Origin of the sequence: Roseibium sp. FZY0029 (genome assembly GCF_036350355.1) — a bacterium.
GTDB lineage: Bacteria > Pseudomonadota > Alphaproteobacteria > Rhizobiales > Stappiaceae > Roseibium.
Map to the genome: position 1 here is coordinate 57,672 of NZ_JAZDVZ010000007.1, position 57,671 is coordinate 115,342.

The following is a 57,671-nucleotide window of genomic DNA, read 5'->3' on the forward strand; positions in this document are numbered from 1 at the left end:
GCCCGAAGCGGCCCATGCCTGCGACAACAACACGGCCCCGCCGGTCGATGACATCGGGCTCCCGGTCCGCTTTCGCAAAGGCACGTGGAGCGACGATTTTTTCGTAGAAGATGAACAAGGCAGGCGTCAGCAGCATGGAAACCGCCACGACCAGGGTCATGGTCTGGATCAGGGACGGTTCCAGAACGCCGCTGCCGGAGGCAAAGCCGAAGAGAACGAAGGCAAACTCCCCGGCCTGGGCAAGACCGAGCGCAAACAGCCAAAGGTCAGGCCCCTGGAGACGGAACAAGGCCCCCAGCAGGAAGAGCACCGCAAACTTGACCGCAATCAACCCGAGCGCAAGGCCGAGGATCGTCAGGGGTGCGCCGAACAGGAGACCGAAATCGATCCCCGCGCCCACCGTCAGAAAGAACAGACCAAGCAACAGGCCCTTGAACGGTTCGATGTCGCTTTCCAGCTCGTGACGATAATCGCTGTCGGACAGGACCACCCCGGCAAGGAAGGTTCCAAGCGCCGGCGACAGACCGACAAAATCCATGACCAGGGCGATGCCGATAACCAGCAGCAACGCCGTTGCCGTGAAGATTTCCCGCAGGCGCGCTTCGGCAATGAACCGGAAGACGGGCCGAAGCAGATGGCGGCCGGTCAGAATGATCGCCGCAATTACCGCCAGAATGATCAGCGCCTGCGCCCAGCCCGGCAGGGCAGCCAGAGCTTCGCCGCCGTGACCGGCGCTCTGGCCGTGATCCTTCGCAGCGGAGCCCCCGCCGTGGCCGCCGAGGGCAAGAAGAGGCAACACGACCAGCATCGGAATGACCGCGATATCCTGGGTCAGCAACACCGAGAAGGAACTCTGCCCGCCCTGTGTTTTCAGCCAGCCCTTTTCATTGAGGGTCTGCAGCACGATGGCGGTGGAAGAGAGCGACAGGATCATGCCGAGCGCCAGGGCGTTCTGCCAGTGAAGACCGAACGCCAGACCTGCCCCGGCGAAGACGAGGGCAGTTCCGACGACTTGCAGACCGCCGAGGCCGATCAGTTGCTGGCGCATTTTCCAGAGCATGGCGGGCCGCAATTCCAGCCCGACGAGAAACAGCATCATCACCACGCCGAATTCGGCAAAATGCTGCACGTCAGCCGCTTCCGACCCCACGATGCCGATCACCGGTCCGATCACCACACCGGCGATCAGATAACCGAGTACGGACCCGAGACCGAGACGGTTTGCAATCGGCACCGCAATGACGGCCGCACACAGGTAGACGAAGGCTTCGCTGAGCAGTGCCATCAGACCGCCTCCCCTGCCAACAAAAAGCTCTCCAGTTCGCCGGACAGCACAGGCGCTGCGGCTGCCTTTTGAAGATCCAGCCGGCTGCTGACGAGCGCCTTCAAGAGCTTTTCATAACCAAGCCGATGGTTTTCCAGCCGGCTTTCCTCCAGGGCCCGGCCAGCTCCGAACAGCGCAAAAGGGGCGAGATAACGCATGCCGCAGAGGTCCGCCGTCTTTTCGAAAGGCCCCAGCAGACTGCGCAATTCGGCATGGTTCATGCCTGTCTGCGAGTAGGCATCCTGCTTGGCGCCAGTCGTCACCGCATTCAGGAAGATCTTGCCATGCAGCGCCTTGCCCTCGTGGCCATAGGCAAAGCCATGTTCCAGCACCAGGTCCAGCCACTCTTTCATGAGGGCCGGGGCCGAATACCAGTAGAGCGGATGCTGGAAGACAATCACCTCATGCGCCCGCAGGCGATCCTGCTCCCGGTCGATGTCGATGCTGAAATCCGGATAATCCGCATAAAGATCGACGGCCGTGACACCATCGATCGATCGCGCGGTTTCAAACAGTGGCAGGTTGATTTCCGACCTGTGCGGACGCGGATGCGCAAAGAAAACGATTACCTTGGGCAAGAAAATCTCCTGGATCTGAGCAAGCCCGCAGAGCCGGCAATGCCTTCCAGGCGAGGCTGACCAACGGTCTGTATTCCGCAAAGTTTATAGGGATCATTGCCGACAGATAAAGGGCGCGAACAGGAACCAGCCTGTTCGCGCCCATCGAACAATAAACCCACAAGGCAATATGGAAGTACCGCCTGCGGCGTCAGTCCACCTTCGAGACCTGCACGCGGCCACCCGTCTGACCGGCTTCGGCGATTGCATGGATCACCGCCTCGAAATGAAGCGCTTCGCGGAACGATGGCACCGCGGTGCGGCCTTCGGCAATTGCCGTCAGGAATTCATGAACCTCGATCACCTTCAGATCATTGAAGCCAAGCTGGTGGCCAGCGGCCGGAACGAACTGACCATACGGCGGATGGGCCGGTCCGGTGAGCAGTGTCTTGAAGCCCTGTTCGGCAGCTTCACCCCGGTTCTGGTAAAGCCGGAGTTCGTTCATGCGCTCCTGATCGAAGGTAATCATGCCTTCGGTTCCATGCACCTCGAAGGCGATGTAGCTCTTGCGGCCCCAGGCGCTGCGCGAGGTCGAGACGACGCCATGGACACCATTTTCAAAAGTCAGCAGCGCGGAGGCGATGTCTTCGTTTTCAACCGCCCGGCGCTCGCTTGAGCCATCGCCCAATGGCCGTGTTTCGTGAACGGTTCTTGTCTCCGCGATCAGGCTCTCGACCGGGCCCACAAGGGCCGTTGCCAGTGAGATCAGGTGGCAGCCAAGATCGCCCAGCGTGCCGAGGCCGGCGTCGGCCTTGGTGGCCCGCCAGGTCCAGGCGAGGTCCGGGTCGGCCTGATAGTCTTCATCGACCATCCCCCGGAAATGCACGATCCGGCCGATGGCCCCATCCACGATGAGTTTGCGCGCATGCGAAATCGCCGGATTGTGCAGGTAGTTGTAGCCGACGATGGTTTTTGCCCCCGTCTTTTCGGCAACGGCCAGCATCTGCCTGGCGTCCTCCAGGCTGAGCGCCATCGGCTTTTCCAGGTGCACATGCTTGCCGGCCTCAAGCGCGGCAAGCGCCATCTCCTTGTGCACCTTGTTGGGGGTGGTGATGCAGACGATATCGACCTTCGGATCCGCGATCAGATCTTTCCAGTCGCTGGTTGCCCTGGCAAAGCCGAACTGGTCGGCAAAGGCTTCGGCCTTGTCCGCCGGAACGTCACACAGTACTTCCAGGCGGGTCGCCGGCACATCGCCGAACACCGCCTTCACCGAACCATAGGCAAGCGCATGACACTTGCCCATGAAACCGGTGCCGATCAATCCGATACCGAGACTTGTCATGTAATCCGATCCTCCCGGAGGTGACGAAGCAGACCGCTCCGCCTTTAACCTCATCCTGAGGAAGCGCCTTGGCGCTGTCTCGAAGGATGGGCCGCGTGCTCAAGAGTGTGCCGCCCATCCTTCGAGACGGACCAGACGGCCCTCCTCAGGATGAGGTCACAGTGGTTCTGACGCTCAGACTTCGTCCATGCCGACGGCGCGGCGTTCGGCGATGGACTTGAGGGCAGCTTCAGCAAGGGCGAGTGCCTTCAGGCCGTCCTCGCCACTCGGTGACGGCGCAGTACCGGTTTCGATGGCCTCGACGAAAGCGGTGATTTCCGCCGCATAGGCTTCCGTGTAGCGGGTCATGAAGAAATCATGCAGCGGCGGGCGGGTGTACCCGGCCTCGGTCGCCACTTCGATGGAGACCGGACGCTGGTTTTCAGCACTCACCACACCCTTGGAGCCATGGACCTCGATCCGCTGGTCGTAGCCATAGGTTGCCCGGCGCGAGTTGGAGATCGAGCATTGCTTGCCGGACGCCGTCGTCAGCACCACGGTGGCGCTGTCGTAGTCGCCCAGTTTGCCGATTTCCGGATCGACCAGGACCGAAGCGGTGGCATAAACGGTGGTGACCTCTTCGCCCAAAAGGAAGCGGGCCATGTCGAAATCGTGGATCGTCATGTCGCGGAAGATGCCGCCGGAGGACGTGATGTAGGACGGCGGTGGCGCACCCGGATCACGCGAGGTGATCTGCACCATTTCCACGTCCCCGATCCGGCCTTCGTCAATGGCGGCACGTACGGCGCGGAAATGCGGATCGAAGCGGCGGTTGAAACCGAGCATCAGGGTTGCGCCGAGGTCTTCGACCGTCTTCAGGCAGGCCTTCACCCGGTCCAGTGACAGATCGACCGGCTTTTCGCAGAAGATCGCCTTGCCTGCCCGTGCGAATTTCTCGATCAGATCCGCATGGGTGTCGGTCGGCGTGCAGATGACAACCGCATCGACATCCCCGGCGGCGGCGATCTCATCGATGGTGCTGACGCGCGCGCCATAGGTCGCCGCAAGCGTTTCGGCAGCTTCCGGGAAAGCGTCCGCAACCGCGACAAGCGTCGCACCGGCGGCCGCGCCAATGGCCTTTGCATGCACTTTACCGATACGTCCGGCCCCTAGCAGGGCGACATTGACGGCCATGATACTTCCTCCCGGATGACATGTGGCAGAGCGGGTTGAACCAGCGCTTGCCAATTTAGAATAAAAATTCCAAAATCATTTTCGACGGAATGTGTCAAGCCGGAAAAGAAGAAGACAATGAATGACGCCTCGCCCGATCCTGACAAGGACCCCAACCTCGCTTCCGCCGAAATCGTTGCCCCGCCTCAGTCCATCGACGCGTTTTTCACCCGTCTCGGCAGCACTGCGGACAGACTGCCCAAACGCTTGAAACAATTCGCGAACTACATTGCGGCCAATCCGGACAAGGTGGCGGTTTCCACGGTTGCCGAACTTGCCGAGGGCGCTGATGTGCAACCCTCCGCGGTGATGCGTTTCTGCCAGGAAATGGGTTTTTCCGGGTTCTCGCAAATGCAGAAGCTGTTCCGCTCCGATTATTCGCAGAAGTGGCCGGACTATGCCACCCGCCTCGCCAAATTGCGCGAACATGGCACCGAGTCCCCCTCCGCCCTTCTGGCTGAATTCGTCGAAGTTGGCCGTGCGTCCCTGGAAAACCTGCTGACAACCGTTGACCCCATCGCCCTTCAACAGGCGGTCGACGTGCTGGCCCGCGCAGAGACAATTCACATGATCGGCTTCCGAAGGGCCTTCCCCGTGACCTCGTATCTCGCATATGCCTTTGAAAAGATGGATGTTCCTGCCGTTCTTCACTCCGGCATCGCCAACATCAACATGGAACATCTGATCCGGCCGAACGACGCCGTGATCGCGGTAACCTTCGCGCCTTACACCGAAATGACCATCGACATGGCCACCAAGGCCCGTGCCAGCGGCGCCGATATTGTCGCCATCACGGATGTGGTCACCAGCCCGCTCGCGCGCCTCAAGGCAATCCAGCTTCTGGTCTCGGAACTGGACGTCGGCGCCTTCCGGGCTCTGTCCGCAAGTCTCTCTCTGGCCATCGCTCTGGCGGTTTCCGTCGGGGCGCAGAGGAACCGGATGTGAGATTTATGGAAAAAATCTGTTGCGCTCAGATAAAAATGGAATTTATATTCCAAACGCGGCACCGGACAGCCGGAGCCGCCACAGACTTCTGATGACGCGGGTGGGATTGTTTGAGGCCCGCGGTCCACGTTCTGGGAGGAACACCATGAAGAAGACACTTATCGCGATGGCGGCTGCCGCCGTTGCCTTCACCGGACTTGCCGCTCCGGCTTCCGCTGACGGAGAACGTTTCGTTCTGGTCAGCCACGCACCGGACAGCGACAGCTGGTGGAACACGATCAAGAACGCCATTGCCGTTGCCGGCGACCAGATGGACGTTGAAGTGGAATACCGCAACCCGCCGACGGGTGACCTTGCCGACATGGCCCGCATCATCGAGCAGGCGGCTGCGTCCAACCCGAACGGCATCATCGCGACGATCGCCGACTACGACGTGCTGAGCGGCCCGCTGTCCAACGCGGTTGCCAAGGGCATTCCGGTCATCACCATCAACTCCGGCACCGAAGAGCAGTCCAAGAAAATCGGCGCTCTGATGCATGTCGGCCAGCCGGAATACGATGCCGGCAAGGGTGCAGGCGAAAAGGCCAAGGCGGCCGGCGTCACCAGCTTCCTTTGCGTGAACCACTACATCACCAACCCGGCGTCGGTTGAACGTTGCCAGGGCTATGCCGACGCACTGGGCGTCGAACTCGGCAACCAGATGATCGACAGCGGCCAGGACCCGGCTGAAATCAAGTCCAAGGTCATGGCCTATCTGCAGGGTAACCCGGACACCAACGGCATCCTGACCCTCGGGCCGACCTCCGCACATCCGACGCTGGCAGCGCTGGAAGAAATGGGCAAATCCGGCACCATCCACTTCGGCACTTTCGACATTTCCGGCGAAATCGCTGAAGCCATCAAGGGTGACGTGATTGCCTTTGCCATCGACCAGCAGCCTTACCTGCAGGGCTACCTGCCGGTCGTCATCCTGACGAACCTGGCGCGTTACGGTGTGGTTCCGGGCAACTCCATCAACTCCGGTCCGGGTTTCGTGACCAAGGGCAACATTGCCCTGGTGGAAAAATACGCCGGCGAATACCGGTAAGCGAACGTGAAGGGCCGCAAGGTGCGGCCTTGCGGAGAGGCGGTGTCCGCCTCTCCCTTTCAACAGAAACACCCGCACGCCCTGACGGGCATGCACTGAATTCCAGAACACTGTTCTGCGGCCGGGCCGCATACTGGACGCGGCCGGCCACCCCGGCACGCAGGAGGAGACCTATGGCTGAGACACAATCGGCAGCCGCCCCTCAGAAAGACGAGCGCATCCGCGAAATGTCGCCCATGCGCAAAGCCCTGATCCGCCCGGAACTGGGCGCGATCTGCGGCACCATCCTCGTTTTCATGTTCTTTCTCGGCATCGCCAGCGACAGCGGCATGTTCGCCCCCGAAGGCATCATCAACTGGGGCACAGTCTCTGCCCAGTTCGCCATCATCGCCGTCGGCGCCTGCCTCCTGATGATCGCAGGTGAGTTCGACCTCTCCGTCGGCTCGATGATCGGCTTTTCCGGCATCATCATCGCTCTCATCACCGTGCAATGGGGATTTCCGGCCTGGTTCGGCATCCTGGTCGCTTTCGCCATGGCGCTGGCCATCGGCGCGCTCAACGGTTACCTCGTCATCAAGACCGGCCTGCCCTCCTTCATCGTCACCCTCGCCTTTCTCTACATCCTCCGCGGCCTGACGATCTTCATTTCCATCGCCACCACCCGCAAGACGATTATCGGCGGCGTGCGTGAAGCGGCAGAAGGCGATCCGATTGCCTGGATCTTCGGCGGCAAGGTCTTTTCCGGCCTGTTTGTCTGGCTTGCCGATCTCGGCATCGTCGGCAAATTCGTTGCCGGCCCGAAAGCCGGCCAGCCGGTGGTCGAAGGCATTCCGATGCTGATGATCTGGGCACTCATCCTGATCGTGTTCGGCCACATCCTTCTCACCCGCACCCGCTTCGGCAACTGGATCTTCGCCGCCGGTGGCGACACCCAGGCCGCGCGCTACGTGGGCGTGCCGGTGAACCGGGTCAAGATCCTGATGTTCATGTTCTCAGCCTTCTGCGCCACCATTTTCGCCACTTGCCAGGTGATGGAATTTGGCTCGGCCGCAGCCGACCGCGGCCTGTTGAAGGAATTCGAAGCCATCATTTCGGTGGTCATCGGCGGTGCGCTTCTCACCGGAGGCTACGGCTCGGTGGTTGGCGCGGCACTTGGCGCCCTGATCTTCGGCGTCGTCCAGCAGGGCCTTTTCTTCGCCGGGGTCGAAAGCTCTCTCTTCCGGGTTTTCCTCGGTGTCATCCTGCTGCTCGCGGTGATCCTCAACACCTACATCCGCCGCATGATCACGGGGGAAAGATAAAATGTCCGACAATCTGATCGAACTCGTCGATATCGAGAAACACTTCGGCCCGGTGATCGCCCTGAACGGTGTCTCCGTTTCCGTGAAGGCCGGTGAATGCCACTGCCTTCTGGGCGACAACGGCGCGGGTAAGTCCACCTTCATCAAGACCATGTCCGGCGTCCACAAGCCGACCAGGGGCAAGATCCTGATGGAAGGCAAGGAAGTCAGCTTCGACAGCCCGCGTGATGCCATGGAAGCCGGCATCGCGACGGTCTATCAGGATCTGGCGATGATCCCGCTGATGTCGGTGACCCGGAACTTCTGGATGGGCCGCGAACCGCAGAAGCGCTTCGGCCCGTTCAAGTTCTTTGACTTTGCCCAGGCCAATGAGGTCACCATGACCGAAATGGCCAAGATGGGCATTCATCTGCGCTCGCCGGACCAGGCGGTCGGCACCTTGTCGGGCGGCGAACGCCAGACGGTGGCAATTTCCCGTGCGGTCTTCTTCGGCGCCAAGGTGCTGATCCTGGACGAGCCGACATCGGCCCTTGGCGTGCGCCAGACCTCCAACGTTCTGGCGACAATCGACAAGGTCCGACAGAAAGGCATCGGCGTTGTCTTCATCACCCACAACGTGCGCCATGCCATGGCCGTGGGCGACAGGTTCACCGTGCTCAACCGCGGCAAGACGCTTGGCACCGCAGAGCGCGGGGACATAAAAGCGGAAGAACTTCAGGACCTGATGGCCGGTGGCCAGGAACTGGCGGAACTGGAAGGTTCGCTCGGCGGCACCATCTGACGGGCTGAATGAAAAACGGAATGTGCACGTGAAGAAACTCGATGTCATCACGATAGGCCGTTCATCGGTCGACCTTTACGGAGCCCAGGCGGGCGGCCGTCTGGAGGACATGGCGTCCTTCAACAAGTATATCGGCGGCTCGCCCACCAACATGGCCTGCGGCACGGCTCGGCTCGGCCTGAAGTCCGCGCTGATCACCCGTGTCGGCGATGAACACATGGGCCGTTTCATCCGCGAGGAACTGGAACGGCACGGCGTCGACACACAAGGCGTGATCACCGACAAGGAGCGGCTGACCGCTCTCGTCCTGCTCGGCATCCGTGACCAGGAACAGTTCCCGCTGATCTTCTACCGCGAGAATTGTGCCGACATGGCACTTGTCGAAGATGACATCGACCCCGCGTTCATCGCCTCGGCCAGGGCCGTTGTCGCCACAGGCACACACCTCAGCCACCCGCAGACAGAAGCCGCCGTTCTTAAAGCCTTGAGGCTTGCCCGCGAAAGCGGCAGCCGCACCGCGCTCGACATCGACTACCGCCCCAACCTGTGGGGCCTGTCCGGTCACGGCGACGGCGAGAACCGCTTCATCGCCTCCGACAAGGTCACCGAAAAGCTGCAATCGACCTTGCATCTGTTTGATCTGATCGTCGGCACGGAAGAAGAGTTCCACATTGCCGGCGGCACCACGGATACGCTCGAGGCGCTGCGCAATGTGCGCAAGGTCTCCGGTGCGACGCTCGTCTGCAAGCGCGGGCCGATGGGCGCGACCGCCTTTGAAGGCGCTATTCCCGACAGCCTCGACGACGGCATTTCCGGCCCGGGCTTCCCGATTGAGGTGTTCAACGTTCTTGGCGCCGGCGACGGCTTCATGTCCGGCCTGCTGAAAGGCTGGATCACAGGTGAAGACTGGGTCACGGCCCTGACCTATGCCAACGCCTGCGGTGCCTTCGCGGTGTCCCGGCACGGCTGCACGCCGGCCTATCCGAGTTGGGAGGAACTGCAGTTCTTCCTGAAACGGGGCGTGAACGACAAGGCACTGCGCAAGGACCCGGAACTGGAGCAGATCCACTGGTCCACCAACCGGCACCGGCTGCACGGTGGCGACTGGTCGACCATGCGTGTCTTTGCCTTCGACCACCGCATCCAGCTGGAACAGATGGCCGATGCGGCCAATGCCGGTCACGAGCGGATCGGATCGTTCAAGAAACTCTGCCTCGACGCAGCCCTTGCGGTTGCGGACGGTCAGCCGGGCTATGGCATCCTGTGCGACAGCCGGCATGGCCGCGAGGCGCTTTATCGGGCCGCCGGAACCGGACTTTGGATCGGTCATCCGGTGGAGTGGCCTGCCTCCCGGCCACTGACCCTGGAACCGGAAATCGGTCCGGATTTCGGCGGCCTGGCCGAATGGCCGGCAGAGCATGTCGTCAAGGTGCTCTGCTTCTATCATCCGCACGACACCGACGCGATGAAGGCCGAGCAGGAAGATGTCCTGAAGCGACTGTTTGCCGCTTGCCGCCGCAACCGTCTGGAAATGCTGCTGGAGGTCATCCCCTCCAAGGTCGGCCCGGTGGATGCGGATACGACCGCGGACATCATCCGCCGCATCTACGACATCGGCATCTACCCGGACTGGTGGAAACTGGAACCGATGACGTCGTCAGAAGCCTGGTCAAAAGCCTGCGCGGCAATATCCGACAACGACCCTCACACCCGCGGCATCGTGGTGCTGGGCCTTGATGCGCCTGAAGAAGAACTCGCCGCCAGCTTTGCCGAGGCAGCCCGCTTCCCGCTGGTCAAGGGTTTTGCCGTCGGCCGGACGATTTTTGCCGAAGCCGCCCGGAAATGGCTCGCGGGTGAATTGACAGACGAAGCGGCCATCGCCGACATGGTGAGCCGCTTCGACCGCCTGTGCCACATCTGGGACACCGCCCGCGCAGAAGCCGGACTTGAGGCGAACGAAAACGAACTTCGAGGAATTTCCGCATGAGCACGATCCGTCTGACAGCCGCCCAGGCGATGGTCCGATATCTTTCGGCGCAAATGACCGAGGACGGCGAGCGTTTCATCGATGGCGTCTGGGCGATCTTCGGCCACGGCAATGTCGCCGGTTTGGGCGAGGCGCTGGAGCAGGCCGGCAACGCCCTGCCGACCTGGCGCGGCCAGAACGAACAGACGATGGCGCACACCGCCATCGCCTATGCCAAGGCCAAGAAGCGGACACGCGCAATGGCCGTAACCTCTTCCATCGGTCCCGGCGCCACCAACATGGTGACCGCCGCCGCCCTTGCCCATGTCAACCGCCTGCCGGTGCTGCTGATCCCGGGCGATGTCTTCGCCAATCGCGCACCGGACCCGGTGCTGCAGCAGGTGGAGGACTTCGACGACGGCACGGTTTCGGCCAATGACTGCTTCCGTCCCGTCTCACGCTATTTCGACCGGATCAGCCGCCCCGAACATCTGCTGACGGCACTGCCCCGGGCCTTCCGGGTGATGACGGACCCGGCCAACTGCGGCCCTGTCACCCTCGCCTTTTGCCAGGACACCCAGGCAGAAGCGTTCGACTATCCGGCAAGCTTCTTCGAACCCAAGGTCTGGCGCATTCGCAGGCCGGAACCGGACAGCCGGGATGTTGCCGATGTCACCGCACTCATCAAGGCTGCGAAAAACCCTGTCCTCGTCTGCGGCGGCGGTGTGATCTATTCGCAGGCCGAACAGAGCCTTGGCGAGTTTGCGACGAAACACGGCATTCCGGTGATCGAGACCCAGGCCGGCAAATCGGCACTGGCCCAGTCGCACCCGATGAACTTCGGCACTGCCGGTGTCGATGGCTCGGCCTGTGCCAACGAGATTGCGGAAACCGCCGATCTCGTCATCGGTGTCGGCACCCGTTTTCAGGACTTCACCACCGGTTCCTGGGCTCTCTTCAAGGAGCCCGGCCGCAAGCTGGTGTCGATCAACGTTCAAAGCTACGACGCGCTGAAGCACGGTGCCATGGGCCTGGTCGGCGATGCCAAAGTGGCCCTGGAGAAGATCTCCGCCGCGCTCGGCGACGAGAAGAAGTCTGCTTTCGATCCGCAGTCCCGTCTCGACTGGCTGTCCAGGGTCGACGCCCATTGCAGCGCCCGCACCAACGTGCCCGCAGACTACCTGCCGCTGGATGCGGAGGTGATCGGCGCGGTTCAGCGGACCTCATCGGAAAAGACCATCGCCATGTGCGCTGCCGGCACCATGCCCGGTGCGCTGAAGCTCCTATGGCAGGCGCCGCAGGGCGGCTATCACATGGAATACGGCTATTCCTGCATGGGCTACGAGATTGCAGGCGCCATGGGCGTCAAACTGGCCCAGCCGGAGCGGGATGTTGTCTGTTTCCTCGGCGACGGCTCCTACATGATGGCCAATTCGGAGCTCGCGACCGCCGTCATGCGGCGGGTGCCGTTCACCGTGGTCCTGACCGACAACCGCGGTTACGGCTGCATCAACCGGCTGCAGATGGGCACCGGCGGCAACCAGTTCAACAACCTCTATCAGTACTGCAACGTCGAAGCCCAGCCGGACATCGACTTTGTCGCCCACGCAGCCGCCATGGGCGCCCATGCAGTGAAGGCAAAGGACATTGCCGACCTGGAAACACAGATCCTTGCCTCCAAGGACAGGGCCATTCCAACGGTGATCGTCATCGACACGGACCCGATGCACGGGCCGGGCGAAAACGGCGGCGGCCACTGGTGGGATGTTGCCGTTCCCGAAGTTTCGCAGCGCGCCGAAGTCAGGCAGGCCCGTGAAGGCTATGTCGACGCGCTGAAGCACCAGAACCTTGTCGATTGAGGGAGAGGCATCGCAGCACACCGACCTCCTTTCCCAAAGCCTCATCCTGAGGAGGACCGTCAGGTCCGTCTCGAAGGATGGGCGGCAAATTCCGAACAAGCGGCCCATCCTTCGAGACAGCGCCGAGGCGCTTCCTCAGGATGAGGTCGGAAAAAACAGATATCGAACCCAACACTCCGCCTCGGCGGACAAGGACAACAGCCATGATCCTTTACGGCACCAACCCGATTGCCTGGGCCAACGATGACGACCAGACCCTTGGCGCACATATTCCGACCGAACAGATCCTGACGGAAGCTTCCGAAATCGGCTTCGACGGCATCGAAAACGGCCATCGCTGGCCGAACGATCCGGAAGAGCTGAAACAGCTCCTCGGCAGCCATGGGCTCAAGTTCATTTCCGGCTGGTATTCGCTCAACCTGCTGGCCCAGTCGGTCGAGGACGAAAAGAAGGCAATCCAGCCGCATCTGGACAAGCTGAAGCACAATGGCTGCAAGGTCTGCATTGTCTGCGAAACCTCCAACACCATTCAGGGCTCCCAGACCGACATCAACACCAGCCCGGTTCTGACCGCCGACGAAATGAAAGCCTTCGGCACCAAGATCGAGGAACTTGCGACCTTCTGCGCAAGCCAGGGCATCGACCTTGTCTACCACCACCACATGGGCACCGTTGTCGAGACGCCGGAAGAAATCGACGCCTTCATGGACGCCACCGGCCCGGCAACCAAACTGCTGTTCGATGCCGGCCACTGCTATTTCGGCAGCAACGGCCAGGATCCAGCCCCGGTGCTGGAAAAACACGCCGCCCGCGTGAAGCATTTCCACGCCAAGAACGTGCGTCCGGCCGTGATGAAGGAAATCCGTGAGAACAAGAAGTCCTTCATGGACGGCGTGCGCGCAGGTGTCTTCACCGTGCCGGGCGACGAGGAAGGCGGCGTTGATTTCAAGCCTCTTCTCAAGATCCTGAAGGACACCGGCTATAAAGGCTGGATCGTGATCGAGGCAGAACAGGACCCGGATGTGCGCAATCCGTTCCAGTATCAGAGCCTCGGCCTGAAGACCCTCAAGCAACTCGCAAAGGAAGTGGATTTGACATGAGCCATCTTCTCGTCAAGCCGTCCGGCACCTCCGGCAAGGTGCACGACATCACGCCGGAAAGCGCCAGGTGGGGCTATGTCGGCTTCGGTCTCTACCATCTGGAAGCGGGGCAATCGGCATCTGAAGACACCGGCGACAAGGAAGTCATCCTCGTCCTCGTGGAAGGCAAGGCCTCGATTTCCGCCGGCGATGAAGACTTTGGTGAACTCGGCGACCGGATGAGCGTGTTCGAGCGCAAGAAGCCTCATTGCGTCTATGTGCCCAACGGCAGCAACTGGTCCGCAAAGGCGACAACGGACTGCGTCCTGGCGGTCTGCACCGCCCCCGGCAAGGGCAACTACAAGGCCCGTGTCATCACCGATATCGGCCAGGTGGAGCGCGGCAAGGGCGCCAACACCCGCTACATCCATCCGATCGCGATGGAAGAAAGCGATATCGCCGACAGCCTGCTGGTGACGGAAGTCTATACGCCCCAGGGCAACTGGTCGTCCTATCCCCCACACCGGCACGACGAAGACAATTTTCCGGACATGACCTATCTGGAAGAGACCTACTACCACCGCCTCAACCCGAAACAGGGTTTCGGCTTCCAGCGCGTCTTCACCGAAGACGGCGAACTGGACGAGACGATGGCTGTTTCCGATGGCGACGTGGTGCTGGTTCCCAAGGGCCACCACCCCTGCGGCGCGCCCTATGGCTACGAGATGTATTATCTCAACGTCATGGCCGGCCCCTTGCGCAAGTGGCGCTTCCAGAACCATCCGGACCATGACTGGATCGCCCAGCGGGACGCAGGATAGGGTCAAGTCGCAGGCATTGAGCAAGCGGCTGATCCTTCAAGACGGGCCCATGCCCCTCCTCAGGAGGAGGATTGCACGCAGTGAAGACAGCACAGATCGACGCCACCCGGCGCCCTTTTTTTCGCTCACAACCGTCATCCCGGACGCAGCGAAGCGGAGACCCGGGATCGGAGAGCCGCGGAACGTCGTCAACAAAAAGGGCGCCATGACAGGCGCCCTTTCTCGTCTTTTGAGACTTCCGTCTTATGCGGCGACGAGGATGTGATTGTCCGAGAGCTTCTCAGCGAACTCGACGCCGCATCCTGCTCCGGTCTGCCGCACGACCTTGGCTTGCAGCACCGTGCCATCCAGGAACTCCAGCGTCAGCCGTTCGCCCTTCGGCAGATCGGTGACATTCAGGATCTGGGCACCCGTGATGCTGACATCGACCAGTTGAGCGGTGCGCTTGTGGCCGTTGGTGAGGGTAAGGGTGACATCTTCGGAGATCGCCTTGCGTGTTGCTCGCCTGCGGTCCTCAACGTCCCTGGTGACATCGGCAAGAAATTTCTCGACTTCCCGCGCCAGGCTGGAGCTCGCTTCCGAAACCAGATCAGACGCCGTGCTGACAGATCCGGCTTCCGTGGACGTCTGTTCAACGGCACCGGAAACCGAAGACATGCTGCTGGCGGCGTTGCCGGTGCTGTCGCTGGCCGAGCGCGCTGAGCGCGCGATTTCCTGGTTTGCCGCCCGCTGTTCCTCAATGGCCCCGGCCACGGAACTGGTCAGGTTCCTGATGTCGGACACTTTGTCGGCGATATGCTCGATAGCCCCGGCTGCATCGCGGACCGAAGTCTGGATACCTGAAATCCGGCCGGAAATTTCGTCCGTTGCCTTGGAAGTCTGTTCCGCAAGCTGCTTGACTTCCGACGCCACGACCGCAAACCCGCGACCGGCTTCACCTGCACGGGCCGCTTCAATGGTGGCGTTCAGCGCCAGGAGGTTGGTCTGTTCCGCAATGTCGCGAATGAGATTGACCACACTGCCGATATGTTCGGCGGCTTCCGAAAGCGTCTGCACATTCCGGTTCGTCTCTTCCGCCGCAGTCACGGTTTCCAGAACGATACGGGTTGTGGCTTCGGTCTGGTTGGCGATTTCCTGAACGGTGGCCGTCATTTCTTCCGTGGCGGCTGCAACGGCAGCAACGTTTTCAGATGCGCTGACGGAGGCCTGTCCTGCGTGGTCAGACTCAGTTTTGGCATTGATCGCGAGATCTTCCAGCGTTGAGGCAGCTCCGCGCATGCGTTCCATCTGCTCTGATACGGTTGTCAGACGGCTGGACATGATCGACTTGAAATCATTGATCACCCCTTCCAGAAAGGCCTGACGCTGACGTTCCTTGTCGCGCTCGTTTCGGGCCTGTTCTTCAAGATGCCGCCGCTGAATGGCGTTTTCCTTGAACACTGCGACGGCCTTGAACATGTCGCCGATCTCGTCGCCACGCTTGGCGTCATCGGTCTCGACACGCGTATCGCCACCGGCAAGCCGGTTCATGGCGTCGACAACCTTGCCGATGGGTTTCGTGATGGTGCGTGCCGCGAAGAAAGCGACTGCGCCGGCAACGACGATCAGAACGAGCCCTGTCACCAGCATGCGGTTTCGCATGGTCGTTACCGGTGCAACGGCCTCTTCGTATGTCTCCATGGCAACGATCACGAAGTTCTTGTCATGGAACGCAAATCTGATCGCATCGGCTTCCATGGGAGCGTCGCTGAAAAACGAGCCTATCCCGAAGGCTTCCCCGGAAGCGAAGGCCTCGTCGACAATGGAGTTGTCGACCTTGGTGACAAGAATATCGTTATCTTCAGACGTAAATTCGGAATTGTTCCGCATCAACCGGTCTTCGCCGATCAGGACAAGGTCCCCTGTCTGACCAAGGCCGAGCTTGTGGCTCAGGAGCGCATCGATTTTTCCGACCGGCATTTGATACGCAAGCACGCCTACCGTCTCACCGTCAACGCGAACAGGGCGTGCGATAAAACTGGCGGGCGCATCAAGACTGGGCGCGTAAGGCGCAAAATCCTCGAAAGCGACTTGCTCGTGCTCCGTGATCGTCATCGCCTTGCGATAGACTTCACCAAGGTCGGTACCGGCCCACTTGCCTCCGCCGGTATTGAAGTTGGTCGCGAAGTCCAGTTCCTTGAACACCGAATAAACAAGGTTGCCCTCGTTATCGAACAGGAAGACATCGTAATATTCGTTATCCTCTTGAAGTTGCCGGAACCAGGGGTGGTATCTTGCATGCACCTCATCGTAATCGGTGCCGTTTTCAGCCTTTTCGAGGAGATGTTTTTCACCATTCGGGTGCGGGTTGTCGGTAATATAGGCTTTCTGCAGAACCGGTCCCGGCTCGGTGCCGGACTGCTCTAGATTACCCCAGGCCAACGAAAATTCCCGAACGGCTTTTGCGGTTCCAGGATGCTCAGCAACGAGCCTGAGATCCCGCTCGATCACCTCCAGATAATCGAGCGTTTCCTGCTTCGATATCTCGGCAGCCGCCATGAGACGTTCTCTCGTCAGCTTTTTGACACTTGCTGCAGACGTCACGTAGCTGGAAACACCGATACCGATGCCGACCACCGCAGCAGCGCCCAATACAAGCGCCGGGATCTTTTTCGACAAACGCATGCCTGAGAACATTCGTCCCCCTCTGATGGCCATTTCGCCAACAACCAAAATCAGACGCAGGGTAAGAACGAGGAACGAACGATTTACTAACTTCACCGCCCGAAGTTATCTTCCGACAAATAAAGCAGCAAGAATTCGGAAAAGAAGTCAGGAGGTACTGTCAATAATCACAATACCTCTATTTTGGATAGAGAGTTTGTTCTTGAAACACTCAGTCTTCAGCCGAATCACTTCACCCTATCCGTAAGGCATGACGCCATAAATGAAGACCGAAAGGACATCAGGACGGGTCTTCAGAGCGGGTTTTATGCCCGCTCAAGCATGCAGACGACAGGCTGTTAAACCATTTTCATGTGCTAGGCGGGTTCAAGACACGCAACCAGAGCACCACGGTGCTGGATCACGTTGCCTGCGAGATTCGCGCCTGCATCAACGCTTTCCGCAAGGCTGCCACCGCAAAGATATTTCGCCAGAAAGGCAGCATTGAAACTGTCGCCGGCGGCTGTCGTGTCAACGATGTTCGAAACCGGCGCGGGCTGAAAAGCCTGCCGCGACCCCGCGTCCGCGCAGATCACCTGTTCAGGGCCGTTCTTGACCACGACCATGCCGGCGCCGGCAGCCAGATAACGGTCGGCGCTGACGTCCGGTGTCGCGTCGCCGAAATGGGACAACTCGTCCTCGAAGGACGGCATCAGGAAATCGCAACAGCCGGCAGCTTCCGTGACGCTTGCCCGCATCGTGTCCGCGTCCTCCCAAAGCCGAGGGCGCAGGTTCGGGTCGAACGCTGTCTTGGCACCGGCCTTGCGGGCGGCCCTCAGCCCTTCCAGGAAAGCCCTGCGGTCGTCCGGCGGCAGAATGGCAAGGGTAATGCCGCTGAAATAGATCAGCCCCGCCCCGGCAAACGCCGACGCCAGGTGGTCCTTGTCGGTTGCCAGGCATCGGGCCGCTGACTGGGAACGCCAGTAGGCAAAGCTGCGTTCGCCATCTTTCAACTGGATCATGTAGAGACCGACAGTCCGGTCGCCCCGCTTCTGGATGGCGGATGTCTCCAGATCGGATGCCTTCAGGAAAGACAGCATCTCTTCCGACACCTGATCGCGGCCGACCGCGGTGTAGTAACCGACAGTCCAGTCGGCGGGCAGGCATTTGCGCGCATACCAGGCGGTGTTCAGAGTATCGCCAGCAAACCCCATGGCGTAAGTGCCCTCGCCCGTTGGCGCCATCTCGACCATACATTCGCCAACGGCAAGGAATTTGAGTGACACGGCGGGCTCCTGGGGCTTTGGGAATCGGAAAAACTAAAGATGAAAATCCCGCAGAAATCCGGGATTTAAATGCATTAGCATAAAAGCCCCTGCCAGAAAAAGTGCCTAACGGCCAATGACTTGAGCCAAAGCGGTTTGGCCATCCGGGCGAAGGTCATCCATCCCCCGCTTTCCGCCGTTTCCCAAATTTAATTTATTTGATGCCCGCACGCATGAAGCTCTGGACAAACTGACGCTGGAACAGAAGAAAGGCGATCAGCAGCGGGCCGGAAGTCATCAGCGTGGCAGCATTGATGACCGACCATTCCACCCCGCTGTCAATCGCCGAGAAGATGCTGAGACCGACAGTGACCGGGCGGGTGTCCACCGAGTTGGTCACGATCAGCGGCCACAGGAAATTGTTCCAGTGGTGGCTGACGGAGACGAGCCCATAGGCAAGATAGGTCGGCTTTGCCAGCGGAATATAGACCCGCCACAACACACCCAGAACCGACGCGCCCTCTATGCGGGCTGCCTCGTCCAGTTCCTTCGGTATCGTCATGAAGGTTTGCCGCAGCAGGAAGATGCCGAAGCCGGACGCGACATAGGGCAGCGCGATCGCAGGGATGGTATCCACCAGATTGAGCAGGCGCATGGTCTGATAGTTTTCCACCATCAGGATGTCGGGCATCACCAGAAGCTGCAGCAGAACCAGGGTGAAGAGGAGATTGCGCCCGGGAAACTGGAACCGGGCGAAGGCAAAGGCGGCCAGTGTGCCGAGGAAAAACTGCCCGGCAAGGATCAGCGACACCAGCAGGAAGGTGTTCAGGAAATAACGCGCGAAAGGGGCCGCATCCCAGGCCTTGGCGAAATTGTCCAGCGTCAGAGGAGCCAGAAGCTCGAACCGGGCCTCGTAGGTTGCCGGATGAAAGGCGGTCCACACGGCATAGGCCAGCGGCAACACCCAAAGCAGCGCCAATGCCCAGGCAGCAAAAGTGTTGAGTAACCTGTCGAGGGAGTAGCCGGTGCCGTTCATTTGTAATGCACCTTGCGGTCGAAGAAGAAGAACTGGCCGATGGCGAGCAGCGACAGAAGCACCAGCAGAGCAACGGTCAGCGTCGCGCCATAGGCGGTTTCCCAGAAGCGGAACGCGACCTCGTAGATGTAGAACAGCAGCAGCGCCGACGCGTTGTCGGGCCCGCCGTCCGTCAGAATGAAGATATGGTCGACCAGGCGGAAGGAATTGATGACTGCATTGACGCAGACGAACAGCGTCGTCGGCATCAGAAGCGGAAAGGTGATGCGCCAGAATACAGTCCAGCGCCCGGCGCCCTCGATCTGCGCGGCTTCCTTCAGCGTGACCGGGATCGCCTGTAATGCTGCCAGATAGAAGATCATGAAGAACCCGGCTTCCTTCCAGACCGTCACCACGATGATGGCGTTGAGCGCGGTGTCCGGGTTGCCGAGATAATTGCTGGCCGGCCAGCCGAACAGGGTACCGGTGATCTGGTCGACCAGACCGAACCCGGGCGTATAGAAGAACAGCCAGATGTTGGCGACGGCGATCAGCGGCAGAACGGTCGGCGTGAAATAGGCCATGCGCACGAAGCTTCTGCCTGCCAGCTTGTCGTTGACCCAGAGCGCCATGACGATGGCCAGTCCCACGGACGCGGGAATGGTGCCGAAGGCAAACCAGACGTTGTTCCACAGCACTTTCCAGAACACGGGGTCATCCAACATGCGCTCATAGTTGGAAAGGCCGATGAACTTGGCCGGGCGGCGTCCGCGCGGCGTGGAAAAGAAGCTGTTAAGGAACGTCGTCACGGCGGGGATGTGGGTAAAGGCGAACAGGAACACCATTGCCGGCAGCAACAGCAGCCAGCCGTGTATCCAGTCGCGTTTCAAGGCAAAGCCCCGCTTCATGATCTAGGCTCCGATAAGGACAAAAAGACCGGCCTGAGACACCTTTCGGTGAGGACGGTGAAAGGTCTGGGGAACGGGACGGAACACCGGAGTGGGACCCGGTGCTCCGCCCCGAATGGCGTTAGCGGTATTCGCTCAGGATCTCGTCGGCCTGCGCCTGAGCTTCCTTAAGCGCCGTTTCGGCGTCCTTCTGGCCGGTGATGGCAGCCGCAAGCGCATCGTTGAAGATGCCCGTCACGCGCTGGTTCTGGTATGTCGCCAGCTCAGCCTTGGCGAATTCAAGCTGGTCGCGCGCAACCAGAACAGCCGGGAAGTCGGCCGCATAGGCCTTCATCGTATCGGTTTCCCAGGTTTCGGCGCGCGGAGCGACGTAACCGGTTGCAATGGTCCATTTCGCGGACTGTTCCGGAGCTGTGATCCACTGCACGAATTTGACGGCGGCCTTGTTCTGTTCATCGGAAGCTCCCTTGAACAGGTAGAAGTTGCCACCGCCTGTCGGTGCACCGCGCTGCACCTTTTCCGGCAGCATGGCAACACCGAACTTGAACGGAGCATTGTCACGCACGTTGGTCAGGTTGCCGGTGGAGGTCCACATCATGGCCGTCTGGCCTTCGAAGAAGGCTTTCGGCGTCGCACCCCATTCGATGATGCCCGGAGCCATCACTTCGTATTTGGTGCTCAGATCGACCATGTACTGAAGGGCCTCAACCACTTTCGGATCGTCGAAATTGGTCTGGTTGCCCTCCGCATTGGCCAGGGTTGCGCCGTTTTCGATGGCAAGGCCCTGGAACAGCCAATACGGGAAACCGGAAGACGGAATACGCACACCCCACTGGGTGACATTACCGCTGTCGTCTTTCCTGGTCAGCTTCTTGCCGAACTCGACCATTTTGTCCCAGGTTGCCGGAGCGACTTCCGGATCGAGACCGGCCGCCTCGAAGGCTTCCTTGTTCCAGTAGAGCACCGGCGTGGAGCGCTGGAAGGGGATGCCGTAGGTCTTGCCGCCGGTCTGGCTGTTTTCCATGAACGCCGGATAGAAGCCCTCGAGCCATTTCTTGTCTTCGTCGCTGGTCAGATAGTCGTCGAAGGGTTGGATCAGGTCTTCATCGATCAGGGTGAACATGTCGGCAGACAGGATCACCGAAAGCTGGGGCGGGTTGCCGCCGCGCGAAGCGGTGATGGCCTTGGCGACGGTGTCCTGATAGGAACCGGCATAAACGGCATCGATGGTCACATCCGGGTTCTGCGCAACATAGGCGTCAGTCAGTTCCTGGATGGTTTCAGCAGCCTTTCCGCCAACAGCGACCGGAAAATAGAATTGCAAGTCAACAGCATGAGCAGAGGCCCAGGTGCTGAAGGTAAGCGCCGTTGCGGCAACGGCTTTCAGGAAAGTGGACTTCAACATCAGTTTACTTCCTAAGGTTTGATAATCCGCAGGTCTGCGGTCGGTCTACGCGGGCGCGCAGCAGGTCAGGAGCGCAACAGGGCTCCAAACTCGGAGGTGAGATCGTCCCGGCGGCGGCCGGTATCAGCGTCGAAAACATGCAGCGCATCCGGCGAAAAGCCGAGCTGCACGGATTGACCGGGCGTGAAGGCCCGGTTCGCCGGAAGGCGCACCTGAAAACCGGTACCTGCAACCTCGCAATCGGCCAGCACGTCCGCGCCCAGATATTCGACGGCACGAACAGAAGCGTTCACCGGGCCACCGTCTTCCAGGTGCATGGCTTCCGGACGCAGGCCCAGCTTGAAGTCCGGTGCGGTGCACAGCTTGCGAAAAGCGTTGGCGGGAAAAAGGTTCATTGGCGGCGTACCGATGAAGCGGGCCGCAAAGGGCGTCGCCGGTTTTTCATAAAGATCCCGCGGGCTCGCAACCTGCTCCAGCCGGCCACCGTTCAAGAGCACAACCTGGTCGGCCATGGTGATGGCCTCGACCTGGTCATGGGTGACATAGACCATGGTGAAGCCGAGCTGCTGCTGCAGTGCGCGGATCTCCACGCGCATTTCATGGCGCAGCTTGGCATCGAGATTGGACAGCGGCTCGTCCATCAGGCAGATCGGCTTTTCACCGATGATTGCCCGCCCGAGCGCGACACGCTGCTGCTGCCCACCCGAAAGCTGCCCCGGCTTGCGCTCCAGCAACTGGCCAAGTCCCAGAAGATCGGCCACCCGTGCAAGACGCCGGTCCCGCTCGGCTCTCCCGACCCGGCGGACCTTGAGGCCGAAAATGATATTCTCGCCGACGTTCAGATGCGGAAACAGCGCATAGGACTGAAACACCATGGCGAGGTCGCGCTTGGCCGACGGGTGGCCGGTGACATCCTCTCCGCCGATCAGAATGCGTCCGCTGCTGACAGTCTCCAGCCCTGCGATCATCCGCAGCGTCGTCGACTTGCCGCAGCCCGACGGCCCCAGAAGCGCCGTAAACGAGCCTGCCGGAATATCGATCGACAGGCCATCGACGGCCACCGTCTCCCCCCAGGTACGCGACACCGTCTCAAGGACGATCGGCTTGCCGGCGCCAGAGGGTTTCGCACCCGGGATACGCGGATCTGATGTCACGCCTCATCCCCGTCGTCGGCCACGAACACTTCCGTTTTTGTGCCGTCCAGCGACGACAGGAAGACATCCGGCACCGGACAATCGGTAAAGACCGCATCCACTTCGCTGAGCTGGCCGCCACGCACATGGGCGTTCCGGCCGAACTTGCTGTGGTCCAGCACCAGAAAGGACTTGCGGCAATTGGCCAGGATGGACTGGCGCGCGGCCACTTCATCCTCATGGAAATCCAGCAACGTGCCGTCTTCATCTACCCCGGCGACACCGAAAATGCCGATATCGACCTTGTAGTTGGAGAAGAACGCCTGCGCTGCTGACCCCAGCACGTCGCGGTCACCATGGCGCAGACGGCCACCCGTGATCGTCACCTGAAACGACGGATTGACTGAAGCGGTGAAGGCAACGTTCAGATTGTTGGTGAAGACCGCCAGCTTCTCGTGCCCGACGAGCGCCTGCATCACGATCTCCGGCGTGGTGCCGATGGAAAAGGCGATCGACTGGTTGTTGCCCACATGTCCGGCGACCAGCTTCGCAATGAGCTGCTTTTCCGGAAGGTTCAGAATCTGCCGGGTGGAATAGTGGATGTTGGACGCCGGCGCGGGCGGCTCGACGCCGCCGTGGGTCCGGCGCAATATGCCAAGTTCGCAAAGACCGTTGACGTCCCGGCGGATCGTCTGCGTGGTTACCTCGAACCGGTCTGCCAATTCTTCGACGGACGCAAATCCCGCCTTTTGTACCAGATCCGCAATTTCGGCCTGACGCTTTGAAATATCTATTTGCCCAAGCATGTTCTTCTGATCCGCCATCGTCCCCTTTCCTTCCGCAGGCGCGGAAGGCCAGTATCTCCAAAGGCATCATGTTGACTCGAAAAAGTCTGACTTCGAAGCCCGTTAAAACATTTTCATATGAACCTTATTCGACGCTCATATGAAAATGATGTGACAGTAGGGGATCAGGTAGCGGGAGGAAACACGAGCAATGCCCAGCAACCGGGGGATGGTGCTCATATCCGCCGGATCGCGAAATATTCTTTTTCCGGGGTATTTGCCGCAACCGGTTCAGCGCCCCGTTAAACCGGTTATCCGGCAAAGGCCTGAACCATACAAACTTCAGTAAACACACCGCCGGACGAAAGATTAGACGGCTCTGGAGGAAGAGATCTGCTCGCACCGCGCAAGGTTATGTAATAAAATTACAAATCCATTTCGTCATCTAACTGTCAATCAAATGTCACGCAGCATTTTTATGTAGCTCACGGGAAAGATCCTCACCTCCGGGAGATAACATGAAAACCATCGTTTGCACTTCTCTGGCACTGGCCCTCACGGGTTCGGTTGCCTTTGCTCAGGACACCGTGCCGCAAGCCTCCAGCCAGTGGTACAAGGATGGCGAAGCCGCCATTCAGGCAATCCTGGACCGTCAGCCGAACACCAACCGCGCCAAGAACGTGATCCTGCTGATCGCGGACGGCAACGGCGTCGGCACCAACTACGCCACCCGCCTGTTCGACGGCCAGCAGAAGGGCATGCTGGGTGAGGAAAACGTTCTTCCTTACGAAACCCCAGAGTTCTACAGCGCTCTGGTCAAGACCTACAACATCAATGCCCAGACGCCGGATTCCGCTCCGACCGCCGGTTCGATGAACACAGGCGTGAAGCAGCGTTTCAACCTGATCAACCTCGGCGAAGAAGCAATCCATGACGATTGCTCCACGGTTGAAGGCAACGAACTTGCCCTGTTCTCCGAACTGATGACCGAAGCCGGCAAGTCTGTTGGCGTCGTCTCCACTGCCCGCCTGACCCACGCGACCCCGGCTGCAGTTTACGCCAAGACCGCGAACCGCAACTGGGAAGACGCCGTGCCGGAAGGCTGCACCGCGCAGAAGGACATCGCGACCCAGCTGATCGACGCCATGGAAGCCGGCACCATCGACTTCGCAATGGGCGGCGGCGGCCGTTACTTCCTGCCGAAGGACAAGGAAATGGGTGGTCTGGAGGGCCGCCGCGAAGACAATGTCGACCTGGTTGAGCGTGCCACCGGGCTGGGTGCCCAGTTCGCCACCGACACTGCCGGCTTCAAGTCGCTGAAGCTTGACGGCTCCAGCCCTGTGCTCGCGCTCTTCAACAGCAGCCACATGGAATATGAAGCCGATCGCGCCGAAGATGACGAGCCGTCCCTGGCCGAAATGACCAAGGCCGCCATCGAGTATCTGTCCAAGAACGAAGACGGCTACTACCTGGAAATCGAAGCCGGCCGCGTCGACCACGCCAACCATGACGGCAATGCAGCCCGTGCCATGCGCGACGGTGTTGCCTTTGCAGAAGCCGTTGCCATGGCTGACGAACTGACAAATGATGAAGACACGCTGATCATCGTCACCGCCGACCACGAACACGCGATCGCCTTCAACGGCTATTGCGGCCGCGGCTCTGCCATCCTCGGCCTTTGCTACGACGTTGCCCAGAAAGGCATCAAGCATTCCGACAAGGTGCTGACCGCAGACGACGGCAAGCCCTACACCGTGATTGGCTACCTGAACGGCACCGGTTCGGTTCTGAAGAAGGGCGAAGGCGAGAACGACTACACCGGCTCGCGCCCTGAACTGGACCAGGAAACCGCTACCGATCTGGACTATGTCCAGCAGGCCCTGATCCCGAAATCCTCCGAAACCCACTCGGGTGAAGATGTCGCGGTCTACGCAAAAGGCCCGTGGGCGCATCTGGTCGACGGCACCATCGAGCAGAACGTGATCTTCCACGTCATGAACCACGCCGTAAACGCCCAGTAAGCGAACGGCAGGTTTGCCGCCGGGCAATCGGCCACAGATCTGAAAGGCCTGCCTCGTTGCAGGCCTTTCGCCTGTTTGTCACAATTGCCGGATAGATGAGGAAAGTGTGTTGACCAGACCCGAGGATGCCATGAACCGCAGACAGCTCGTAGCCGGGCTCGGCCTTGCCCCGCTTGCCTGGTATCTGCTGCCGGAAACGGCCCACGCCGCAGACGGCCCTCTCAAGCTGCGCACGCTCTACAACAAGGACCGGAGTTTTTCCGATCTCGCCCATTCGCTGGAAGGCACCAGAGTGTCGGTCGGCGGCTACATGGCCCCGCCGCTGAAAGCCGACAGCCAGTTTTTCGTGCTCACCAAAATTCCGATGGCGGTCTGCCCCTTCTGTGAAACCGAAGCAGAGTGGCCGCGCGATATTCTTGCCATCTACACCAAGCGCATTGTCGATGTCGTCGCGTTCAACAGCAAGATCGTGACACGGGGTATTCTGGAACTCGGCACCTTCAAGGATCCCGAGACCGGTTTCGTCAGCCGGGCACGATTGTCCGATGCTGTTTATGAACGCGCCTGACGCCGCCTTATGAGCCTCCCCCTTCATGTCAGCGACCTTCAGGTCAGCACGCCCGGGGGACGGGTGTTGCTCACCTGCACCCAGTTTCAAGCCGCCCCGGGCGAGGTCATTGGTCTGCGCGGACCGTCAGGCGCTGGAAAATCAACCTTTCTTTTTGCCCTGGCAGGCCTGCATGCGGCCATGACAGGCCATATCCGCTGGGGAGACACCGATCTGGCGCAACTGAGCGATGGCGCCCGCGCCGCGTTCCGCCGGAACCACATCGGCCTGATCTTCCAGGATTTTCTGTTGTTTGAAGAACTGAGCGCGCTCGGCAACGCCTCCCTTGCAACAAGCTTCAACCCCGCCTCCAAGCGCCGGTCAATCATCAACACGGCAGAGCGGTTTTTGAAAAGCCTCAACGTTCCGGCAGAAGCGCGAACCGTAGACAGTTTTTCAGGCGGCGAGCGGCAACGCACTGCGATTGCCCGCGCGCTGGCGCACGACCCGGCCATCATACTGGCGGACGAACCGACTGCCAGCCTCGACCGCAAGACGGCTGATGGGCTGATCGAAGACCTGATCGGCCTCACCCGTGCACAGAAAAAGACCCTCGTTGCCGTCAGTCACGATCCGCATCTGCTGGAGCGGATGGACCGGGTGATTGACGTCGAGGACGGACGCTTGCAAATGGAGGCCGCAGGTGTCTGAAGCTCTTACAGACCTCTGGCAGAGCCTTTCGCCGCTGGCGCAGGACATCCTGTGGCTTGCGCTGCTTCTGCTGCCTGCCTTGGCAACCGGGCTGATCGTGACCTGGGGGTTCCGCCCCGGAGCGCTCGCCGGAGCCCTGCTCTGGCGCTTCCGCTGGACCAACCTCACCTTCATTGCCCTGATCGCCATATCCATCGGCATCGGCGTCGGCCTGATTGCCCAGGAACGCGGCCTTCGAAAAGGCACCGCGCGGGCCGCGGAAAAATTCGATCTGATCGTCGCAGCCCCCGGCAGCGAAATCACCATGATGTTCGCCGCCGTCTATCTGCAGCCAAGCGACGTTCCGCTTCTGGGCGGTGACATCTACAATGAGATTGCCACCCACGCCGACGTCGACCTTGCCGCCCCGATTGCCTTCGGCGACAGCTACCTGTCCTCTCCCGTTGTTGGCACCACACCGCAGTTCGTCACCCATCTGGCCGGAGAACTCGCAGAGGGAAGGATGTTTACCGCCAGCGGCGAAGCGGTTGCCGGATCGCGGGTCGAATTGCAAATCGGCGAAACGTTCGAACCCGCCCACGGGATGGGCGATAGCGCGGAAGAAGACGCCCATGCCGGCCATGCGTTAAAGATCGTCGGGCGCATGCCACCAACCGGCAGCCCGTGGGACCGTGCCATCCTTGTGCCTGTCGAAAGCGTCTGGGAAGTCCACGGCCTGACCAATGGCCACAGCCCGGACCACAAGACCAGGATCGGCCCGCCCTTCGACGCCGATTATTTTCCCGGCACGCCCGCGATACTTGTTCACGCCAATGAGCTTTGGGCAAATTACGCCCTGCGCTCCGAATTCACCCGCGACGACACCATGGCGTTCTTCCCCGGCGCGGTCCTGGCGCAGCTTCATTCGCTCATGGGGGATATCCGCCAGATCATGTCGGTGATGGCCGTGCTGACCCAGGTGCTGGTGACCGCAGGTGTGCTGACGGGCCTGATTGCCCTCGCCCGTCTGTTCGCCAGACGGCTGGCACTCTTGCGAGCGCTTGGCGCACCGGGACGGTTCGTCTTCGCCGTTGTCTGGACCTATGCGGCCACACTGATTGTCCTGGGCGCTGCCGCAGGACTCGGCGCCGGCTGGATAGCGGTCGATGTCATCTCGTCAATCGTCACCTCGCGAACGGACATCCTGGTGACCGCCACACTCGACTGGCCCGAGTTTCATCTCATCGCCGGCTTCGTCAGCCTGACGATGCTGCTCGCCCTTTTGCCGGCCTTCATGGCAATGTCACGTAATATCATTACTGATTTGCGGGCCTGACCTGAAGCCCGAAGGATCTTCCCGATATGCGCGCTCTTGCCGTCCTCTTGTCGCTGCTGTTCTGTCTGTCTCAATCTGCCCTGGCATCCGAAACACATAGCGGCACGGGCCAAAGCCACAGTGACGCAGACCAGCACCACACGCATGAAGAAGAAGACCACCATCACACTGAAGACGACGGCAGCCACGAGGGCATGTCTGAAGGGGTGCGCGCGCTCCACGCGTGGATCCGGGAAACCTCCGAAAACACCGCGCTGCTCTTCGTCAACATCGAGAACAGGTCCGATCGTCCGGTAAAGCTGGTCGGCGGACATACCGGCGTTTCCTCAAAGGCCGAACTGGTCGGCTTTGCCCTGAAGGACGGTGAAACAGGCTACGACGCCCTTCCGCCCGTTCCGATCCAGCCGGGCAAGAGCCTGGTCCTGGCCCCAACCGGCCTTGCCCTGCGCCTTACGGGCCTCACCCGGTCCTTCCACCAAGGGGACACATTCGACATCGAGATCGAATTCGATTTCGGCCATATCGAGATGCAGGCCCAGGTGGAGTCGGCCAACGCGACCCGTCACAGCCACGCTGGGCATCAGCACTAGATCTGGCGGGATTTGAGGCGGGGATTAAGTGGGGTTGGTATCCCAAGACTTCAGTCTTTGAATACCCCCACCCCTAACCCCTCCCCACAAGGGGGAGGGGGATCAGGCCGTGCCGACTGAAGATGACACGCCTGTCTGCCGAAGTGCCTGTAAAGGGATAGCGGGGTTCTGCACACAAACGGAGTAGCGCGGTAAAGCGTTAGTCCCCCTCCCCCTTGTGGGGAGGGGTTAGGGGTGGGGGTCAACAGCATTATGGGGGTCAACAGCATCACCGAAAGCCCCAACCCTGCCGCGACTATCACCTGTAAAGGAACGACCGCCCCTCGCCATCGAACAGATGCAGTTTTTCCGGTGCAGCCGTCAGCCGAATGGACGTTCCCTTGGCGATCTTGTGGATGCCGGGCAGCTTTGCGATCAAGGCCGGGGCATCGTCTTTCGGACGGAAATAAAGCACCGTCGTCTCGCCAAGCGCTTCCACGATTTCGACCTCGGCGGAAACCAGGAAATCGTCGCTGTCCGTCACCGTCAGATCTTCCGGCCGGACGCCAAGCTTCACCGTTGCACCCTTGTCGCTGTCGAGGGATGCAATCGGCACGTCCGCGTGCCCGCCGTCGGACATGACAACAGAAGTCTGACCGCCGGTTGCCGTTACCTTGGCATCGATCAGGTTCATGGCCGGCGAGCCGATGAACTGGGCGACAAACGTGTTGGCCGGACGTTCGTAAAGGTCCAGCGGCGCGCCGAATTGTTCGATGTTGCCGCCATGAAGCACGACGATGCGCGTTGCCAGCGTCATCGCCTCCACCTGATCGTGGGTCACGTAGATCATGGTGCTTTCCGGCATGCTCTCCTTCAACTGCGCGATCTCGATCCTTGTCGCAACGCGCAGGGCGGCATCGAGGTTCGAGAGCGGTTCATCGAACAGGAACACCTTGGGGTCCCGCACGATCGAGCGGCCGATGGCAACGCGCTGGCGCTGCCCGCCGGAAAGCGCTTTCGGCAGGCGGTCCAGATAGGCGGTGAGCTGCAGCCTGTCGGCCGCAGCCCGAACCGCCCTGTCGATCTCGTCGCGCGACTTGCCGGCCAGCTTCAGGGCGAAGGCCATGTTGTCGTAGACCGTCATATGCGGATAAAGCGCATAGGACTGGAACACCATGGCAATGCCGCGCTGTGCCGGCGGCACGTCGTTGACGACAACCCCATCGATCTCCAGCTCTCCGCCGGTGATCTTTTCAAGCCCTGCGATCATGCGCAGCAATGTCGACTTTCCGCAGCCCGATGGACCGACAAAAACGATCAGCTCGCCTGCGTTGATCTCCATGTTGATGTCGCGCAGAACTTCGACGGTTCCGTAGGACTTGCTGACATTCTTCAAGGACAACGATGTCATGCCGGCTGCTCCCGATTGTTGATTTTGTTCATGTTATTTCACCGATCCGGCCAGCAGGCCGCGCACGAGGTAGCGTTGCATCGCGAAGAACACGAAGAGCGGTACGGCGATGGATACAAAGGCCGCGGTCGCGAGAATTTCCCAGTTGCCGCCGCGCGTTCCCAGAAGTTCGACGATCTGGTTGGTCATCACCGTGGTCGAGCCCGTGGCGTCGATCAGGAACACCTTGGCCACCAGAAGATCGTTCCAGGTCCACAGGAACTGGAAGATGGCGAAAGACGCCAGCGCCGGAAAGCTGAGCGGGAGGATGATGCGGGTGAAGATCTGGAAATCCGTCGCCCCGTCCACCTTGGCATTCTCGATGATGTCCCGCGGCAATCCGACCATGTAGTTCCGGAGCAGATAGACCGCGAGTGGCATGCCGAAGGCCGTGTGGGCCAGCCAGACCCCCATGTAGCCCTTGCCGATACCGATGGCCAGATGCAGCCGCAGCAGCGGAATGAGCGCCAATTGCAGCGGCACGACGAGCAGCGCCACGACGGCCGCGATCAAGAGGGCACGGCCGGGAAACTCCATCCAGGCAAGGGCATAGGCTGCGAACGCCGCAATGACGATCGGGATGATCGTCGCCGGAATGGTGACCGTCAGCGTATTGAAGAACGCCTTGCCCATATTGTCCTGTCCGGTGCCGGAAAAGAGAATGGTGGCGTAATTCTCCAGCGTGAATTCCGGCGGCACTGTCGCCGTCACGAAGACACGCTGGCCGCGTCCGGAAATCTGCTTGTCGTTGCCTTTCCAGACATAGGACCCGTCGGCCTGAAGCGTCAGGCTTTCGCCGTCGCCCATATCCGCCGTTTCACCGGGTTGATAGGCGGAAACATCGCGTGAGGACACGCCCCAAGAGCGGATATCGCGCGGCTCGCCCTCGAAGATATTTCCCGTGACGGTGAACTGATTACCGTCGGCCACACGGGTCCCGTCCGGATCGGACGTCCGGTAGACCTCGTTCTGCTCGGCCGGAAACAGCGCCGCCCACCAGCCGGAGCTGGAGATCTGGTCGGCGGTCCGGAAGGACGAGACGAACAGCCCGACGGTGGGGAAAAGCCACAGAAGCACAAGCGCTGCGACGGAGATGTGCACGGCCCAGGTCAGGCCGGATTTTTTCCCAGCAATACTGGCCATCACTTCATCTCCTTCCGGGCATTGTAGACGTTCCAGACAAGGATCGGCGTAACAAGCAGCATGATGATGATGGCACTTGCCGACCCCACGCCCCAGTCATTGGCGCGGAAAAGCTTGTCATACATGTAGTTGGCCAGAACCTGAGTTTCCCACTGGCCGTTGGTCATGGCGAAGACGATGTCGAACACCTTGAGCACGGTCAGCGTGATCGTGGTCCACACCACCACGATGGTCCCCATGATCTGCGGCACCTTGATCTTGAAGAAGATCTGGAACGGGTTGGCACCGTCAACAATGGCGGCTTCCACGGTTTCCTCGGGAATGCCGCGAAGGGCCGCCGACAGGATCACCATGGCAAAGCCGGTCTGGATCCAGATCAGCACCACCATCAGGAAGAAGTTGTTCCACAGCGGCAGCGTCAGCCAGGTTTGCGGCTCGCCGTAGGGCACGTCCGTGATCCAGACGCCGAGCGCGGAATTCAGCGAAATCCAGATCAGCCAGACCCCGCCGACGGCGACAAGAAGGCGCAGCGGCAGAAGCCAGATCGACTTGTCCTCGCCCCGGGCAACGATCCCGCGCACGAAAGTCCAGGCCACATAGGCAACGACAACGGCGAACGCCAGCAGAAGAACGGTCGGCAGGAGCTGGAGAAAGATGACGGAGCCGATGCCGCCGTCGAACTTCAGCCAGATCGCATTCAGAACGCCGATCTGGTTCTGGTCGGCCGCGCGCGTGTCATAGATCAGCTTGAAGATGACCGACGCCCCAACGAAGGAGATCGCCATCGGCATGAAGATCAGCGACTTGGCGAAGTTGCCCCATCTGATCCGGTCCGTAAGCTGGGCGACCAGCAGACCGAAGGCCGTGGAGGCGGCAGGAACCACGATGAGCCACAGCATGTTGTTGCGCACCGCTTCCCAGAACTTCGCCTCGTTCATCATCTGGCGATAGTTGGCAAGGCCGACGAAAGCGCCCCCTTGCGAACGGTCCGTCAGCGACAGGCGCAAGGTCTCGAACACCGGATAGGCAAGGTACAGCGTCAGCGCGAACAAGGCGGGAAACAGGAACAGCCATGGCCGGATCATGTTCGCCCGGTTGATGTTCCTGCCTGCATTGGGGCCACGGGCCGGAAACAGAACCTTGTCGATGAAGACATTCGAAAAGAAGAAGTAGGCAAGGCAGGCTCCAACGCCGATGACGATGGTAAAGAGCCCTAACAGTGCCGGATTATCCGATAGCATGGCCGTTCCCTCCCATTATTGATTATGGGGAAGCACCCGGACGACCGGAGGCCTCCTGCGTTTAGGAACTGTGTTTCTTGAACGTTACGCCAATCCGTCAGAAAAACGGCCAGTCTCCCTGGAGAGACCGGCCGCCTGGAGGATCACTTGAGGGCGTCCCAGCTTTTCTGGATTTCCTCGGCGACGGCTTTTGCATCCCTGCCGCCGGTATAGTCGACCATTCCGGTCCAGAACGTGCCCGCACCGACTGCACCCGGCATCAGGTCGGAACCATCGAAGCGGAAGGTGCTGGCATTGACCAGGATTTCACCTTGTCCGCGCAACGTGTCGTCCTTGTAGGCCGCAGGGTTGGCACCCTTGTGCGGTGTGAGGAAGCCGGTCTGGGCCATCATCACTTCATGCGCGAGCGGCAGTTCGAAGAACTTCATCAGCTCGTTGGTCGCGTCGGACGGATTGGTGATCGCCATCAGCGTGCCACCGCCGAGGACCGGGTTGCCGAGGTCTTTTTCCGCGTAGGCCGGGAAGTAGAAGAAGTCGACATCGGTACCGAATTCCACGCCCTCCGGGAAGAAGGCCGGCACGAAGGACGCCTGACGGTGCAGGTAGCACTGCGGCGGCGAGGCGAAGAGGCCCTTCGGGCTGTCGCGGAAATCGGTGGAGGCAACAGCGCCAGCACCGCCGGCAACCTTGGCGTCGTCGCGTGCAAACCAGCCGAACTCCTCGATAGCGGCAACGACGCGGTCATCGTCGAAGGGAATCTCGTTGGTGGTCCACTGGTCGTAGACTTCGGGCGGCTGCGTGCGCAGCATCAGGTCCTCGACCCAGTCGGTCGCCGGCCAGCCGGTGGCTGCGCCCGATCCCAGACCGATACACCATGGGGTTTCGCCATCGGCGACGATCTGCTCGGTCAGCGCCTTCAGCTCTTCCATGGTGGTCGGCACTTCATAGCCGGCGTCCTCGAAGTTTTCAGGCACGTACCAGACAAGGCTCTTGACGTTGACGTTGTAGAAGAACCCGAACAGTTGATCCTTGCCGTCCGCATCCTTGTAGGTGCCGAGATCCACCCAGCTTTCGCCAGCCCCGTAATTGTTGGCGACCCAGTCGGCCATGCCTTCCGGCAGCGGTTTCAGCAGACCGCGTGCGGCCATATCGGCGGCAAGACCAGGCTGCGGGAAAACGGCAATGTTCGGAGCAGCGCCGGCTTCGGCGTCGATCACGATCTGCTGCTCGAAGGAATCGGAACCCGTGTAGATGACTTCAGCACCGGTGGCTTCGGTGAAATAGGCAAGCACATTGCGGAAAAAACCGTCTTCCGGCTGCAGCCAGGGACCTGCGATCGTCACCGTCTGGCCCTTCAGGTCAGGCGCGCTCTTTGCCCACTCGTTGTAGCTGTCCCAGTTGAAGGGACCTTCGCCCGGAGCGAATTTCAGATCAGCCGCGGACGCGGCGCCCGCGCAAAGGCCAATAGCCAGCGCAAGACCAGCCGTGCAGGCTTTCAAACGTAATTTCATATCTGTCCTCCCAGATTGTCCCTATTCCGGAACACTCCACTCAAGGTGGCACACCTTACCACCTTGCAGCAATACCCACCCGTCTCACCGGGTCGGCAATTCTACCAGAACCCCTTATCCAAACCGCTTTGGATTTGGCCCTAACCATGTCTTCAGGCTTCGGTCTTGTCAAGCGTGCAGCTCGCGAATTAATGTTGCATTTCAATAACAGCCTGTTGGGAGGGCGCTTTCAAAGCGTTTTGGGCCTGAATGAGCAATGGCGTAAACCTGAAAGAACTGTCGCAACGGCTGAACCTGTCTCAGACCACAGTCAGCCGCGCGCTTAACGGCTATCCCGAAGTCAGCGAGGAAACCCGCAAACGGGTGAGCGAAATGGCCGCAAAGCTCGGCTATGCGCCCAATAGCCAGGCACGGCGGCTTGCGACCGGCCGCGCAATGGCGATTGGCCACGTCATACCCCGCTCAATTCACGAGATGATGAACCCCATCTTCCTGGAGTTCATCGCAGGCGCCGGGGAGACCTATTCCCGTCACGGCTACGACATGATCATTTCCGTCGTCGATGACGAGAAGGAAGAAGACGCTTACCGGCAGATCGCCTCGCGCAAGAAAGCGGACGGCGTGATCATTCACGGTCCTGCAAATAACGAGCACCGGCACAAGCTTCTGAAAGAGCTCAACCTTCCCTTCGTCGTTCACGGCCGCATTCCCGGCGCCGAGCAGGAGACCTCGTGGATCGACATGAACAACAGGCGCGCATTCGAACGCGCCACCAACCTGCTTCTGGACCTCGGCCACACCCGGATCGCGCTGCTGAACGGCCTGGAACACATGGATTTTGCCAGTCGCCGCCGGCGCGGCTTCGAGGAAGCATTGGCGGCACGGGGACTGACGCCGGACCCTGACCTAATGCGCAGCGCCGACATGACCGAACCTTACGGCTGCGACAATGCGATGGAGATGCTGAAGAGCGACAATCCGCCGACCGCTTTTCTGATTTCATCCATGATATCGGCGATCGGCGTCGCACGCGCAGCCGGTCAATGCGGGCTGAAGACAGGCAAGGACGTCTCCATCATCACGCATGACGATGCCCTGTCCTTCCTGCCCAACAGCGGCGAAGTGCCTATTTTCACCTGCACACGCTCATCGGTCCGTTATGCCGGAGAAAAGGCCGCCGAACTGCTTTTGAACATGATTTCCAACCCGGCCGCCAAACCGGTTTCCCTGCATCTGGACGCCGAATTGATCATTGGCCAGTCCACGGGCCCGGCCCCCGCAGCATCGCGTTAATCAGACGTGGTTGAGACCGCAGTGCTGAAGCAGATCTTTCATCCGGGCCAATCCGTTGAGACGGTGCGCCCGGGCCACTTCCGCAGCGACGTCCGACTTGCCTTCCCGGATCGCCTCGACAATCACGCGATGGTCGTCCGCGTTTGAGGCCGGAGCCTTGTTCAGACGCAGCAACACGAGGTTTGCTCGGTAGACCTGATCGAGAAAACCCTCGATCTCGGCTCTCAGACGCAAATTGCCGCTCGCCCTGGCAACCAGCCTGTGGAACCTGTCGTCGCAAATCGCCCAGGCCTCGATATCCTGATCTTCGAGCGCGTCGTCAGCGCCGTCGAGCACACAGTTGAGTTCGGCAAGAGCCTCATCGCCTGCCTTGCCGCACGCAGTATCGGCCGCAAGCGCCTCGAGCACGGCAAGGATCTGATAGATCTCGCAGATATCCTGCCGTGAAATCGGCAGGACCTTCGCCCCACGGCGCGGCACGAGATCGACCAGCCCATCTGCCTCCAGACGGATCAGCGCTTCGCGAACCGGCGTCCGGCTCATGCCCAGCCGGGTCGCGATGTCGGGTTCCGGCGCTTGAAAACCGGGCGGCAATTGCCCGCTAAGGATCTCCGTTTTCAGCCGCTCATAGGCGTTGTCGACGCGGGTGGATCTGGCTTTCGTTGACATTGCGGGATGCACCCGTTCTCCTGACGTGTCTTAAAATGTTTGCATTGTGCCGCGCCTCTTCATCGAGACAAGCGCGGCTCATAGGAGCGCCGAAAGCAATTCACATCGGCGCGGCCGGCCTTTTTTGAAAGCAATTCAATGCCGTATTGATAATAAAATCGGTAGAATTTTAGGCATCCACCTGCCGTGAGGGCACCTGGTAAACACACAGCCCCGGCCGGACAGCGCATTTCCTAGATTTTCTGCGAATTTACGGCTTTCTCCCGGCTGAAAAAATACTGACAAAAATTACAGGAATAACTGAACCTGTCCTCACGCCCTCACGTCAAATCAGCTCTGTCCGGGCCGTTCCCCCCCGGGAACAGCGATAAAGTCACCTCAATCGTTTACGAATTCCCCAGCCAGACCGCCCGAAGAGAATCGCGTCCACGACGACGGTTCAGCTGGCGCTCCTTTTCCATCAAAGTTTCAGCACTTCAGTAGTTGCCAAAGGTGTCAAAACGAAGCAACAAATACACACCCTTCATCAGGCCAAATGTCTGCAAGAAGAGGGCTCTCCACCCGGAAAAAACACGCCTCTGTGACAGTTAAAAAAATTTCATTCAAGATTACATCACGCCAGGTGTCGATATTCGATTATGTCAGGCATGAATTCAGCAACGATAGACTTGAGACGGTGAGAGTCATAAAAAAATGTAAGTCGTCTTTAAATATTACCTTAGGTCACTACTGAAAAGTATGACTAATGATCTCTACTCTCAACTTACCTTTGATTAACTATAAAATTTTACCTTGAGCGCAGACAACAATCGTGGTGCCACTGTGACGACTTTCCCTGCCCCTGCCAAACTGATGCACGGATTGAAAACCCGTCTTGCCAGTCTTCTGGCGGGCGCGTCGCTCGTCAGCCTGTTTTTCGCCGGCGCCCCGGTATCCGCGCAGTCGCTTGAGGAGGCCATGGGGGCCGCCTATGCCACCAATCCGGGCCTGAAGGCGGAACGCTCGCGGTATGAAGCAATCAACCAAGATGTCTGGACGGCGAGGTCGGAATTTCTCCCCACCGTTACCGGCACGTATCTCGGCGAACAGAATGCCTTCCGCAGTGAGCGCAGCGGCAACAGCGACAGATCGTTCTTTCACGAGCTGGGTGTGTCCATGTCCCAGACCGTGTTTCAGGGCTTTGCCGGCGTCAACCGGTTGAACCAGGCACATGAAGAAGCAAATTCGGGCCGCAACCAACTGATCGGCGCCGAGCAAACGCTGCTTTTCAACACCGCCGATGCTTATCTGCGCGTCGTTCGCGACCGGGCCATCCTGTCCCAACTGCGGGCCTACACCAATGTGGTGCAGCGGGAAGTGAATGCCGCCAGGGCCCGCTACAAGTCCGGCGACGCCACCCGCACCGATATCGAACAGGCCCTTGCCCGCCTTGGCGAGGCACAGGGGAATTCCGACCAGGCAGCCGGCGATCTGGAAGCCTCCGAGGCAGCCTATGAGCGCCTGACCGGACAGAAACCCGGCAAGCTCGGCTGGCCCGGCATTCCCTCCTCAATAGAGCCCGCCGGACTGGATGATGCGATCAACGTCGCATTGCAGAACAACCCCTCGATCCGGGCCGCAACAGCGGATGCAAGGGCAGCACGCTATGCCGCGCGCGCGGCAGTCGGCGACATGCTGCCGCGCGTCTCGCTGGAAAGCGAGTGGCAGAGCGGTTACCGGGGCAACCTCGGCAATGAGGACGAAGAAGACTTCCGCTTTGGCGTGCGCGTTACCGCCCCCCTGTTCACCGGCGGCCGCAACATTGCCGCCGTCAAGCGCGCGAACTACACCGCCGCCCAGCAGGAATACGAACTGGACGACACCCAGCAGATCATCCGCGAAAACGTTGTCCGCGCCATGAAGCAGCGGGCAGCATCAAGGCTCAAGGTCAAGGCGGTCAAGCGCGCGATTGATGCCAACCAGCGCGCGGTAAAGGGCCTGCAGGTGGAATTCGACAGCGGCCAGCGATCCCTGCTCGATGTTCTCAACGGCGAAAGGGAACTGCTGCTCAGCAAGGTCGACCACGTGCGCGCACGCTACGACAGCCGCATCGCGGACTTCTTTCTGCTGGCCAACATCGGCCGCCTGGCCCCACAGCATTTCGGGATCATCGAGGAACGCCCGGCGCCGATCCCGCGCATCATGCCCGAATTCAACACCTGGGACCTGCGCCTCGGACCGTCGGAAAACGACATCTTTCAGTCGGCCGTCGTCGAGGTTGCGACCAGCGAGACCATTGTGATCGAAGCCCAGCCGCTGCCTCCGGTCAAATAAAAGCAGCCCATGCTTCGAGACGGACCTGGCAGCTCTCCTCAGCATGAGACTGAAGCTTGCAGCCTGCGTAATGAAAAACACCGAAGCAAGCTTCGGAGTTTTTCATTGTTTTCAGGGGCTTGCAACTCAGTGGGTTGCGGGTGTCACCATGGCGTAGATCGTGTCATGCACGTTCAGCACACCGATCGGACGGCCATCTTCGTTGACGATGTTTGCCTCGCCCTCGCCCGTGTCGGCAAAGGTCCGGGCGGCTTCTTCCAGCAGGATGCCGCTTGAGATTGTAGGTCCGTTTTCCAGCGTCCGGGACGTATCCATGACCGTATCGACCAGGATCACCCGGCCACGGTTCACTTCCTTGACGAAGTCGGCGATGTACCCATCCGCAGGCTTCAGCACGATGTCCTGGCCGGTTCCCTGCTGGATCACCGCCCCGTCGCGCAGCACCGCGATCCTGTCGCCGAGACGCAGGGCCTCGTCCAGGTCGTGGGTGATGAAGACGATGGTCTTCTGCAGCTCTTCCTGAAGATCCAGAAGCACGGTCTGCATGTCCATGCGGATCAGCGGATCGAGTGCTGAGAACGCCTCGTCCATCAGCAGGATGTCGGCATCATTTGTCAGCGCGCGGGCAAGGCCCACACGCTGCTGCATGCCACCGGAAAGCTGGTTCGGATAATGATCCTCGAAGCCTTCTAGTCCCACCCGCGCGATCCAGCGGGCTGCACGCTCCTCGGCTTCCTTGGCCGGCACGCCCTGGATCTCCAGGCCGTAGACGGCATTCTTCATGACGGTGCGATGCGGCAGGAGAGCGAACTTCTGGAACACCATCGCGGTCTTGTGCCGGCGGAATTCCCGAAGTTCCTTCTGCGACATCTTGCAGACGTCTTCACTGCCGTAGAGCACTTCACCCGCCGTTGGATCGATCAGCCGGTTGATGTGCCGGATCAGCGTGGACTTACCGGATCCCGATAGCCCCATCACCACCTGGATCTTGCCACCCGGCATGGAGATGTTGATGTCGTTCAGACCAAGCACATGGTTGAACTTCTCGTTCAGCTCGGTCTTGGACATACCGTCCTTGACCTTCTGCACCATCTCCTCTCCGCTCGGGCCGAAGATCTTGTAGAGGTTCTTGACCTCGATACCTGTTGCCTCAGCCATGGAGCACCTCCGAATGCTTCTGAAGGCGTTTTCCATATGCCTGTGTCGCCCGGTCGAAAATGATTGCGATGGCCACAATCGCCAGACCGTTCTGAACCCCCATGAAGAAATACTGGTTTGCAATAGCGTTCAGCACAGGTTGCCCAAGCCCTTTCACGCCGATCAGAGCCGCGACAACAACCATGGCCAGCGCCATCATGATGGTCTGGTTGATCCCCGCCATGATGGTTGGCAGAGCCAGGGGCAACTGAACATTGACCAGTTTTTGCCATGGGCTGGAGCCAAACGCATCGGCGGCCTCCAGGACATCCTGATCGACAAGCCGGATTCCAAGGTTGGTCAACCGTATGGTCGGTGGGATAGCATAGACAACGATCGCGATCAGGCCGGCAACTTTACCAATGCCGAATATCATCACGACCGGAATGAGATAGACGAAGCTCGGCATTGTCTGCATCAGGTCCAGAATGGGATTGATCCAGCGTTGGACCCGTTCCGAGCGCGACATCAAGATGCCGAGCGGGATGCCCAAAAGAATAGCCAGCATGGTACAGACCGTAACCATGGCAATCGTTCTCATAGTGTCTTCCCACATGCCGAAGACGCCGATGAGAATGAGCGAAAATAGCGATCCGGCGACGATCTTGTAGCTGCGGCTCAACAGGAAAACGATTCCCAGAAGAACAGCCAGCACAATTGGCCAGGGCGACGATATCAGCAGGTCTTCCAGCCAGATGAGAAAATCTTTCAGGGGATCGAACGCGTGTTCGATCGCTTCGCCATAAGCGCCCAGGAAAGTATCAACGGTGCCGTCGACCGTCACGCGAATGTCTCGCAACGTGCCCCTGCTCAACGAGGGAAATTCAATCCAATCCATCTAACCAATCCTGATGGTATTCTTTTTGCCCCATATGAGAAGGGCCGCACCTGCTGGAGCGGCCCTTCAACTTATTAACCGGCTCAGAGTGCCGATTTGACCTTTTCAGCCGTTTCCGGGCTAACCCACTTGGTCCATACATCCTCGAAGTTTTCGAGGAAGTAGTAGGCACCGTCTTCGTTAGTCGCCTGGTTGTCGGTCATCCAGGCAAGAACCTTGCCTGCCGTCCGGTTGTCCCAGGTGCGGCCCTTGATGTAATCCATGGCCGGCCCAGCCTTCTTCGCGAAGTCGTCGGTAACAACGGTAAAGACTTCAGACTTCACCCAGGAGTTCGGCTTCGGATCCGGGCAGTCCTCGATCACGGTGCACTTGTCCCACTCTTCCTTGTCGTGCGGGACTTCGAAGTCGAGCAGGGTCATGTCGTACTTACCGAGGATTGCGGTCGGCGCCCAATAGTAACCGAGCCAGCCTTGCTTGCGCTCATTGGCCTTGGCGAGTGAGCCATCGAGACCGGCAGCGGAACCCGGATCGACCAGCTCGAAACCACCTTTGTCGAAGCCATACGCGCGGAACAGGTTTCCAGTGGTAATGCGGCAGTTCCAGCCGGTTGGGCAGGTGAAGAAGGCACCCTTGCTGTCGTCTTCTGCGCCAGGAAACAGTTCGGGATGCGCAAGGGCGTCCTTCACTGTGTAGATGTCATGCTCTTCGGCGATATAGGTCGGAACCCAGAAGCCTTCGACGCCGCCTTCGTTCAGGATCTCGCCACCGATGATCAGGGATCCTTCCGCGACGGCCTTGTCGAGCGGTTCACGCACGGCGTTGATCCAGAGTTCCGGCGCCATATCCGGCTTTCCTTTGGAACTCATGGACGTGAAGGTCGGCATGGTGTCGCCGGTGACCAGTTCGACGTCGCAGCCATAGCCATTTTCAAGAATGATCTTGTCGATCTGCGCGATAGCGCCGGCCGACGCCCAGTTCATTTCCGCAACGGTGACCGTGCCGCACTCTTCTGCCATGGCAGACGAGGCCATGCCGATAAGGGCGGTCGCGGCGACCGAGACAAACAACTTCTTCATGAGGGTGCTCCTGTGCAGTCTGTTTGCTTGAGATCGAATTGGACGCGGCGCGCGAAAGCTTCCGTGAAAGCAATCACCGTCCTGCGTACCCAATGGAAAAGAATAACGAGCTGAGAACAGAAGTTAGCCGAGAAGGCTTTTAGATTAACTATTATTAGTTCTGCCTTCATTTGACGCATATACGATGTTCTTGCTCGAAATAAGCCTGACCACCCTCTCAGGTCGAGAAGAAGGTCATACCCGGTATTTGTACCGAGTTCAGGCCCAACCGCCAATACAATTGCATTAAGAAGCCACTAGCACAACAGTATAGTCTCAACTCTTGCACCAATCATACGTCAAATTTCGTAGCCACGCCTGCAAACGACATTTTAGTGCCGGTATTCGTCATGTTGAATAATTTTCTTACTGACGAAACGAATCCACTCACGCCTAAAAAGTGTTTAAATGCAAATATATCAACTATAAGGTGCTTTATTTCAGCAGATCACTTGACGACCTGCTCACGCAACACCTCGTGCACGAGGTCCGCAAGTACCGGAGCGGCACAAGCGTATTTTCGCAAGAAAACCATTTCGCGCCCCATGCCACCCGGAAGATCTTTCAAGGTCATCGCCGGCCCATGCGTCCGCAAACCCTGCCAGACAGGCAGGATCGCCTGCCCAGCTCCGTGAGACACCATCTGTGCAATCGTTTCAGGGGCATCGAGCTCGCACAGAATGTGCTCCTCGCCAACCAGGCCGCCGAACGCCGCCCATAACTTGCGGCCACCCCACGACTGTCTGTCGTAGACGATCCAGGGAAGGTCTTCCGCACTGACAGATGTGTCACGGTCCGGCGGCAAGGCATGAACGACAGCTTGAACCTCCAGCGTTCGGCTGATGATGTCCTTGGGCAAATCAAAGGGAGCGACAACCGTGATGGCCGCGTCCAGTCCCCCGCTGCGCAGACCTTCGTAAAGATCGGCCGACGTCCCGGGCCGGACTGTCAGCACGGCCTGAGGCGCCTTGACCCGGAAGTGTTGAATGACGGCAGGCACCGTGTCCGATAGCGCCGTCGACACAGCCCCCAGCCGGAACGGTCCACTCAGCCCGGAGGCATCTATGCCGCTGATCAACTGTTCCGCGTCGCGCACCAGACGGCGCGCCGCGGGCAAGAGCCGGAAGCAGGTTTCGGTCGGCAAGGCCGCGTGCGCTGTCCGGTTCAACAGCGCTGCTCCGAATTCGGCTTCCAGCACACGGATACGCTGGCTGACCGCAGCGGCCGTTAGCCCCTGCTGACGGGCCGCAGCCGCGATGGAGCCGGTTTCGGCAACCGCCAGCAGGCTTTCGAGAAAACGGGTATCCAAAATATTTTCCTTCGCTCAGAAGCAGAAAAACATCTTAAATGTTTTGGATCGGATCTGCTACTCAACACCCGTTTTCAAAGGAGCTGAGCGATGCAACCCTGTTTCCATCTTGCCTACCACGTCACCGATCTGGACGAAGCCCGTGCGTTCTACGGCGGCCTGCTTGGCTGCAAGGAAGGCCGCAGCACGGATACCTGGGTCGACTTCAACTTCTTCGGCCATCAGGTGTCCCTCCATCTCGGCAAGCCTTTTGCAACGACCAACACAGGCAAGGTTGGGGATCACATGGTGCCGATGCCGCATCTGGGCGTGGTCCTGGACATGGAGACCTGGAAGGTGCTTGCACAAAAATTGACAGACGCTAACCTCGCCTTCGTCATCGCCCCGACCGTCCGGTTCGAGGGCCAACCCGGCGAGCAGAGCACCATGTTTTTCAAGGACCCTTCCGGCAACCCCATCGAAATCAAAGGCTTTGCGGATGAAGCCGGGGTTTTTGCCGCATGAGGCCAGTTGTCCCCTTCGTATCTTCCGCCAGCCCCGATGAGCGCCAGACCTGGAGGACGGCCCTGCCGCAGGCTCTCGACGGTATCGCCGCCGTCAAGCCGTTTGAGGACCTGACGGAAGAGGAGCGCACCGCAGCGCGCGTTGCCATTGTCGCCAATCCCGATCCGGCCAATGTAGCAGCTCTTCCCAATCTGGTCTGGGTGCAAAGCCTGTGGGCCGGCGTGGAGCGCCTGATGAGCGAACTTCCTGCGGACGGCCCGCAGATCGTCCGCCTCACGGATCCGCAAATGGCTGAAACCATGTCGGAAGCCGTTCTCGCCTGGACGCTTTACCTGCACAGGGGCATGCCCCGGTACATGGCCCAGCAGCGCCAGAAGATCTGGCAGGATCATGAACTCAAAAGCCCTCAGGAACGCACGGTCGGCGTCCTGGGCCTGGGCAAGCTCGGCGCAGCGTCTGCCTTGCGGATGAAAGCCAACGGCTTCAACGTGCTTGGCTGGAGTCGGTCCGAAAAAGCAATCGAGGGGATTGTCTGCCGGCATGGCCGCGACGGCCTTCTGGAGGTGCTCGGCCAGTCGGATTTCATCGTCCTGCTGATGCCGTTGACGGAGGAAACACGCGGGCTGATCGGCCAGGAGGAACTGAGCGCCTGCAAGAAAAGCGCCTCGATCATCAACTTCGCCCGGGGCCCTATTATCGACATCGCCGCTCTCATCAACGCACTCGACAACGGCCCACTCGACCACGCCGTTCTCGATGTCTTCGATGAAGAGCCGCTGCCGCCATCAAGTCCGCTTTGGGATCATGACAAGGTCACGGTCCTGCCGCACATCACCGCTCCAACCGGCATCAGCTCTACCTCCAGGATCGTTGCCGACAACATCGGCCGGTATTTTGAAGACGGCACGGTTCCACAGGCAGTCGACCGGCAACGTGGATACTGACATTTGATCTGCCGGCCGTCGCAATAGTGTCAAGGATCAGCCTCTAATCAGGCGGCAACCGTTTCGTCTTTTTCAAAGGTGTTTCATGACCGACCTACCCATTCTCGGCGCTGCGCTGACAGTCTCTTCGCTGGAAACCCATCGCCAGCTGATGCTGGACAAACCGCGGGATCTGGAGCTGCAGGACTTCTGGCCGGCGGAAGTTCTCAACGGCGACTGGAAGCCGATTGTCGAAAAGGCCAAAAAACTGCTCGACGGCCATCAGGGCCGCGTCGGCATCCACGGCCCTTTCTTCGGCTTTACCGTGGACAGCATGGATGTCGACGTGCGCGAGATCGTGCGCAAGCGCCTCCTACAGGGGCTAGAGGTCTGCGAGGCCCTGGGCGGCACCCACATGGTGGTGCACAGCCCCTTCACGACGTGGGACTACAACAACCTCGACAATTACGAAAATGGCCGCCGGCGCAAGATAGAACTCTGCCACCTGACCATGACGGACGCGGTCAAGCGCGCCGAAGACATCGGCTGCGAACTTGTCATCGAGAATATCGAAGACAAGGACCCCTCTGCCCGGATCGAACTGGCCGAGAGCTTCGGTTCGGATGCGGTGAAAATCTCGATCGACACCGGCCATGCGCATTATGCCCACGGCACGACCGGCGCTCCGCCGGTTGATTATTACGTCAAGGTCGCCGGCAACCGCCTGCGCCACATCCACCTGCAGGACGCTGACGGCTACGCCGACCGCCACTGGACGCTTGGGCAGGGCACCATCAACTGGCACTCCGTGTTCGATGCGCTGTCCAAGCTTGACAGTGACCCGCGCCTGATCATCGAACTGCGCGACCACGCCGGCCTGCCGGCATCGATCGCCAACATGGCAGCGCTGGGGCTGGCGCAGTAACAGAAGAATCGTCAAAAAGCCTGCATGGAGAACATGTTGGCAATGCGGGGCCTGATCGGATGAACGTTCCCAAAACAGTCTATTGTCTTGTCTGCTTCACAGTCGGCGGGACATTTCTGGCGCTTGCGGTGAACGACGTGCTCATCAGAGAAGTCGCCTCCAGCGCGTTCATTCTGATCATTGCGGCTTTGACTTTCCCGCTTGGTTTTCTCGGAACCGTTGCAGGACTGACGGCCGTCATTTTTGGCCTGATAACACCCGTTGAGTTTATCGCCCCCGTGACCCTGCTCTGCACCGCTCTCGGCTATTACCAGTGGTTCCACCTGCTGCCGCGGCTCTTTCGCAGAAGAGACAGAAAAGAAGTGCTGGAAGAGGTCTTCAAGTAGAAGCGCGCCCAATCTTCCAGATTGAGCGCTTGAAAGTCCTGGCGCCTAAACGCTTGGACAGTGTGAAAACTTCAACGCCGACGCCGTCATTCCGGACAAGTACGATGCAAGTCGCTTCTCCGGAATGACTCCCAGTCAAATAAAGCGGGCGTCCGCCACTTTCAGAAACTCACCCCATCGCCCAGGGGCCATGGTATCCACCACCGGCCTTGTCGGTGCGCTCAAACCCATGGGCGCCGAAGAAATCGCGCTGGCCCTGAAGCATATTCGCGGTGGACCGGCCGGTGCGCATGATGTCGAAATAGGACAGCGCTGCCGAAAGCGCCGGCACCGGCAAGCCGTGCAACGCGGACTGGGCAACGACCTGGCGAAGCATTGCTTCGGTTTGCTTCAGCTTTGATGAGAAGAACGGCGCCAGCATCAGGTTGCGTTCGGCATTGTCGGAAAGTGCAGACGCCATGTCGTTCAGCATGGACGAGCGGATGATGCAGCCGTTGCGCCAGATCCTGGCGATTTCCGGTAGAGGCATTGCCCAGCCGTATTGCTTGGCCGCTTCCAGGATCAGACCGAAGCCCTGCGCGTAACAGATGATCTTGCCGGCAACGAGCGCCGCTTCCAGCGCATCGATCGTCACCGCTTCGCGGTCCATGCCGGTCGGGGCCGCGCCGAATTCGGCTTCGCCTTCCTTGCGTTCCTCATACCGCGCCGACATGTTGCGCACGGCAACCGCCGCCTCGATGGCGCTCGCCGGCATGCCCAGCATCAAGGCTTCGATGGCGGTCCAGCGGCCGGTGCCTTTCTGGCCGGCCTTGTCCAGGATGATGTCGAGCATCGGCTTGCCGGTGTCCGGATCCGCCGTCTTGGCAACCTTGCCGGAAATCTCGATCAGGTAGGACTGCAGGATGCCGCCGTTCCACTTCTCGAAGACATCGCCGATATCGGACGCCGACATGCCGAAACCGTCACGCATGACGCCGTAGACTTCGGCAATCATCTGCATGTCGGCATATTCGATGCCGTTGTGGACGGTCTTGACCAGATGACCTGCACCCGCTTCACCGAGATAAGCCGCACAGGGCGTTTCTTCGTGCTTGGCGGAGATAGCTTCCAGAATATGTCCGACCTGATCCCAGGCATCTTTCGCGCCGCCGCCCATGATGGACGGACCAAAGCGCGCGCCTTCCTCGCCGCCGGATACGCCGATGCCCATGAAGCGTGGGCCTTTCTCGGCAGCATCCGCCGCACGGCGGTTGGTGTCGTGGTAATTGGCATTGCCCGCATCGATGATGAGATCGCCGGCATCGAGCAGCGGCCGCAAGGCCTCGATCTGCGCATCGACCGCGTCACCGGCCGGAACCATCAGGATGACCGCGCGCGGGCTCTTGATGGAGGCAACGAACTCTTCCAGCGTCTTGGTCGGCACGAGTTTCGGCGCAAGTTCCCCGGCCTTTGCCATGAACTGGTCGGTCTTTTCCGTGGTCCGGTTGAAGACCGCGATCTGAAAGCCATGTTCGGCAATATTGAGCGCAAGGTTGCCGCCCATGGTACCGAGACCGATCAGGCCGATTTCCGCGGCCGCGCCGTTTGAGCTCATGAACATGCCTTTCATAAATCGATTAATGTCTGGTGGGGCGGTGATAGCCGACAAGCTGCTGAACGGCAATGTCTGGATGGGGCAAGATCGCGTAAAATCCGATCAGCCGAAAGCACTTGCCAGATGATCCACCAGCAGTCGAACGCGCTTGGGGATGAACCGTCGTGACGGCAGGACCGCAAAGAGCGGCAGCTCCGGCAGATCGACCGGACACGGAGCCTTCCTGATATGCCCATCCGCCAGGGATTCGACACACATCGATTTCGGCAAGATACCCGCCACACTGCCTTTCAATACAAGGGCTCGCGCAAGCTGCAGGTTTCGCGTCCTGTAAAGAGGCACGCCCCCCTCTTTGCCTGCCTGCATCAGAATTTCTGCAGGATCGATCACCCGTCCTGACGTCAGCAAGTCGTCGAACGTCGCCCCTTCCAACAGATCCGGACAGGCGACAAGGACCATGGGACTGGACGCAATCTTTCGGACGATGACACTCTCCAATGCAACCCGGTTTCCGCGAAGGGCGAAGTCGAACCGCTCTGCGGTCAGATCCACAGGGCGATCACTGACATGCACGTCAATCTGAACGTCCGGAAACCGTTCGTTGAAGCTGGCCATCGCCTCTGCCAGAACATCCAGCGGCAGGTCGACCGGCACGGACACACGCACGATCCCTTGCGGTGCCTGCGCCGATTTCAGCTGTTCGCCAGCCTCCTCCAGAGCCCGCAAAGCCGGCTGAACCTTTTCCCGGTAGGCCTCGCCCTCCACCGTCAGCCGCACCTGCCTGGTCGTGCGCCGGAACAAGGCAACACCCAGCTCCTCCTCCAATGTCTTGATACGAGCCGTGACCGTCGACCTCGGCAGATCAAGCTGACGCGCGGCAGCGGCAAAACTGCCAAGACTGGCGACTTCGACAAAGGTTTCCAGATGTGCAAGCGTTGTCATTGAGCGATAATTTCAGCCAGAGTGTTCACGTTTAAACAGCTACACTGAATAATAGTATCGGTCTACCTCCTGTGCACCATCAACGGCACCAAGAGGCAATCCCATGAAACGGCGCAGTTTTCTGAAATCAGCTTGCACCATGACGCTGGCTGCTCCGGCAATCTTTACCGGAGTTTCGGCCGCCCCCGCACAGACCACAAAGTCTCCCCGGCTCGACATCACCTGGCTTGGCGGCGCAACCATGCTGATCGAATGCGGTGACCTCACCCTCCTGACCGACCCGGCCTTTGGCGAAGGTAAGCAGGCGTTCCGCATGGGAGATCCCAACAAGATGTTCGACCTCGCCAAGGGACCCGATGTGGTGCCGCACGAACGGCTGACCCCGTTTCGCGGTGTCGATCTTTCCAGAGTGGATCAAGTTGTCCTGTCCCACTTGCACGAAGATCATTTCGACCAGAAGGCGGAAAGCGCAATTGCCCCGGACATGCCGTTTCTCGTTCCCTCTCATGACCGGGAACGCCTTGCCGCAAAAGGCTTCACGCAGGTTCAGGTGGCCGACTGGATGAAACCTCACGTGATCACCAGGGGTGACGTCACTCTCACACTGACCGCTCTGCCTGCCGAACATTCGGAAAACCCGGAGATTGCGGCCCTGCTTGGTCCCGGCAACGGTTATTGGCTGGAGATACGTCAGGGCGACTGGACAAAGTCGGTCTATTGGACCGGCGACACTTTCCCGACGCCGAATGTGCTCGACGCGCTCGAAGGCTTCGGGTCGCCGGACGTGTTCATTCCCCATCTTGGCGGCGTCGGCACTTCAGGACCTCTTGGGCAGATCAGCATGGGCGCAGGTCATGCCGCCATCTTCGTGGATCGGCTCCGGCCGGGCAAGGTGCTGCCGGTTCATCATTCCACCTACGCGCTTTATCTCGAACCTGTCACCAGCCTGCCGGCAGCGCTTGCCGGCAAGACCCAGGGGCTGGAACTTGTTTCGGAAGGCACTTGCGCGAGCTACGCCTGACCTTAAAAGCAACCGGCTACCGGCCTCATCAACGGAGCGCCGGTAGCCACAACAATACTCTGCGCATTCAATTTAGCCGGCTAAATTACCCGTAAAAATACCGGCTACCCGAATAAAACTGTCATGTAGAGCTGATAGGCGATCTTCATCCGCAACCCTTTTGCTGCTCTGTGCAAAGGATCTGTCACATGAAAAAGCTTCTGTTTGCAGCCGGTCTTCTGGCCGCGGCATCCGCCTCCGCCTACGCCGAAGATGTTACCGGCAAGCTCGTGCTCTACACCTCGCAGCCGAACGCCGACGCCCAGGCAACCGTCGACGCCTTCACCGCCGCCCATCCCGGTGTTGAAGTCGAATGGGTGCGCGATGGCACCACCAAGATCATGGCGAAGCTGCTGGCCGAATTCGAAGCCGGTGCACCGAAGCCGGACGTGCTGCTGATCGCCGACATGGTGACCATGGAAAGCCTGAAGCAGGAAGGCCGCCTGATGGCCCATGAGGCGGCCGATATTTCCGCCTACGATCCGGCGATCATGGACAAGGACAAGACCTACTTCTCCACCAAGCTGATCACCACCGGCATCATGTACAACACCAATGCACCGATGAAGCCGACGTCCTACAAGGATCTGTTGAAGCCGGAAGCCAAGGACAAGCTGGCCATGCCGTCGCCGCTGACCTCCGGTGCCGCCACCATCCACATGACCGCGCTGACCTCTAACCCGGATCTCGGCTGGGCCTATTACGAAGGCCTCGCAGACCAGGGCGCCAACCCGCAGGGTGGCAATGGCGGTGTCTACAAGGCGATTGCCGGTGGCGAGAAACTCTACGGCTTCGTCGTCGACTTCCTGCCGATCCGCGAAAAGCTGAAAGGCGCTCCGGTCGAGTTCGTCTTCCCGGAAGAAGGCGTTTCCGCCGTCACCGAGCCGGTCGCAATCCTCTCTACCGCCCAGAACCCGGATGCGGCCAAGGCATTTGTCGACTTCCTGATTTCCGAAGACGGTCAGAAGCTCGCCGCTTCCCAGGGCTATCTGCCGGCTCACCCGGGCGTGCCCGCCCCGGAAGGCTTCCCGGCCCGCGACCAGATCAAGCTCATGAAGTTCGATCCGGCCGAAGCCCTGAAACAGGACCAGGCCAACAAGATGAAATTCTCCGAGATCTTCGGCGGTTAAGGCTGTCTACGCAAAACAAGTTCGGCTGCGCGGTACTCGTTTCCCGCGCGGCCTTCCATTCTTTTCACGTCATTCCGGACAAATGCAGCAAGGCTGCATGCTGATTCGGAATCCAGACATCAGCATGAGCAAAGCGAATACTTTTCCGTTTGGAATTTGGCCGCGCCTCCGGCGCGAAACATGTCTGGATTCCGGATCATCGCTCGGCTGCGCCGCACTTGTCCGGAATGACGGCGGGAAGCAACGGTAAATCCCTGTGCAGCTATCAAAGCTTTCCGAAAAGACCACCCTCCTCGCACTCGTTCTCGGCGCAACGCTGATCTGTGGCCTGCCGTTGCTGCTCTTGTTCAAGACCGGACTGACAGGCGAGCACGGACTGAACGTCGGCCCGCTTCTGGAGGCGTTGCAAAGCCGGTCAGTCTTGCGCGCCTTGTGGCACTCAATCGAGAGCAGCTTCTGGTCTGCAGTTGCCGCAACCGCGCTCGGCACCCTCCTCGCACTCCTGATCGGCCTCACCGATATTCGCGCCAAGGGCCTGCTGGTCTTTCTGATCCTGCTGCCGATGATGATCCCGCCGCATGTCACGGCAATTGCCTGGATCCAGGCACTTGGCCCGGGCAGCCCGGTGCTGCGCTGGCTTGGGCTGGCACCGGAACTCGGCTCCACGCATCCGCTTTATTCCCGCGAAGGCCTTGTCCTGCTGCTGACCCTGCAGCACAGCCCGCTGGTGTTCCTGCTGGTGCGCGCCGCGCTCAGGTCATTCCCACGCGAACTGTCGGACGCAGCTCGTGTTTCCGGCGCCGGGAGCCTGTTGATGCTGCGCCGGATCATCCTGCCGCTTCTGGCCCCCTCGCTGCTGGCCGGGTTCGCTCTGGCCTTTGTGGCAGCGCTTGGCAACTTCGGCATCAACGCGCTGATCGGCATTCCGGCGCGTTACACCACATTGCCCGTTCTGGTCTGGCGCAGGCTGGCAAGCTTCGGGCCGGATGTGCTGCCTAATGTGGCGGTGATTTCGGTCATTCTGTCCGCCGTTGCCCTTGCAGCCATTCTGTTGCAAGGCGTCCTGCAGCGGCGCATGCGCACCAGCCTCATCGGCCTGCCGCAGGACCCGCTGGCGATTTCGCTTGGCGGCAAGCGTCCCTTCATCGAAGCGGCGCTCTGGCTTTTCGTCGCCTTCGTACTGCTGTTGCCGACCGCCTCTCTGCTGGCAACCTCGCTGGTCCGCACCTACGGCCTGCCCCTTTCGGCTGAAACCATGACCTTCGAAAACTTCACCGAGATACTCTGGCGCCAGTCCGTTACACTGCGCGCCTTCGCCAATTCCACGATCATCGCAGGATCGGCCGCACTTGCCATCGCCTTCGTCAGCCTGTTCCTGGCCTATTTCCTCGCTCACCGGAAACGGGCCCATCGGAACTGGGCAAACCTTGCGCTGACACAGTCGGAAATCGCCTTTGCTGTTCCCGGCCTGGTGATGTCGATTGCCTTTATCCTGGCCTTCATCCGGCCCCTGCCGCTTTTGAACATCTCGCTCTACGGCACGCTCTGGATCATCCTGATTGCCTATGTCTCCGTCTTCCTGGCCGTTGGCCTGAAACCGGTTGCCGCCGCCTTCCTGCAGATGGACAGCTCGCTGGAGGATGCCGCTCGGGTAGCCGGCGCCGGTTTCTTCCGGCGCATGACGCGGATCTTCACCCCGCTCGCAGCCCCGGCGGCTGCCTCCGGGGCAATCCTGGTGTTCCTGACTGCTTACAATGAAGTCACGGTCTCCGCCTTGCTCTGGTCGACCGGAAACGAGACCATCGGCACCACGATCTTCAACTACGAAGACGGCGGATACACTACCCTTGCCGCTGCCATGTCGGTTGTTGTGGTGGCCGCAACGGTTTTCATCATGCTGGCAATGAACGCGCTTGCGAAGCGGGTACCGGCCGGGACTATCCCGTGGAAAGATTGAAGGATAGTCGAAGCTCTTGTCATCCTGCTCTGGCATAGCCAGGACCGCGATCCACTACGCCGCAGCAGATATGGCGCTTTCCCGGTGCCTATGGCTACTGGATCCCGGGTCTGCAATGCGCTTTGCCCGGAATGGCAGCAAGGAGCAAGACTCACTTCGGCAGCACCCAGCCCCGCTGAACAGTCAGCTGCAGGATCTCCCCCGGTTCTGCCTTGCGGTCAAGCATCATCAGAAGCGGCTGCGAAAGGCCGTCGAGACGGACAAGGACGTCCCAATAACCCCCTCGATAAATCGTTCGCTCGACCGTGGCCTTGAAACCGGATGCTCCTGTTGCCAGCACCAGATGCTCCGGCCGAAGCAGCAATGTTGCGGCACCCGGAACAGTTTGTTCCGGACAATCGACGACCGCGGCAATCTCGCCGAAACGCACCTGTGCCACGCCGTTTTCAACCCGCAACACATTCACCGGAACCAGAGTGCTTCTGCCGATGAAACCGGCAACCTTGTTCGAGTTCGGCCGGCGATAAAGCGTGTCGGGATCCGCCACCTGCAAGATGCTGCCGTCCCACATCACCGCCACCTTGTCGGCAAGCGCCATCGCCTCGCGCTGGTCATGGGTGATGAACAGGGTCGTTGCGCCGCTAGCCCTGTGAAACGCCGCCAGCTCCTCTTCCATCGCGCTGCGCAGATGCGGGTCGAGATTGGCAAGCGGTTCGTCCATCAAGACGGTGCGGGCTCCCTGCGCCAGGCACCGCGCCAGCGCCACCCGCTGGCGTTGACCGCCCGAAAGTTCTGCCGGTTTGCGCTGGCTGTAAGGTGTCAGGGCAACCGTTTCCAGACACTCCGCCACACGCGCAGCCACCTTGCCCCGCTTCTCTCCTGCCGTTTCCAGCGGAAAGGCGACATTGGCGGCAACATTCATGTGTGGCCACAGCGCATAGGACTGAAACACCACGCCGACCTGGCGCTGCTCGGGCGGCAGGTGCAGGCCTTTGCGCGCAACGGCCTGCCCGCCAAGCGTGATCTCGCCTGCATCGACAGGCTCCAGTCCGGCAATGGCACGCAGCAAGGTCGACTTGCCGCAGCCGGAGGGGCCGAGCACCACGAAAAACGTTCCGTCCTCGATGGAAAGCGACACATTGTTCAGCGCCTTATGGGCATCGAAGGACTTGGTAACGGAAGCAAGCTGGATGGACATGCCTCCCGTTAGCGCTCTCCCATGACAGATTGATTACAAGCGCTGCGAACGCCCCTCATCGGCCGCGCAAACGCAGCAGCAGGTCGACTTCCTCTTCCAGCGCACGGCCATAGGCCCGCGCTGCCGGGGCATTGGAATGCATCAGGGTTTCATGCCGGAACAGGCAATAGGCTGCCAGGCACCAGTGATAGGCGCCGCGCTCCTTCAGGAAATGCTCGACCGTTTCCTGAACCGGATAGCGGGTCAAGAACACCTCCTCCGCATGGGCGACCAGCGGGTGAAGGCCATAGAGTGTTGCAAGACCCGGCGAGACAAAACAGGCGATATCCTCCACCGGATCGCCAAGCCCGGCGAATTGCCAGTCGATCAGCCGGGCGCCGTCGCCGGTTGCCTGGATCGTACCGAGACAGAAACTGCGGTGAACGAGCGACCGCTTGATCTCGCGTTGCTCAACGGCCTTGTCGTCAGGGCGCAGGCGTTTGAGGTTGGCTGCCTTGCGGCTCATTGGAATGAGCCCCAGCATGGCATCGCCCCGCGCCAACACCTCATGATATCCGGCCGGAACGGTCTGGTGCCCCGGCACCGGTTCGCTCAAGGCAGCAAAGCGCCCGATCAGCTCCGCGGCCTCACCGACATCAATCTCATTGTCGACAGGGGTCGGATAGCCATAGATCAAAAGCGGCGTTTTCACCGGGCTGTAGGTGAAAGCTTCCAGCTCCGGCGACAGGCCATGGCGGGAAAGCACGGCAAGGGCATCGGCTTCCTGACGTGGCAAGGTCGGATAAAGCGGGTTGTCCTCGTTTTCGGGAAAGAACTCCTTGATGACATAGCTTCGCCCGGGCGTGTCGAGGCGCCAGAATCGTGAGGTATAGGCAACCGGCAACGGCCGCAGGCGCGCCGTCCCCCAGGCCTTCACCGGCAGCAGCGTTTTCAAATAGGCCAGAAGGTCTGTATCCGACAGCGACAGGCGCAAGAAGGGTCCCCATAAAAAGTCTCTGTGTTCTGATCGCTTTGAAGGACCTTGCCGTCAAGCCCCGATTGGTCCGCAAGGCCTGATGAGCCAGACACCGATCGCCGATGTCGGAGTTGTAGCACTGGCCGTCGTTCTGAGACTGCCCGCCGAAAGCGCCGTCTCAAGTAACGTCGAATGAAATGGCACCGGACCGCATTCCGGCTTTCTGCAACAGTGGCGGACGACATGACCCATGACATCGAAACGGCCGCGCTTGCCGAGACGGCTCCGGCACGGCGCGGACGGCGGCGCAGGGGCGGCGAAAAGGCCGGACCGGATCTCTTTCCGCAAAAGCCGTTCAAGCAGCCCCGGCATATCTTCAAGCCGCTGGAAGCCGTTTCCGCTGACGAACTGGAAGCGATCCACGACGCATCCATGCGCGTTCTGGAAGAGATCGGGATCGACTTCCTGCACGAGGAGGCGAGGCAAATCCTGAAAGACGCCGGGGCCGACATCACGCCAGGGACGGATCGTGTGCGCATGGACCGGGCCATGGTGGAAGAGCTTGTCGCCAAGGCTCCCTCCGAGTTCACGATCCGAGCCCGCAACCGGGCACATGACTTGCAGGTGGGCGGCAATGCCCTTGCCTTTTCCTGCGTGGCCAGTGCGCCCAACGCCGTCGACCGCGACCACGGCCGTCGCCCCGGCAACCAGGAGGACTATCGCAACTTCCTGAAGCTTGCCCAGTTCTTCAACATCATTCACTGCGTCATGGGCTATCCGGTCGAACCGGTCGATATCCACGCTTCCGTGCGCCACCTCGACTGCGTTGCCGACATGCTTCGGCTGACCGACAAGGTCTTTCACATCTATTCACTCGGCAAAGAGCGCAACCTCGACGGACTGGAACTGACCCGGATCGGCTACGGCCTCACGCGGGAGGAATTCATCGAGACCCCCTGCGTGGCAACGGTCATCAACACCTCCTCGCCGCTGAGGCTCGACACGCCGATGCTGCAGGGCCTGATCGAAATGGCCAAGGCCGGTCAGGTCTCCATCGTCACGCCCTTCACCCTTGCCGGGGCCATGGCCCCCGTCACGGTGTCAGGTGCACTGACCCTGCAGAACGCGGAAGCCCTCGCAGGGATCGCCTTCTCCCAGCTTGTGCGGCCCGGCGCGCCGGTGGTCTATGGCGGCTTTACCTCCAACGTCGATATGAAATCCGGCGCGCCTGCCTTCGGCACGCCGGAATACATGAAGGCGGCAATCGTCGGCGGCCAGCTCGCCCGGCGCTATCATCTTCCCTATCGCTCGTCCGGCGTATGCGCGGCCAACACCGTCGACTATCAGGCGGCGCTGGAAACCACGCTGTCGGAATGGGGCGCGATCAACGGCGGCGCACATATCATCAAACATGCCGCCGGCTGGCTGGAAGGCGGATTGAGCGCCGGTTTCGAGAAATTCATCACCGACATCGACCTGCTGCAGAAGATCGCCGAATACCTGACGCCGCTCGACGTCTCTGAAGCAGCCCTTGCCGTCGATGCGATCCGCGAAGTCGGGCCAGCCGGCCACTTCTTCGGCACCCAGCACACCCAGGACCGCTACAAGGACGCTTTCTACGCCCCCATCGTTTCCGACTGGCGCAATTACGAGACCTGGGCAGAGGCCGGCAGCCCGACCGCTTACGACAAGGCGAACAGTCTCTACAAGAAGGCACTGGAAGCCTATGAGCAGCCCCCGCTTGATCCGGCTATCGACGAGGAAATCACCGCCTTTGTCGAGAGGCGAAAGGCCGAGGGCGGCGCCCCCACCGACTTCTGATCATTTCATGTCCAACGATTGAACACGGCCTGCCGTGCAAGAGCAGGCGCTTCCGGAGCAGATTGCATGAATACCCACACTCAGGTTGTTGTCATTGGCGGTGGCGTTGTCGGCTGCAGCGTTCTGTATCACCTGACCAAGCTCGGCTGGAAAGACGTGACGCTGATCGAACGTGACGAACTGACCTCAGGCTCCTCCTGGCACGCGGCCGGCGGTTTCCACACCCTCAACGGGGATCCGAACGTCGCCCAGCTGCAAAGCTACACCGTCGATCTCTACAAGGAGCTGGAGGAAATTTCCGGCCAGTCCTGCAGCCTGCACCTCACCGGCGGCGTGATGCTGGCCGACACGCCCGAGCGCATGGACTTCCTGCGTCTGGCCCAGGCCAAAGGCCGCTATCTCGGCATGGATCTGGAGCTGATTTCCGTTTCCGAAGCCAAGAAGATGTTCCCGCTTCTGGACGAGAAACATTTCATCGGCGCGCTCTGGGACCCGATTGAAGGCCATCTTGACCCCTCCGGTACCACCCATGCCTATGCCAAGGCCGCCCGCGTCAACGGCGCGACCGTGCTGCGCCACACCAAGGTGGAAGACCTGGTTCAAACGCCGGATGGCACCTGGGATGTCATCACCAACAAGGGCACGATCCACGCCGAGCACGTGGTCAACGCCGGAGGTCTGTGGGCGCGCGAATGCGGGCGTATGGTCGGTTTGGAGTTACCGGTGCTCGCCATGGAGCACATGTACCTCCTGACCGACGAGATGGAGGAAGTGACCTCACACAACGAAGCCACCGGCAAGGAACTGATCGGCGTGCTGGATTTCGGCGGCGAGATCTACACCCGCCAGGAAGGCAAGGGCGTGCTGCTCGGCACCTACGAGCAGAACTGCCGACCGTGGAGCCCGCGCCAGACCCCCTGGGACTTCGGACATGAACTGCTGGCACCTGATCTCGACCGGATCGCACCTGAACTGGAAGTCGGCTTCGAGCATTTCCCGGCGCTCCAGAATGCCGGTATCAAGCAGATCATCAACGGGCCCTTCACCTTCGCCCCGGACGGCAACCCGCTGGTCGGTCCGGTGCGCGGGCTTCGGAACTACTGGGTCGCCTGCGGTGTCATGGCCGGGTTCAGCCAGGGCGGCGGCGTCGGCCTGACGCTGGCCAACTGGATGATCAACGGCGACCCCGGCTACGACATCTGGGGCATGGATGTTGCCCGCTACGGCACCTGGGCAACCCTCTCCTACACCAATGCCAAGGTTCAGGAAAACTATCGCCGCCGCTTCCGGATCCGGTTCCCGAACGAGGAACTGCCGGCAGGCCGACCGCATCAGACCACACCGCTTTACGACCGCATGCTGGCGCAAGGCGCCGTCATGGGCGACAGCTGGGGCCTGGAAACACCGCTGTGGTTCGCTCCGGACGGCGTGGAAGCCAGGGACATCGTCTCCTACCACCGCTCCAACGATTTTGAGCACATCGGCGCCGAGTGCCGGGCCGTGCGCGAGAGCGTGGGCGTGACGGAAACCGCCAACTTCGCCAAATACGAGATTACCGGGCCAGGCGCGGAAAGCTTCCTGTCGCTTTTGATGACCAACACCA

At 60.2% G+C, this 57,671-nt stretch carries 48 protein-coding genes (2 of these 48 cut by a window edge); 24 read left to right on the forward strand and 24 right to left on the reverse strand.

Features of this window, described 5'->3' with window-relative positions; genetic code table 11:
* The 4 genes from V1T76_RS19895 to iolG all read right to left on the reverse strand — a co-directional run.
* Window positions 1-1,285, reverse strand: partial view of a monovalent cation:proton antiporter-2 (CPA2) family protein gene (locus V1T76_RS19895; RefSeq protein WP_330562410.1) — the 5' portion only. The gene continues 605 nt to the left of window position 1, outside the view; 1,285 of the gene's 1,890 nt are visible here — the first part of the coding sequence; its start codon is at window positions 1,283-1,285; its stop codon lies off the left edge, out of view.
* Window positions 1,285-1,902 (reverse strand): NAD(P)H-dependent oxidoreductase, encoded by a 618-nt coding sequence (locus V1T76_RS19900; protein ID WP_330562411.1) that lies wholly within the window; start codon window positions 1,900-1,902, stop codon window positions 1,285-1,287. Before V1T76_RS19900 ends, V1T76_RS19895 begins: the two co-directional genes overlap by 1 nt.
* A 190-nt stretch (window positions 1,903-2,092) precedes the next feature.
* Entirely contained in the window at window positions 2,093-3,226 is a 1,134-nt protein-coding gene (locus V1T76_RS19905; protein WP_330562412.1) for a Gfo/Idh/MocA family protein, read from the reverse strand.
* 174 nt (window positions 3,227-3,400) lie between these two features.
* Window positions 3,401-4,399, reverse strand: coding sequence for an inositol 2-dehydrogenase (gene iolG / locus V1T76_RS19910; protein WP_330562413.1), 999 nt, complete (start codon window positions 4,397-4,399; stop codon window positions 3,401-3,403).
* A gap of 117 nt (window positions 4,400-4,516) precedes the next feature.
* Between iolG and V1T76_RS19915 the strand changes: the two genes are divergently transcribed.
* From V1T76_RS19915 to iolB, 8 genes are all read left to right on the forward strand, one after another.
* Window positions 4,517-5,383, forward strand: a complete 867-nt coding sequence (locus tag V1T76_RS19915; protein WP_330562414.1) for a MurR/RpiR family transcriptional regulator — start codon at window positions 4,517-4,519, stop codon at window positions 5,381-5,383.
* 145 nt (window positions 5,384-5,528) lie between these two features.
* Window positions 5,529-6,470 (forward strand): sugar ABC transporter substrate-binding protein, encoded by a 942-nt coding sequence (locus V1T76_RS19920; protein WP_330562415.1) that lies wholly within the window; start codon window positions 5,529-5,531, stop codon window positions 6,468-6,470.
* 173 nt (window positions 6,471-6,643) lie between these two features.
* The gene (locus tag V1T76_RS19925) at window positions 6,644-7,771 is read left to right on the forward strand and encodes an ABC transporter permease (RefSeq protein ID WP_006931957.1); all 1,128 of its coding nucleotides are present in this window, start codon (window positions 6,644-6,646) and stop codon (window positions 7,769-7,771) included.
* Between the two features lies 1 nt (window position 7,772).
* The gene (locus V1T76_RS19930) at window positions 7,773-8,552 is read left to right on the forward strand and encodes an ATP-binding cassette domain-containing protein (protein WP_330562416.1); all 780 of its coding nucleotides are present in this window, start codon (window positions 7,773-7,775) and stop codon (window positions 8,550-8,552) included.
* Between the two features lie 28 nt (window positions 8,553-8,580).
* Complete coding sequence (locus tag V1T76_RS19935; protein ID WP_330562417.1) at window positions 8,581-10,539, forward strand: bifunctional 5-dehydro-2-deoxygluconokinase/5-dehydro-2-deoxyphosphogluconate aldolase; 1,959 nt, start codon at window positions 8,581-8,583, stop codon at window positions 10,537-10,539.
* Window positions 10,536-12,377 (forward strand): 3D-(3,5/4)-trihydroxycyclohexane-1,2-dione acylhydrolase (decyclizing), encoded by a 1,842-nt coding sequence (gene iolD / locus V1T76_RS19940; protein ID WP_330562418.1) that lies wholly within the window; start codon window positions 10,536-10,538, stop codon window positions 12,375-12,377. Before V1T76_RS19935 ends, iolD begins: the two co-directional genes overlap by 4 nt.
* Before the next feature lie 203 nt (window positions 12,378-12,580).
* Window positions 12,581-13,477 carry a myo-inosose-2 dehydratase gene (gene iolE / locus V1T76_RS19945; protein WP_330562419.1) on the forward strand — a complete coding sequence of 299 codons (897 nt, stop codon included), beginning with the start codon at window positions 12,581-12,583 and terminating at the stop codon, window positions 13,475-13,477.
* On the forward strand, window positions 13,474-14,277 hold the full coding sequence (gene iolB / locus V1T76_RS19950) for a 5-deoxy-glucuronate isomerase (RefSeq protein WP_330562420.1): 804 nt from the start codon (window positions 13,474-13,476) through the stop codon (window positions 14,275-14,277). The genes iolE and iolB overlap by 4 nt, the downstream gene beginning before the upstream one ends.
* Window positions 14,278-14,520: 243 nt before the next feature.
* Here the strand turns inward: iolB and V1T76_RS19955 are convergent, their stop codons facing one another.
* The 7 genes from V1T76_RS19955 to V1T76_RS19985 all read right to left on the reverse strand — a co-directional run bounded on the left by V1T76_RS19955 (window position 14,521) and on the right by V1T76_RS19985 (window position 23,470).
* Entirely contained in the window at window positions 14,521-16,941 is a 2,421-nt protein-coding gene (locus tag V1T76_RS19955; protein ID WP_330562421.1) for a methyl-accepting chemotaxis protein, read from the reverse strand.
* 356 nt (window positions 16,942-17,297) lie between these two features.
* The gene (locus V1T76_RS19960) at window positions 17,298-18,206 is read right to left on the reverse strand and encodes a sugar kinase (protein WP_330562422.1); all 909 of its coding nucleotides are present in this window, start codon (window positions 18,204-18,206) and stop codon (window positions 17,298-17,300) included.
* 193 nt (window positions 18,207-18,399) lie between these two features.
* On the reverse strand, window positions 18,400-19,221 hold the full coding sequence (locus V1T76_RS19965; protein WP_330562423.1) for a carbohydrate ABC transporter permease: 822 nt from the start codon (window positions 19,219-19,221) through the stop codon (window positions 18,400-18,402).
* Complete coding sequence (locus V1T76_RS19970) at window positions 19,218-20,108, reverse strand: carbohydrate ABC transporter permease (RefSeq protein ID WP_330562424.1); 891 nt, start codon at window positions 20,106-20,108, stop codon at window positions 19,218-19,220. The genes V1T76_RS19965 and V1T76_RS19970 overlap by 4 nt, the downstream gene beginning before the upstream one ends.
* A gap of 121 nt (window positions 20,109-20,229) precedes the next feature.
* Window positions 20,230-21,513, reverse strand: coding sequence for an ABC transporter substrate-binding protein (locus V1T76_RS19975; protein ID WP_330562425.1), 1,284 nt, complete (start codon window positions 21,511-21,513; stop codon window positions 20,230-20,232).
* A 65-nt stretch (window positions 21,514-21,578) separates the two neighbouring features.
* A complete protein-coding gene (locus V1T76_RS19980) occupies window positions 21,579-22,667 on the reverse strand; it encodes an ABC transporter ATP-binding protein (protein ID WP_330562426.1) in 1,089 nt (362 codons plus the stop codon).
* Window positions 22,664-23,470 (reverse strand): DeoR/GlpR family DNA-binding transcription regulator, encoded by an 807-nt coding sequence (locus V1T76_RS19985; protein ID WP_330562427.1) that lies wholly within the window; start codon window positions 23,468-23,470, stop codon window positions 22,664-22,666. Before V1T76_RS19985 ends, V1T76_RS19980 begins: the two co-directional genes overlap by 4 nt.
* A 479-nt stretch (window positions 23,471-23,949) precedes the next feature.
* Here V1T76_RS19985 and V1T76_RS19990 point away from each other — a divergent pair, with 479 nt between their 5' ends.
* From V1T76_RS19990 to V1T76_RS20010, 5 genes are all read left to right on the forward strand, one after another.
* The gene (locus tag V1T76_RS19990; RefSeq protein ID WP_330562428.1) at window positions 23,950-25,452 is read left to right on the forward strand and encodes an alkaline phosphatase; all 1,503 of its coding nucleotides are present in this window, start codon (window positions 23,950-23,952) and stop codon (window positions 25,450-25,452) included.
* 109 nt (window positions 25,453-25,561) lie between these two features.
* A complete protein-coding gene (locus V1T76_RS19995; RefSeq protein ID WP_330562429.1) occupies window positions 25,562-26,020 on the forward strand; it encodes a hypothetical protein in 459 nt (152 codons plus the stop codon).
* 9 nt (window positions 26,021-26,029) lie between these two features.
* Window positions 26,030-26,710 (forward strand): ABC transporter ATP-binding protein, encoded by a 681-nt coding sequence (locus V1T76_RS20000; protein WP_330562430.1) that lies wholly within the window; start codon window positions 26,030-26,032, stop codon window positions 26,708-26,710.
* A complete protein-coding gene (locus tag V1T76_RS20005; RefSeq protein ID WP_330562432.1) occupies window positions 26,703-28,025 on the forward strand; it encodes an ABC transporter permease in 1,323 nt (440 codons plus the stop codon). The genes V1T76_RS20000 and V1T76_RS20005 overlap by 8 nt, the downstream gene beginning before the upstream one ends.
* 26 nt (window positions 28,026-28,051) lie before the next feature.
* Window positions 28,052-28,615, forward strand: a complete 564-nt coding sequence (locus V1T76_RS20010) for a copper chaperone PCu(A)C (RefSeq protein ID WP_330562433.1) — start codon at window positions 28,052-28,054, stop codon at window positions 28,613-28,615.
* 298 nt (window positions 28,616-28,913) lie between these two features.
* Here the strand turns inward: V1T76_RS20010 and V1T76_RS20015 are convergent, their stop codons facing one another.
* The 4 genes from V1T76_RS20015 to V1T76_RS20030 all read right to left on the reverse strand — a co-directional run bounded on the left by V1T76_RS20015 (window position 28,914) and on the right by V1T76_RS20030 (window position 33,939).
* Window positions 28,914-30,005 carry an ABC transporter ATP-binding protein gene (locus tag V1T76_RS20015; protein ID WP_330562434.1) on the reverse strand — a complete coding sequence of 364 codons (1,092 nt, stop codon included), beginning with the start codon at window positions 30,003-30,005 and terminating at the stop codon, window positions 28,914-28,916.
* A 33-nt stretch (window positions 30,006-30,038) separates the two neighbouring features.
* Window positions 30,039-31,187 carry a carbohydrate ABC transporter permease gene (locus tag V1T76_RS20020; protein ID WP_330562435.1) on the reverse strand — a complete coding sequence of 383 codons (1,149 nt, stop codon included), beginning with the start codon at window positions 31,185-31,187 and terminating at the stop codon, window positions 30,039-30,041.
* Window positions 31,187-32,428: a carbohydrate ABC transporter permease gene (locus V1T76_RS20025; RefSeq protein WP_330562436.1), complete on the reverse strand. Its 1,242-nt coding sequence runs from the start codon at window positions 32,426-32,428 to the stop codon at window positions 31,187-31,189. The genes V1T76_RS20020 and V1T76_RS20025 overlap by 1 nt, the downstream gene beginning before the upstream one ends.
* A 143-nt stretch (window positions 32,429-32,571) precedes the next feature.
* Entirely contained in the window at window positions 32,572-33,939 is a 1,368-nt protein-coding gene (locus tag V1T76_RS20030; RefSeq protein WP_330562437.1) for an ABC transporter substrate-binding protein, read from the reverse strand.
* Window positions 33,940-34,188: 249 nt separating this feature from the next.
* On the opposite strand from V1T76_RS20030, the gene V1T76_RS20035 reads away from it, so the two are divergent.
* Window positions 34,189-35,232 carry a LacI family DNA-binding transcriptional regulator gene (locus V1T76_RS20035; RefSeq protein WP_330562438.1) on the forward strand — a complete coding sequence of 348 codons (1,044 nt, stop codon included), beginning with the start codon at window positions 34,189-34,191 and terminating at the stop codon, window positions 35,230-35,232.
* Here V1T76_RS20035 and V1T76_RS20040 read toward each other — a convergent pair whose 3' ends face one another.
* Entirely contained in the window at window positions 35,233-35,901 is a 669-nt protein-coding gene (locus tag V1T76_RS20040; protein ID WP_330562439.1) for a GntR family transcriptional regulator, read from the reverse strand.
* Between the two features lie 852 nt (window positions 35,902-36,753).
* On the opposite strand from V1T76_RS20040, the gene V1T76_RS20045 reads away from it, so the two are divergent.
* On the forward strand, window positions 36,754-38,214 hold the full coding sequence (locus V1T76_RS20045; protein ID WP_330562440.1) for a TolC family outer membrane protein: 1,461 nt from the start codon (window positions 36,754-36,756) through the stop codon (window positions 38,212-38,214).
* 126 nt (window positions 38,215-38,340) lie between these two features.
* Here the strand turns inward: V1T76_RS20045 and V1T76_RS20050 are convergent, their stop codons facing one another.
* The 4 genes from V1T76_RS20050 to V1T76_RS20065 form a co-directional block, all read right to left on the reverse strand.
* Window positions 38,341-39,372 (reverse strand): quaternary amine ABC transporter ATP-binding protein, encoded by a 1,032-nt coding sequence (locus V1T76_RS20050; RefSeq protein ID WP_330562441.1) that lies wholly within the window; start codon window positions 39,370-39,372, stop codon window positions 38,341-38,343.
* The gene (locus tag V1T76_RS20055) at window positions 39,365-40,249 is read right to left on the reverse strand and encodes an ABC transporter permease (protein ID WP_330562443.1); all 885 of its coding nucleotides are present in this window, start codon (window positions 40,247-40,249) and stop codon (window positions 39,365-39,367) included. Before V1T76_RS20055 ends, V1T76_RS20050 begins: the two co-directional genes overlap by 8 nt.
* A gap of 83 nt (window positions 40,250-40,332) precedes the next feature.
* Window positions 40,333-41,325, reverse strand: a complete 993-nt coding sequence (locus tag V1T76_RS20060; RefSeq protein ID WP_148582864.1) for an ABC transporter substrate-binding protein — start codon at window positions 41,323-41,325, stop codon at window positions 40,333-40,335.
* Window positions 41,326-41,812: 487 nt separating this feature from the next.
* On the reverse strand, window positions 41,813-42,673 hold the full coding sequence (locus tag V1T76_RS20065; RefSeq protein ID WP_330562444.1) for a LysR family transcriptional regulator: 861 nt from the start codon (window positions 42,671-42,673) through the stop codon (window positions 41,813-41,815).
* A gap of 90 nt (window positions 42,674-42,763) precedes the next feature.
* Between V1T76_RS20065 and V1T76_RS20070 the strand changes: the two genes are divergently transcribed.
* The 4 genes from V1T76_RS20070 to V1T76_RS20085 all read left to right on the forward strand — a co-directional run bounded on the left by V1T76_RS20070 (window position 42,764) and on the right by V1T76_RS20085 (window position 45,411).
* A complete protein-coding gene (locus V1T76_RS20070; RefSeq protein ID WP_330562445.1) occupies window positions 42,764-43,177 on the forward strand; it encodes a VOC family protein in 414 nt (137 codons plus the stop codon).
* Window positions 43,174-44,121 carry a 2-hydroxyacid dehydrogenase gene (locus V1T76_RS20075; RefSeq protein WP_330562446.1) on the forward strand — a complete coding sequence of 316 codons (948 nt, stop codon included), beginning with the start codon at window positions 43,174-43,176 and terminating at the stop codon, window positions 44,119-44,121. Before V1T76_RS20070 ends, V1T76_RS20075 begins: the two co-directional genes overlap by 4 nt.
* Window positions 44,122-44,206: 85 nt before the next feature.
* Window positions 44,207-45,025: a sugar phosphate isomerase/epimerase family protein gene (locus tag V1T76_RS20080; RefSeq protein ID WP_330562447.1), complete on the forward strand. Its 819-nt coding sequence runs from the start codon at window positions 44,207-44,209 to the stop codon at window positions 45,023-45,025.
* A gap of 59 nt (window positions 45,026-45,084) precedes the next feature.
* On the forward strand, window positions 45,085-45,411 hold the full coding sequence (locus tag V1T76_RS20085; protein ID WP_330562449.1) for a hypothetical protein: 327 nt from the start codon (window positions 45,085-45,087) through the stop codon (window positions 45,409-45,411).
* Window positions 45,412-45,580: 169 nt separating this feature from the next.
* On the opposite strand, the gene gndA is transcribed toward V1T76_RS20085, so the two are convergent.
* Window positions 45,581-47,005, reverse strand: a complete 1,425-nt coding sequence (gndA, locus tag V1T76_RS20090; protein ID WP_330562450.1) for an NADP-dependent phosphogluconate dehydrogenase — start codon at window positions 47,003-47,005, stop codon at window positions 45,581-45,583.
* A 102-nt stretch (window positions 47,006-47,107) separates the two neighbouring features.
* Window positions 47,108-47,947 (reverse strand): LysR family transcriptional regulator, encoded by an 840-nt coding sequence (locus tag V1T76_RS20095; protein WP_330562451.1) that lies wholly within the window; start codon window positions 47,945-47,947, stop codon window positions 47,108-47,110.
* A 103-nt stretch (window positions 47,948-48,050) separates the two neighbouring features.
* Between V1T76_RS20095 and V1T76_RS20100 the strand changes: the two genes are divergently transcribed.
* The 3 genes from V1T76_RS20100 to V1T76_RS20110 all read left to right on the forward strand — a co-directional run bounded on the left by V1T76_RS20100 (window position 48,051) and on the right by V1T76_RS20110 (window position 52,094).
* Window positions 48,051-48,968: an MBL fold metallo-hydrolase gene (locus V1T76_RS20100; RefSeq protein WP_330562452.1), complete on the forward strand. Its 918-nt coding sequence runs from the start codon at window positions 48,051-48,053 to the stop codon at window positions 48,966-48,968.
* 188 nt (window positions 48,969-49,156) lie between these two features.
* Window positions 49,157-50,137, forward strand: coding sequence for an ABC transporter substrate-binding protein (locus V1T76_RS20105; protein WP_330562453.1), 981 nt, complete (start codon window positions 49,157-49,159; stop codon window positions 50,135-50,137).
* Window positions 50,138-50,393: 256 nt separating this feature from the next.
* Window positions 50,394-52,094 (forward strand): ABC transporter permease, encoded by a 1,701-nt coding sequence (locus V1T76_RS20110; protein ID WP_330562454.1) that lies wholly within the window; start codon window positions 50,394-50,396, stop codon window positions 52,092-52,094.
* A gap of 151 nt (window positions 52,095-52,245) precedes the next feature.
* On the opposite strand, the gene V1T76_RS20115 is transcribed toward V1T76_RS20110, so the two are convergent.
* Window positions 52,246-53,292 (reverse strand): ABC transporter ATP-binding protein, encoded by a 1,047-nt coding sequence (locus V1T76_RS20115; RefSeq protein ID WP_330562456.1) that lies wholly within the window; start codon window positions 53,290-53,292, stop codon window positions 52,246-52,248.
* Between the two features lie 55 nt (window positions 53,293-53,347).
* Entirely contained in the window at window positions 53,348-54,265 is a 918-nt protein-coding gene (locus tag V1T76_RS20120) for a phosphotransferase (RefSeq protein ID WP_330562457.1), read from the reverse strand.
* Between the two features lie 225 nt (window positions 54,266-54,490).
* Here V1T76_RS20120 and V1T76_RS20125 point away from each other — a divergent pair, with 225 nt between their 5' ends.
* Together V1T76_RS20125 and V1T76_RS20130 are read left to right on the forward strand one after the other, a co-directional pair.
* Window positions 54,491-56,068: a trimethylamine methyltransferase family protein gene (locus V1T76_RS20125; protein ID WP_330562459.1), complete on the forward strand. Its 1,578-nt coding sequence runs from the start codon at window positions 54,491-54,493 to the stop codon at window positions 56,066-56,068.
* Between the two features lie 66 nt (window positions 56,069-56,134).
* A protein-coding gene (locus V1T76_RS20130) for a GcvT family protein (protein ID WP_330562460.1) crosses the window boundary here: on the forward strand, window positions 56,135-57,671 show its 5' portion. The gene runs 899 nt beyond the window's last position; only the first 1,537 of its 2,436 coding nucleotides appear in the window; its start codon is at window positions 56,135-56,137; its stop codon lies off the right edge, out of view.

Bases quoted from the DNA above. Each gene is read 5' to 3' on its own strand.
- V1T76_RS20075 (WP_330562446.1), top strand. From the start codon at position 43,174: ATGAGGCCAGTTGTCCCCTTCGTATCTTCCGCCAGCCCCGATGAGCGC.
- V1T76_RS20010 (WP_330562433.1), top strand. From the start codon at position 28,052: ATGCGCGCTCTTGCCGTCCTCTTGTCGCTGCTGTTCTGTCTGTCTCAA.
- V1T76_RS20040 (WP_330562439.1), bottom strand. From the start codon at position 35,901: ATGTCAACGAAAGCCAGATCCACCCGCGTCGACAACGCCTATGAGCGG.
- V1T76_RS20035 (WP_330562438.1), top strand. From the start codon at position 34,189: ATGAGCAATGGCGTAAACCTGAAAGAACTGTCGCAACGGCTGAACCTG.
- V1T76_RS20000 (WP_330562430.1), top strand. From the start codon at position 26,030: ATGAGCCTCCCCCTTCATGTCAGCGACCTTCAGGTCAGCACGCCCGGG.
- V1T76_RS20085 (WP_330562449.1), top strand. From the start codon at position 45,085: ATGAACGTTCCCAAAACAGTCTATTGTCTTGTCTGCTTCACAGTCGGC.
- V1T76_RS20100 (WP_330562452.1), top strand. From the start codon at position 48,051: ATGAAACGGCGCAGTTTTCTGAAATCAGCTTGCACCATGACGCTGGCT.
- V1T76_RS20080 (WP_330562447.1), top strand. From the start codon at position 44,207: ATGACCGACCTACCCATTCTCGGCGCTGCGCTGACAGTCTCTTCGCTG.
- V1T76_RS20055 (WP_330562443.1), bottom strand. From the start codon at position 40,249: ATGGATTGGATTGAATTTCCCTCGTTGAGCAGGGGCACGTTGCGAGAC.
- V1T76_RS19920 (WP_330562415.1), top strand. From the start codon at position 5,529: ATGAAGAAGACACTTATCGCGATGGCGGCTGCCGCCGTTGCCTTCACC.
- V1T76_RS19975 (WP_330562425.1), bottom strand. From the start codon at position 21,513: ATGTTGAAGTCCACTTTCCTGAAAGCCGTTGCCGCAACGGCGCTTACC.
- V1T76_RS19990 (WP_330562428.1), top strand. From the start codon at position 23,950: ATGAAAACCATCGTTTGCACTTCTCTGGCACTGGCCCTCACGGGTTCG.
- iolE (WP_330562419.1), top strand. From the start codon at position 12,581: ATGATCCTTTACGGCACCAACCCGATTGCCTGGGCCAACGATGACGAC.
- V1T76_RS19915 (WP_330562414.1), top strand. From the start codon at position 4,517: ATGAATGACGCCTCGCCCGATCCTGACAAGGACCCCAACCTCGCTTCC.
- V1T76_RS19930 (WP_330562416.1), top strand. From the start codon at position 7,773: ATGTCCGACAATCTGATCGAACTCGTCGATATCGAGAAACACTTCGGC.
- V1T76_RS20095 (WP_330562451.1), bottom strand. From the start codon at position 47,947: ATGACAACGCTTGCACATCTGGAAACCTTTGTCGAAGTCGCCAGTCTT.
- V1T76_RS20105 (WP_330562453.1), top strand. From the start codon at position 49,157: ATGAAAAAGCTTCTGTTTGCAGCCGGTCTTCTGGCCGCGGCATCCGCC.
- iolD (WP_330562418.1), top strand. From the start codon at position 10,536: ATGAGCACGATCCGTCTGACAGCCGCCCAGGCGATGGTCCGATATCTT.
- V1T76_RS20050 (WP_330562441.1), bottom strand. From the start codon at position 39,372: ATGGCTGAGGCAACAGGTATCGAGGTCAAGAACCTCTACAAGATCTTC.
- V1T76_RS20020 (WP_330562435.1), bottom strand. From the start codon at position 31,187: ATGGCCAGTATTGCTGGGAAAAAATCCGGCCTGACCTGGGCCGTGCAC.
- V1T76_RS20045 (WP_330562440.1), top strand. From the start codon at position 36,754: ATGCACGGATTGAAAACCCGTCTTGCCAGTCTTCTGGCGGGCGCGTCG.
- V1T76_RS20025 (WP_330562436.1), bottom strand. From the start codon at position 32,428: ATGCTATCGGATAATCCGGCACTGTTAGGGCTCTTTACCATCGTCATC.
- V1T76_RS19925 (WP_006931957.1), top strand. From the start codon at position 6,644: ATGGCTGAGACACAATCGGCAGCCGCCCCTCAGAAAGACGAGCGCATC.
- V1T76_RS19955 (WP_330562421.1), bottom strand. From the start codon at position 16,941: ATGCGTTTGTCGAAAAAGATCCCGGCGCTTGTATTGGGCGCTGCTGCG.
- V1T76_RS19970 (WP_330562424.1), bottom strand. From the start codon at position 20,108: ATGAAGCGGGGCTTTGCCTTGAAACGCGACTGGATACACGGCTGGCTG.
- V1T76_RS19905 (WP_330562412.1), bottom strand. From the start codon at position 3,226: ATGACAAGTCTCGGTATCGGATTGATCGGCACCGGTTTCATGGGCAAG.
- V1T76_RS20125 (WP_330562459.1), top strand. From the start codon at position 54,491: ATGACCCATGACATCGAAACGGCCGCGCTTGCCGAGACGGCTCCGGCA.
- V1T76_RS20070 (WP_330562445.1), top strand. From the start codon at position 42,764: ATGCAACCCTGTTTCCATCTTGCCTACCACGTCACCGATCTGGACGAA.
- iolB (WP_330562420.1), top strand. From the start codon at position 13,474: ATGAGCCATCTTCTCGTCAAGCCGTCCGGCACCTCCGGCAAGGTGCAC.
- V1T76_RS19985 (WP_330562427.1), bottom strand. From the start codon at position 23,470: ATGGCGGATCAGAAGAACATGCTTGGGCAAATAGATATTTCAAAGCGT.
- iolG (WP_330562413.1), bottom strand. From the start codon at position 4,399: ATGGCCGTCAATGTCGCCCTGCTAGGGGCCGGACGTATCGGTAAAGTG.
- V1T76_RS20115 (WP_330562456.1), bottom strand. From the start codon at position 53,292: ATGTCCATCCAGCTTGCTTCCGTTACCAAGTCCTTCGATGCCCATAAG.
- V1T76_RS20015 (WP_330562434.1), bottom strand. From the start codon at position 30,005: ATGACATCGTTGTCCTTGAAGAATGTCAGCAAGTCCTACGGAACCGTC.
- gndA (WP_330562450.1), bottom strand. From the start codon at position 47,005: ATGAGCTCAAACGGCGCGGCCGCGGAAATCGGCCTGATCGGTCTCGGT.
- V1T76_RS20060 (WP_148582864.1), bottom strand. From the start codon at position 41,325: ATGAAGAAGTTGTTTGTCTCGGTCGCCGCGACCGCCCTTATCGGCATG.
- V1T76_RS19965 (WP_330562423.1), bottom strand. From the start codon at position 19,221: ATGAACGGCACCGGCTACTCCCTCGACAGGTTACTCAACACTTTTGCT.
- V1T76_RS20030 (WP_330562437.1), bottom strand. From the start codon at position 33,939: ATGAAATTACGTTTGAAAGCCTGCACGGCTGGTCTTGCGCTGGCTATT.